This window comes from Pantoea sp. XY16, assembly GCF_025153065.1.
Taxonomy (GTDB): Bacteria; Pseudomonadota; Gammaproteobacteria; order Enterobacterales; family Enterobacteriaceae; genus Pantoea; species Pantoea alfalfae.
In genome coordinates this window covers 1-42133 of record NZ_JANZNP010000020.1, presented here as the reverse complement: position 1 = coordinate 42133, position 42133 = coordinate 1, and the positions used below count along the sequence as shown (strand labels likewise).

Annotated in this window: 37 protein-coding genes and 1 tRNA gene; 16 read left to right on the top strand and 22 right to left on the bottom strand. The window is 54.5% G+C overall.

Annotated elements, in window-relative coordinates; genetic code table 11:
• Positions 1 to 269: 269 nt before the first annotated feature.
• The 14 genes from N1689_RS21645 to msrP all read right to left on the bottom strand — a co-directional run bounded on the left by N1689_RS21645 (position 270) and on the right by msrP (position 13417).
• Positions 270 to 1031 (bottom strand): amino acid ABC transporter ATP-binding protein, encoded by a 762-nt coding sequence (locus tag N1689_RS21645; protein WP_161735976.1) that lies wholly within the window; start codon positions 1029 to 1031, stop codon positions 270 to 272.
• An 8-nt stretch (positions 1032 to 1039) separates the two neighbouring features.
• Positions 1040 to 2140, bottom strand: coding sequence for an amino acid ABC transporter permease (locus N1689_RS21640; RefSeq protein ID WP_222924930.1), 1101 nt, complete (start codon positions 2138 to 2140; stop codon positions 1040 to 1042).
• Positions 2141 to 2155: 15 nt separating this feature from the next.
• Positions 2156 to 3334, bottom strand: a complete 1179-nt coding sequence (locus tag N1689_RS21635; RefSeq protein ID WP_033784127.1) for an amino acid ABC transporter permease — start codon at positions 3332 to 3334, stop codon at positions 2156 to 2158.
• Positions 3335 to 3402: 68 nt separating this feature from the next.
• Positions 3403 to 4428, bottom strand: a complete 1026-nt coding sequence (locus N1689_RS21630) for an amino acid ABC transporter substrate-binding protein (protein WP_013359218.1) — start codon at positions 4426 to 4428, stop codon at positions 3403 to 3405.
• Between the two features lie 544 nt (positions 4429 to 4972).
• Positions 4973 to 5269, bottom strand: a complete 297-nt coding sequence (fis, locus tag N1689_RS21625) for a DNA-binding transcriptional regulator Fis (RefSeq protein ID WP_003855228.1) — start codon at positions 5267 to 5269, stop codon at positions 4973 to 4975.
• A gap of 23 nt (positions 5270 to 5292) precedes the next feature.
• Complete coding sequence (dusB, locus tag N1689_RS21620; protein WP_031592707.1) at positions 5293 to 6258, bottom strand: tRNA dihydrouridine synthase DusB; 966 nt, start codon at positions 6256 to 6258, stop codon at positions 5293 to 5295.
• A 367-nt stretch (positions 6259 to 6625) separates the two neighbouring features.
• A complete protein-coding gene (gene prmA / locus N1689_RS21615) occupies positions 6626 to 7507 on the bottom strand; it encodes a 50S ribosomal protein L11 methyltransferase (RefSeq protein WP_260060210.1) in 882 nt (293 codons plus the stop codon).
• A 16-nt stretch (positions 7508 to 7523) separates the two neighbouring features.
• On the bottom strand, positions 7524 to 8969 hold the full coding sequence (panF, locus tag N1689_RS21610; RefSeq protein ID WP_260060209.1) for a sodium/pantothenate symporter: 1446 nt from the start codon (positions 8967 to 8969) through the stop codon (positions 7524 to 7526).
• Entirely contained in the window at positions 8959 to 9201 is a 243-nt protein-coding gene (locus tag N1689_RS21605; RefSeq protein WP_260060208.1) for a YhdT family protein, read from the bottom strand. The genes panF and N1689_RS21605 overlap by 11 nt, the downstream gene beginning before the upstream one ends.
• Positions 9202 to 9273: 72 nt before the next feature.
• The gene (gene accC / locus N1689_RS21600; RefSeq protein ID WP_013359213.1) at positions 9274 to 10623 is read right to left on the bottom strand and encodes an acetyl-CoA carboxylase biotin carboxylase subunit; all 1350 of its coding nucleotides are present in this window, start codon (positions 10621 to 10623) and stop codon (positions 9274 to 9276) included.
• Positions 10624 to 10634: 11 nt separating this feature from the next.
• Complete coding sequence (gene accB, locus N1689_RS21595; RefSeq protein WP_013359212.1) at positions 10635 to 11096, bottom strand: acetyl-CoA carboxylase biotin carboxyl carrier protein; 462 nt, start codon at positions 11094 to 11096, stop codon at positions 10635 to 10637.
• Between the two features lie 25 nt (positions 11097 to 11121).
• Entirely contained in the window at positions 11122 to 11574 is a 453-nt protein-coding gene (aroQ, locus tag N1689_RS21590) for a type II 3-dehydroquinate dehydratase (protein ID WP_033734740.1), read from the bottom strand.
• Positions 11575 to 11806: 232 nt separating this feature from the next.
• Positions 11807 to 12412 carry a protein-methionine-sulfoxide reductase heme-binding subunit MsrQ gene (gene msrQ, locus N1689_RS21585; protein WP_260060207.1) on the bottom strand — a complete coding sequence of 202 codons (606 nt, stop codon included), beginning with the start codon at positions 12410 to 12412 and terminating at the stop codon, positions 11807 to 11809.
• Positions 12413 to 13417 carry a protein-methionine-sulfoxide reductase catalytic subunit MsrP gene (gene msrP, locus N1689_RS21580; RefSeq protein WP_253420195.1) on the bottom strand — a complete coding sequence of 335 codons (1005 nt, stop codon included), beginning with the start codon at positions 13415 to 13417 and terminating at the stop codon, positions 12413 to 12415. It abuts the gene before it with no gap.
• A 284-nt stretch (positions 13418 to 13701) separates the two neighbouring features.
• Here msrP and csrD point away from each other — a divergent pair, with 284 nt between their 5' ends.
• The 8 genes from csrD to tldD all read left to right on the top strand — a co-directional run bounded on the left by csrD (position 13702) and on the right by tldD (position 26201).
• Positions 13702 to 15651, top strand: a complete 1950-nt coding sequence (csrD, locus tag N1689_RS21575) for an RNase E specificity factor CsrD (RefSeq protein ID WP_161735983.1) — start codon at positions 13702 to 13704, stop codon at positions 15649 to 15651.
• 311 nt (positions 15652 to 15962) lie between these two features.
• On the top strand, positions 15963 to 17006 hold the full coding sequence (gene mreB, locus N1689_RS21570; protein ID WP_003855260.1) for a rod shape-determining protein MreB: 1044 nt from the start codon (positions 15963 to 15965) through the stop codon (positions 17004 to 17006).
• Between the two features lie 148 nt (positions 17007 to 17154).
• Positions 17155 to 18183, top strand: coding sequence for a rod shape-determining protein MreC (gene mreC, locus N1689_RS21565; RefSeq protein WP_161735984.1), 1029 nt, complete (start codon positions 17155 to 17157; stop codon positions 18181 to 18183).
• A complete protein-coding gene (mreD, locus tag N1689_RS21560; RefSeq protein WP_013359205.1) occupies positions 18180 to 18668 on the top strand; it encodes a rod shape-determining protein MreD in 489 nt (162 codons plus the stop codon). The genes mreC and mreD overlap by 4 nt, the downstream gene beginning before the upstream one ends.
• Before the next feature lie 8 nt (positions 18669 to 18676).
• The gene (locus tag N1689_RS21555; RefSeq protein WP_161735985.1) at positions 18677 to 19270 is read left to right on the top strand and encodes a nucleoside triphosphate pyrophosphatase; all 594 of its coding nucleotides are present in this window, start codon (positions 18677 to 18679) and stop codon (positions 19268 to 19270) included.
• Entirely contained in the window at positions 19260 to 20729 is a 1470-nt protein-coding gene (rng, locus tag N1689_RS21550) for a ribonuclease G (protein WP_003855268.1), read from the top strand. The genes N1689_RS21555 and rng overlap by 11 nt, the downstream gene beginning before the upstream one ends.
• A gap of 131 nt (positions 20730 to 20860) precedes the next feature.
• Positions 20861 to 24691 (top strand): AsmA2 domain-containing protein YhdP, encoded by a 3831-nt coding sequence (gene yhdP, locus N1689_RS21545; protein WP_260060206.1) that lies wholly within the window; start codon positions 20861 to 20863, stop codon positions 24689 to 24691.
• A 64-nt stretch (positions 24692 to 24755) separates the two neighbouring features.
• A complete protein-coding gene (tldD, locus tag N1689_RS21540; RefSeq protein WP_222924936.1) occupies positions 24756 to 26201 on the top strand; it encodes a metalloprotease TldD in 1446 nt (481 codons plus the stop codon).
• Positions 26202 to 26234: 33 nt separating this feature from the next.
• Here tldD and aaeR read toward each other — a convergent pair whose 3' ends face one another.
• Positions 26235 to 27152 (bottom strand): HTH-type transcriptional activator AaeR, encoded by a 918-nt coding sequence (gene aaeR / locus N1689_RS21535; RefSeq protein ID WP_135907618.1) that lies wholly within the window; start codon positions 27150 to 27152, stop codon positions 26235 to 26237.
• Positions 27153 to 27384: 232 nt separating this feature from the next.
• Between aaeR and aaeX the strand changes: the two genes are divergently transcribed.
• From aaeX to N1689_RS21510, 5 genes are all read left to right on the top strand, one after another.
• Positions 27385 to 27588 carry a p-hydroxybenzoic acid efflux pump operon protein AaeX gene (gene aaeX / locus N1689_RS21530; protein ID WP_003855277.1) on the top strand — a complete coding sequence of 68 codons (204 nt, stop codon included), beginning with the start codon at positions 27385 to 27387 and terminating at the stop codon, positions 27586 to 27588.
• 7 nt (positions 27589 to 27595) lie between these two features.
• Complete coding sequence (gene aaeA / locus N1689_RS21525; RefSeq protein ID WP_010256061.1) at positions 27596 to 28528, top strand: p-hydroxybenzoic acid efflux pump subunit AaeA; 933 nt, start codon at positions 27596 to 27598, stop codon at positions 28526 to 28528.
• 9 nt (positions 28529 to 28537) lie between these two features.
• Positions 28538 to 30490 carry a p-hydroxybenzoic acid efflux pump subunit AaeB gene (gene aaeB, locus N1689_RS21520; RefSeq protein WP_161735988.1) on the top strand — a complete coding sequence of 651 codons (1953 nt, stop codon included), beginning with the start codon at positions 28538 to 28540 and terminating at the stop codon, positions 30488 to 30490.
• Positions 30491 to 30603: 113 nt separating this feature from the next.
• The gene (locus N1689_RS21515; protein ID WP_260060202.1) at positions 30604 to 32055 is read left to right on the top strand and encodes an NAD-dependent succinate-semialdehyde dehydrogenase; all 1452 of its coding nucleotides are present in this window, start codon (positions 30604 to 30606) and stop codon (positions 32053 to 32055) included.
• A 55-nt stretch (positions 32056 to 32110) separates the two neighbouring features.
• Entirely contained in the window at positions 32111 to 32380 is a 270-nt protein-coding gene (locus N1689_RS21510) for a barstar family protein (RefSeq protein WP_033734738.1), read from the top strand.
• A 65-nt stretch (positions 32381 to 32445) separates the two neighbouring features.
• Here N1689_RS21510 and yhcN (N1689_RS21505) read toward each other — a convergent pair whose 3' ends face one another.
• The 4 genes from yhcN (N1689_RS21505) to argR form a co-directional block, all read right to left on the bottom strand.
• Positions 32446 to 32709 (bottom strand): peroxide/acid stress response protein YhcN, encoded by a 264-nt coding sequence (gene yhcN / locus N1689_RS21505; RefSeq protein WP_161735990.1) that lies wholly within the window; start codon positions 32707 to 32709, stop codon positions 32446 to 32448.
• 93 nt (positions 32710 to 32802) lie between these two features.
• A complete protein-coding gene (locus tag N1689_RS21500; protein WP_161735991.1) occupies positions 32803 to 33069 on the bottom strand; it encodes a YdgH/BhsA/McbA-like domain containing protein in 267 nt (88 codons plus the stop codon).
• Between the two features lie 83 nt (positions 33070 to 33152).
• Positions 33153 to 33416 carry a peroxide/acid stress response protein YhcN gene (yhcN, locus tag N1689_RS21495; RefSeq protein WP_098052264.1) on the bottom strand — a complete coding sequence of 88 codons (264 nt, stop codon included), beginning with the start codon at positions 33414 to 33416 and terminating at the stop codon, positions 33153 to 33155.
• 474 nt (positions 33417 to 33890) lie between these two features.
• Complete coding sequence (gene argR, locus N1689_RS21490) at positions 33891 to 34361, bottom strand: transcriptional regulator ArgR (protein WP_013359192.1); 471 nt, start codon at positions 34359 to 34361, stop codon at positions 33891 to 33893.
• 440 nt (positions 34362 to 34801) lie between these two features.
• Here argR and mdh point away from each other — a divergent pair, with 440 nt between their 5' ends.
• Positions 34802 to 35740, top strand: a complete 939-nt coding sequence (mdh, locus tag N1689_RS21485; RefSeq protein WP_161734944.1) for a malate dehydrogenase — start codon at positions 34802 to 34804, stop codon at positions 35738 to 35740.
• A 48-nt stretch (positions 35741 to 35788) separates the two neighbouring features.
• On the opposite strand, the gene mscM is transcribed toward mdh, so the two are convergent.
• The 3 genes from mscM to rsgA all read right to left on the bottom strand — a co-directional run bounded on the left by mscM (position 35789) and on the right by rsgA (position 41252).
• Positions 35789 to 39118, bottom strand: coding sequence for a miniconductance mechanosensitive channel MscM (gene mscM / locus N1689_RS21480; RefSeq protein WP_161734941.1), 3330 nt, complete (start codon positions 39116 to 39118; stop codon positions 35789 to 35791).
• Positions 39119 to 39132: 14 nt separating this feature from the next.
• A complete protein-coding gene (gene asd, locus N1689_RS21475) occupies positions 39133 to 40032 on the bottom strand; it encodes an archaetidylserine decarboxylase (RefSeq protein WP_161734938.1) in 900 nt (299 codons plus the stop codon).
• A gap of 170 nt (positions 40033 to 40202) precedes the next feature.
• Complete coding sequence (gene rsgA, locus N1689_RS21470) at positions 40203 to 41252, bottom strand: small ribosomal subunit biogenesis GTPase RsgA (RefSeq protein WP_161734935.1); 1050 nt, start codon at positions 41250 to 41252, stop codon at positions 40203 to 40205.
• A 101-nt stretch (positions 41253 to 41353) separates the two neighbouring features.
• Here rsgA and orn point away from each other — a divergent pair, with 101 nt between their 5' ends.
• On the top strand, positions 41354 to 41902 hold the full coding sequence (orn, locus tag N1689_RS21465; protein WP_003855299.1) for an oligoribonuclease: 549 nt from the start codon (positions 41354 to 41356) through the stop codon (positions 41900 to 41902).
• Positions 41903 to 42056: 154 nt separating this feature from the next.
• Positions 42057 to 42132: transfer RNA gene (locus N1689_RS21460), tRNA-Gly, on the top strand.
• The last annotated feature ends 1 nt before the right edge of the window (position 42133 follow it).

Sequence of the window (42133 nt, the reverse complement as noted above, 5' to 3'; positions counted from 1 at the left end):
CAGAAGTGAAACGCCGTAGCGCCGATGGTAGTGTGGGGTCTCCCCATGCGAGAGTAGGGAACTGCCAGGCATCAAATAAGAGAGAGCCCTTCGCGTATGCGAAGGGCTTTTTTCGTTGTGGCAATCCGATAATCCGCACTAAAACTCCCTCATATCAGCCCGGTTTTCTGTGCCTTTATCACCGCATCGGCTCATTCAGCTGATTAAAGTGTATAAATGCCATAAAAAACCCGGCACCAGGCCGGGTGGTAAGATAACGGGGTCGGTAATCAGTGAATAACCTGCGATAAAAACGCCCGGGTACGCTCCGATTTTGGATTAGAAAAGAACTCCTGCGGTGGGGCAACTTCGACGATCTCACCCCGATCCATAAAGATCACCCGGTCAGCAACCGTTCGGGCAAAGCCCATTTCGTGGGTGACGCAAAGCATGGTCATCCCATCCTCCGCCAGACCAATCATCGTGTCCAGCACCTCTTTAACCATCTCCGGATCCAGCGCTGAGGTTGGCTCATCAAACAGCATAATTTTTGGTTTCATACAGAGTGAGCGAGCGATAGCGACGCGTTGCTGCTGTCCGCCGGAAAGCTGACCCGGAAACTTATGTGCATGCTCTGCAATGCGCACGCGTTGCAGATAGTGCATGGCCAGTTCATCCGCTTCCTTCTTTGGAATCTTTCTCACCCAGGAAGGTGCCAGCGTGCAGTTTTGCAAAACAGTCAGATGCGGGAAGAGATTGAAGTGCTGAAATACCATCCCCACTTCTGTGCGTACGCGCTCAATGTTACGTACGTCGTCATTAAGATGGATACCGTCAACAATAATGCGTCCCTGCTGATGCTCTTCCAGATGGTTGATGCAGCGGATCGTGGTCGATTTGCCGGAGCCGGAAGGGCCGCACAGCACGATGCGCTCACGGGGTTTAACCTGCAGGTTGATGTCTTTCAGTACGTGAAACTGCCCGTACCATTTATTCACGTTCTCAAGCGAAATCATCAACGCGTCGGAAGAGTGTGTTATAGAGTCAGTCATGTAAAACCTCAGTGCGATGTACGCCCGGTGTGAAAGCGCTTTTCCAGATACTGGCTGTAGCGCGACATGCTAAAACAGAAAATCCAATAGACCAGTGCAGCAAAGACATAACCTTCAGTCGACATGCCCAGCCAGGTTGGATCGACCGTTGCCTGCTGGACGCTGCTGAACAGATCGAAAAGACCAATGATGATGACCAGGCTGGTATCTTTAAACAGCGCGATGATGGTGTTAACCAGGCCAGGGATGGTGAGCTTCAGTGCCTGGGGAAGAATGACCAACATCTGCGTTTTCCAGTAGCCCAGCGCCAGCGATTCTGCAGCCTCATACTGACCCTTCGGTAATGCCTGCAGGCCACCGCGCACCACTTCCGCCACATAAGCAGACTGGAACAGGATCACACCGACCAGCGCACGTACCAGCTTGTCGATAGTCGTACCTTCAGACATAAACAGCGGCAGCATCACCGATGACATAAACAGCACGGTAATCAGCGGAACGCCGCGCCAGAACTCGATAAAGATAATCGACAGCGTACGCACAACCGGCATCCGTGAGCGACGGCCAAGCGCCAGCAGGATGCCCAGCGGCAGCGCACCAGCAATCCCCACCGACGCGATAATCAGCGTCAGCGTTAACCCGCCCCACTGACGTGTTTCCACACGTTCCAGTCCCAGATAGCCGCCATACAGCAGGAACCAGACAATCACCGGATAGATGACGGCCCAGGCCGCAATGTAGCGTCCACGGTAGGGCAGGCTTTTGAGGAACATCGGCACAATCGACAGCAGGCCAATCACCAGCGCCAGGTTAATACGCCAGCGCAGCTCATGTGGATAAAGCCCATACATGAACTGACCGAAACGAGCATGGATAAAGACCCAACAGGCACCTTCTTTAGTGCAATCGGCGCGTGTCGTACCGATCCAGTTAGCCTGAAAGATCAGCCAGTTCAGCGCAGGCGGAATGACGTGCCAGATGACCCAGATGCAAAACAGCGTCAGTAACGTATTAAACCAGCTGGAAAACAGATTCTTACGAGCCCAAAGCCAGGCGCGACTGACAGGCGTCGTCGGGATGGGGGGCGTTTCATGCGTAGTGACAGACATAGTTATCCCGTTCTCTTAACGCTCAACCAGCGCAATTTTGCGGTTGTAGAAGTTCATAAGCAGCGATATCAGCAGACTGATAATCAGGTAAACGCCCATTGTGATAGCAATTGTCTCAATAGCCTGACCGGTCTGATTCAGCACCGATCCCGCGAACAGCGACACCATATCGGGATAACCGATAGCAGCGGCCAGTGAGGAGTTCTTCACGATGTTCAGATACTGGCTGGTGAGCGGCGGAATAATGACGCGCATGGCCTGTGGAATAATCACCTGACGCAGCGTCACCGGATTCGGCAGACCCAGCGATCGTGCAGCTTCGTGCTGACCATGTGGCACCGACTGAATCCCGGATCGGATCACTTCAGCAATAAACGACGAGGTATAGATCGACAGTGCCAGCGTCAGTGCTGCCAGTTCCGGAATCATCACCGAGCCGCCACGGAAATTGAACCCGCGTAGTTGCGGCACATCCCAGTGCGTCGCTGCTCCAAACCCAAGGTGTGCAAGCAAAGGAAAGAGGATGAGCATTGCAACGGCTGCGGGCCATGTACGACGTAACTCACCGGTTTTCAGCTGATGCTGACGGTTAAAGCGGTACAGGCCATAGCTGACAGCCACGGCCAGCAGCAGTGCGATAACAAACGGCCAGCTGCCTGGTGCATAGGTTGGCCACGGGACGTAGAGTCCGCGATTGCTGACATAGGCCAGGTCGAACGCATTCAGCGCCTGACGTGGGCCTGGCAGATTGCGTAATACCGCGAAGTACCAGAAGAAGATTTGCAGCAGAGGGGGGATATTACGGAAGGTTTCGATATAGATATTCGAGAGTTTCCGCAGCAGCCAGTTGTCAGAAAGACGGGCAAGACCGACCGCAAAGCCGAGAATTGACGCAAAAACAATACAGAGTGCAGAAACCAACAGCGTGTTGGTTAATCCGACCAGAAACACGCGTGCGTAGGTATCTCCCTCCGTGTACTCTATCAGATGCTGAACGATGCCGAAGCCGGCAGTGCGCTCAAGAAATCCAAACCCTGATGTAATGCCGCGATTGGCGAGGTTAATGATGGTGTTATGTACCAGATAACCCACCACACCAAGCACCGCGACGACGGCGATGAACTGATAAATCCAGGCGCGAACCGTGGGATTACCAAATGAAAAATCCCTTTTCACGGTTGGGCGTTGTGACATGTTGAAACCTCAGTAACGAAAGCCGGGGTAGGGCACCGCAGAATACGGTGCCCGATTGGTGAGGTCTGTTAACGTACCGGTGGTGCGTATTGAATCCCGCCCTGGTTCCACAACGCATTCTGACCGCGCGCGATCTTCAGTGCACTGTCTTTACCGACGTTGCGGTCAAAGCTTTCCTGATAGTTGCCGACCTGTTTGATGATGTTGTAGGCCCACTTATTATCCAGCTTCAGATCTTTACCAAAATCACCCTCAGCACCCAGCAGATGCGCCATATCTGGCGTGGTCGGCTTAGCTGTCATCTGATCAACGTTCTTCGAGTTGATGCCCATCTCTTCGGCATTCAGCATGGCGTAAAGCGACCATTTGACGATGGTGAACCAGTCATCATCGCCACGACGCACCAGCGGTCCCAGCGGCTCTTTGGAGATCACTTCTGGCAGGACGATAAACTCGTCAGGTTTGCCGAGCTTAATACGCAAGGCATAAAGCTGAGACTGATCGGACGCCAGCGTATCGCAGCGACCGCTGTCCAGCGCCTTAGCAGATTCGTCAGAGCGATCAAAGGTCACCGGCGTATATTGCATTTTGTTGGCTTTGAAGAAGTCTGCCACGTTCAGCTCGGTGTCGGTTCCAGCCTGAATACAGACGGTGGCACCATCCAGCTCTTTCGCACTTTTAAGTCCGGCTTTCTGGTGAGTCAGGAAGCCGATGCCGTCGTAATAGTTCACGCCCGCAAACAGGAAGCCCATGCCGCCATCACGCGATGAGGTCCAGGTGGTGTTACGTGAAAGTACATCCACTTCGCCTGACTGCAGCGCGGTAAAACGCTCTTTCGCGGTCAGCGGGGTGTATTTCACTTTGGTCGCATCGCCGAATACCGCGGCAGCAGCAGCACGACACACATCCACATCGATACCGGTAAACTTGCCGCCAGCATCTGCATAGGAGAAGCCCGGCAGGCCGTCACTGATACCACATTGAACAAAACCTTTTTTCTTAATCGCATCCAGTGTGGTGCCTGCGTGTGCCTGCTGAGCAATGGCAACCAGCGAGGCGGCAGCGATCAGCGTAGAGAGCATCATCTTTTTCATAAAGCATCCTGTGTGGCGGGATCATGTTGTTATGTTTGCGCACTTTAGTGTGCGTTTTTCCTGTCTGTGGCGGTCAGCCATTCACGACTCTGCAAAGCTGATGCCAGGTTTGCAGGATCCTGAATTCGTATGAAAGAACGGTTAATAATCAGAAGCACCTGGAAAGTTTCGCTAATATGGCGCACCAAAAGGAAGCAATGCGAGTCGACCCGATCACATTTAGTGCAAATAGTTTCACTAGATGAGAGCAGTGTGAGCGCTCGCTCAGGCAGAAATGTATGAAAGGAAGGCGTTACTTTTTTATGCGCAGGAAGTCACATGCCCAGCAGTGGCGGGCACAGGCAGCAAGACGGGCGACAGAACATTACTTAAATCAAATCCAGGCGGACAAAAGCGAGAAGGTGAAATATCACACCAGCGATTGCAACTATAGTTACCATACGGCAGGCAACTGTTTCACGCTTCCTGCCGTTACTTTGTGCGATGACGCACAAATAAAAACGCCAGCCCGAAGGCTGGCGTGATTAACAGACAGAACTAAAAATCAGTTCATGCCGTATTTTTTCAATTTCTTACGCAGCGTACCGCGGTTGATACCCATCATCAGGGCAGCACGGGTCTGGTTGCCACGGGTATACTGCATCACCATGTCCAACAGAGGCTGCTCGACTTCAGCCAAAACCAGCTCATACAGGTCGCTCACATCCTGACCATTCAGTTGAGCAAAATAGTTCTTCAGTGCCTGTTTAACCGAATCACGCAAAGGTTTTTGAGTTACCTGATCCTGTGAGTTAACGGTAGAAACGGTCAGTACGTCAGAATTTACGCGTTGTTCGAACATAGTTCTTTCAGCTCTTTATTTCGTTACGCAAGATTTTCGAAGTATGCCTCCAACGCCTCCAGCTGTTCGCTGGCATCCTCTATGGCGTTGAATGTGCGCCGAAACTGGTCATTCGGGGCGTGCTCCTGCAGGTACCAGGAGACGTGCTTTCGCGCTATACGGTATCCCTTGCCTGAACCGTAAAAGTCGTGCAGCTCACGTATATGCGAAACAAGCAAGCGCTTGACCTCTGCCATCGGCAGCGGGGCAAGCAACTCCCCAGTGTCCAGATAATGCTGGATTTCCCGGAAGATCCACGGTCTTCCCTGAGCAGCGCGTCCTATCATCAGAGCATCGGCCCCTGTATAGTCGAGCACCGCTCTGGCTTTATGCGGGTCAGTTATGTCTCCATTCGCGATAATCGGAATGGAGACACTCTGCTTAACTGTCCGAATGCTGTCATACTCAGCTTCTCCGTTGAACAGGCAGGCACGAGTGCGACCATGTATCGTCAGAGCCTGTATACCGCAGCGTTCAGCCAATTGGGCAATCGCGACACAGTTCCTGTTTTCAGGATCCCAGCCAGTACGAATTTTCAGCGTGACCGGCACGTTCACTGCATTAACCACTGCGGAGAGAATGGACTCCACCACGGTGGGATATTGCAATAAGGCTGAACCCGCCATTTTGCGGTTAACCTTCTTGGCAGGGCATCCCATATTAATGTCGATGACCTGTGCACCAGCCTCGACATTAATGCGTGCAGCTTGCGCCATTTCACTGGGATCGCAACCGGCAATTTGCACGGCGCGAATGCCTGGCTCATCACTGTGAACCATACGTAATCGAGATTTGTCGCTAGCCCAGACTTCCGGGTTAGAAGACAGCATCTCAGAAACTGCCATGCCTGCACCCATTTCGTGACACAGCGTCCTGAACGGCCTGTCGGTAATACCGGCCATCGGTGCTGCAATCAGTCGATTTCTCAGCTGGAGGTTTCCAATACGCATGAAGTCAGAATGGCCATACTGTGTCTGCAAGGCGGCGTATATTACGCATTTTTGCAGGAAGATGAAAGGCCAAACTTTGAACAATCAGCAAGAAAGATCAATGAAATCCGGATGATGATCGATGCTATTCATTATTATTATTAAATAACAATGATTTAGCTATTTATGCTGAAATTGTGAGCAAAAGTTTTTCCAGAAAAGTACGTCAATTCGCCAGATAAAAAACGTCACATGCCGTGATTAACGATACAAGCATCCATTTCAAATCGGGAAAGCCCGCAACTTACGCTACGGGTTGGCTGAATATTCTGTTAAGCCGCTTTGTTACGACGACGGCGATATCAGTGCAAACGGACAAACGCAAAAATCAGGATTTAATCCCGGTAATCCGGCACCATTCCTCTTTAACCGCAACCGGGTCGAGCGTGAACGCGCTGACATACGCTTCGCAGACGCTCTCTGCCTGGCTCTCTAACACGCCCGAGAGGCCCAGATGACCGCCAGACTTCGGCAGTACACCGATCAGCGGGGCCAGTTCACGTAGCGGGCCGGCCAGGATATTGGCCACCACCACATCAGCCTGCAGATTTTCGGGTTGCTGGTGGGGCAGATAGAGCGACAGGCGATCGGAGACGCCGTTGCGCTCAGCATTATCCCGGCTGGCCTGAATAGCCTGCGGATCGATATCAATCCCGATCGCCTGAGCCGCGCCCAGCTTCAGTGCGGCGATCGCCAGGATCCCCGAACCACAGCCGAAATCGATCACCGTTTTGCCTTCCAGATCCAGCCCATCGAGCCAGGTCAGGCAGAGCGAGGTGGTGGGATGGGTGCCGGTGCCAAACGCCAGGCCGGGATCCAGCATGACGTTGACGGCATCAGGATCCGGCACATCACGCCAGCTCGGACAGATCCAGAGACGTTCGCCGAAGCGCATCGGGTGGAAGTTCTCCATCCATTCGCGCTCCCAGTCTTTATCCTCGATCTGCTCGATCCGGTGACGAAAACCGTCTCCCAGCAGCGGATGTTGTGTCAGTTCGGTAGTAATCAGGACCATATCCGTTTCTGCATCGAACAGGCCGATAACGTCGGTATCGCCCCACAGGCGCGTTTCGCCTGGCAGCGGCTCATACACCGGCGTGTCGTTGGTATCCTGAAAGGTGACTGAAACCGCACCGATCTCCATCAGCGCATCGCTCAGCGTTTCCGCATGTTCACCTGAGCTGTTAATTTTGATTTGAATCCACGGCATAACGTCTCTCTTTCCGTCAATGTTGCGGCGCGTCCGCCACGTGCGGCGCGCGTCCAAACAGGTTACCCACCAGAAATGCCAGCAGGCTTAAAAGCAGGGAGGGCACGATAGGGTGAAAACCCAGAATCTGCAGGTTAAGGCTCGCCATAAAAGCGTAGCAGCCTCCACCCACTACCATGCCGGTGATGGCGCCTGCGGCATTGGCACGTTCCCAGTAGAGGCCGAGAACCAGCGGCCAGAGGAAAACCGCCTCCAGGCCGCCAAATGCCAGCAGGTTGAGCCAGATAATCATATCGGGCGGATTCCAGGCCGCAATCAGCAGCAGGATACCCAGTGCGAAGGTAATGGTGCCAGATAACAGCCGCAGTCGCGTCTCATTTTCCAGCTGCTGCGGGGCGATACGCAGGTAGAGATCTTTAATCAGCGTGGCTGAAGCCTGTAACAGCTGGGCATTGATGGTCGACATAATTGCGGCCATCGGGGCCGCCAGGAACAGCCCGGCCGCTAACGGTGGCAGAACAGTAATCATCAGTGTCGGAATAACGCTATCCGGCACGGCCAGATTCGGCAGTACCGCGCGGCCCAGCGCACCGGCCAGATGCATGCCCAGCATCAATACCACTACGACAATGGTGCCCAGAATAATGGCCCGATGGACGGCCTTACTGTCTTTATAAGAGATACAGCGCACCGCCGTATGCGGCAGGCCAATCACCCCAAAGCAGACCAGCACGACGAACGAACTGAGGAAGGTTGGCGTAATAATCTCGCCCGGCCCCTGAGGGGACAGCAGAGCCGGATCGATGTCGTGCAGTTTCTGCACCGCCGTACTCAGGCCACCTGCCTGATGAATCACTGCGAATAGCAGCAGAAAGGTGCCAATCAGCATCACAATGCCCTGCATGGCGTCGTTGAGCACGCTGGCACGGAATCCACCGAACGCGGTATAGAGCGCGATTGTGCCACCAAAAATCAGCAGGCCGGTGTCATAAGGAATGCCAGCGGCGGTTTCGAGCAGCCGCGCACCGCCAATAAACTGCACCGTCATGGCACCGATAAAGGCAATCAGCAGACTCAGACTCGCCAGCCAGATCAGCAGCGGGCTTTGATAGCGGGCATAGAGCATATCATTCAGCGTCACCGCATTGTGCTTACGTGCCAGAATGGCAAACTTTTTCCCCAGCACACCCAGCGATAGCCAGACGGCGGGCACCTGCACCATTGCCAGCAATACCCAGCCCAGTCCATATTTGTAGGCGGCACCGGGACCCCCAATAAATGAGCTGGCGCTGATATAGGTGGTAGTGAGCGTCATCGCCAGCACAAACCCGCCCATGGAGCGGCTGCCAAGGAAGTATTCAGTGAGGAAGCTGCCTTCGCGCTTTTTACGGACGGCAAACACCGACAGCGCGGCAATCAACACCAGATAAATCAGTAACGGCAGGATAATTTCATTGTTCACTTTTATCCTCCAGCGGCATGTCGCGGAAAATCACCCGCACCATCATCCAGCACAGAAAAATGAACAACAGGGGAGCAAACAGGCAGGAGAGTTCAAACCAGCGCGGCAGGCCGGTAACACCGATTGCATTGCCACCCAACCAGGCAGAGAGCCCCCAGGCAGCGAGCCAGAGCAGGGTGAGGTAAAGCGACCAGCGCGCCTCTTTATGTGCCTGTATAAAACGAGCATCCATGATTCAACCTTAACGCCAGCGGCAAAAGAAAAAGGCCGGATTAACCGGCCTCAGACTGACTCAGCGTTGCGATTATTTCTCGTGCAAGCCGAGTTTTTTCTCCAGATAGTGGATATTGGTTCCACCGTGCTGGAAGTTTTCGTCGGACATGATTTTCATCTGCAGTTCAACGTTGGTTTTGATACCGTCGATAATCAGTTCCGCCAGCGCATTTTTCATGCGAGCGATAGCCACGTCACGCGTTTCGCCATAGGTGATCAGCTTGCCGATCATGGAGTCGTAATAAGGCGGTACGGTGTAGCCTGAGTAAATATGCGACTCCCAGCGCACGCCAAAACCGCCTGGCGCGTGGAAGCGGGTGATTTTACCCGGGCTTGGCAGGAAGGTGACTGGATCTTCAGCGTTGATACGGCACTCGACCGCATGTCCGCGAATGATCACATCTTCCTGTTTAATTGACAGTGGCTGACCGGCAGCAATACGCAGTTGCTCTTTGATCAGGTCCACACCGGTGATCATCTCGGTTACCGGATGTTCTACCTGAATACGGGTGTTCATCTCAATGAAGTAGAACTCACCGTTTTCGTACAGGAACTCAAAGGTACCTGCGCCGCGATAGCCAATCTCAATACAGGCCTGGGAACAGCGGTTGCCGATAAAGCGACGCTGTTCTTCTGTGATGCCTGGGCCTGGCGCTTCTTCGACAACTTTCTGATGACGACGCTGCATGGAGCAGTCACGTTCGCCCAGATAGATCGCGTTGCCCTGACCGTCAGCCAGTACCTGAATCTCGATGTGGCGCGGGTTCTCCAGATACTTCTCCATGTAAACCATGTCGTTGTTAAAAGCCGCTTTGGCTTCCGCTTTCGTCATGTTGATGGATTCTTCCAGATCTTTGTCGCCGCGCACTACGCGCATACCACGACCGCCGCCGCCGCCAGACGCTTTGATGATGACCGGATAACCGATGCGCTTGGCAAAGGCACGGTTTTTTTCCATATCATCCGTCAGCGAACCGTCAGAACCGGGTACGGTCGGGACGCCGGCTTTCTTCATCGCATTGATTGCAGAAACTTTGTCACCCATCAGGCGAATGGTGTCTGCTTTCGGGCCGATAAAGATAAAGCCGGAGCGCTCAACCTGCTCAGCAAAATCGGCATTCTCAGAGAGGAAGCCGTAGCCGGGGTGAATCGCCACCGCGCCGGTGATCTCTGCTGCAGAGATCAGCGCCGGGATGTTGAGGTAACTTTTGACTGACTGCGCCGGGCCGATGCAGACGGTTTCGTCTGCCAGCAGCACGTGCTTCAGGTCACGATCCGCGCTTGAGTGTACCGCAACAGTCTTGATGCCCAGTTCTTTACAGGCACGCAGAATGCGCAGTGCGATCTCACCACGGTTAGCAATAACAATTTTATCCAGCATGATCTGCCCCGTTACTCGATGATAACCAGTGGCTCGTCAAATTCGACCGGCTGACCGCTTTCAACCAGGATAGCTTTCACCACGCCTGATTTGTCAGCTTCGATCTGGTTCATCATTTTCATAGCTTCGACGATGCACAGGGTATCGCCGGCATTCACTTTCTGGCCAACTTCCACAAAGGCTTTCGCATCCGGGCTCGGCGTACGGTAGAAGGTACCTACCATTGGTGAACGCACGATGTGACCGCTGATTTCAGCCGGTGCCGCTTCGGCAACGGCTGCAACAGGGGCAACGGCTGTCGCCAGAGCAGGCTGTTGAACCGGCGCAGCGTAAGCCTGCTGCATCATCGGGTAACCCACGTTTGCAGGTGCACGACTGATGCGAACGGACTCTTCACCTTCAGAGATTTCCAGCTCAGAAATGCCAGACTCTTCAACCAGTTCGATCAGTTTTTTAATTTTACGAATATCCATGAGTGGGGTTCCGTACTCAGTTTGATTAATTAGTTTGAGACAGGCGTTTTACTGCCGTTTGTAAAGCCCATGTGTAGCCGTCAGCGCCAAGCCCACAGATCACGCCAGCAGAAACATCAGAAAGATAGGAGTGATGACGGAAGGGCTCGCGGGCATGCACATTTGAGAGATGAACCTCGATAAACGGTATTTCTACCGCCAGCAGGGCATCACGCAGTGCGACACTGGTATGGGTAAACGCGGCAGGATTAATGATGATGTAATCCACATTGCCTTTGGCCTCATGAATGCGATCAATCAGCTGAAATTCAGCATTGGTTTGCAGGTGGCTCAACTCCACATTCAACTGGTCTGCCTGACGCGTCAAATCGTCAACGATCTGACTCAGCGTGGTATGACCATACTTCTCAGGTTCACGTGTTCCCAACAGATTCAGGTTGGGCCCGTTTAAAAGCAGAATATGTAATTTATGCGCCATCGTGCTGCCATCTCCCGCAATCATTGAGGCATCGCGTAAAATACCTTGCGAATCTTCATTTGTCACCTTTCAGGCTGAAAAAGAAGACCCGACGAGCAATAAAGCCGGGCATTATATCCGTTTCGTGTCATTTCGCAGCAAAATACTGGTCTTATCTGCGAAGATGATCGGATGTGGCCTGCGGGCCACATCTTTTATCAGAAAACAGCAGAGGAAAACAACGGGTGAAGTGCTAGCGGGGCCACCATTTGAGAAATTTTTTGTAACGCCAGGCTAACAGCAGTGCAGCAATGAGGGCATAGATAAGTGGCTGTGGGGACACGGTTTTCACCGACCAGATATAGTGAATCGGCACCAGAATCGCCACAAGATAGACCGCATTGTGCAGGGTTTGCCAGCGTTTACCGAGCCTGCGCTGAGCGCGCTGAAATGACGTTACCGCCAGGACCAGTAATATCAGCCAGCTGATAATTCCCAGCGTCAGATAGGGACGGGAGATGAGTTCGCTGCCCAGCAGACGCAGATTATCCACGCCCAATTCCAGCAGGTAGTAGCTCAGCAGGTGGAGAGAAGCCCAGACAAATGTCCAGACGCCAAGCAGGCGCCGGGTGCGGATTAACAGCGGCTGCCTGCCGTAGCGTGCCAGGGGTGAAACCAGCAGCGTACCCAGCAGCAGTTTCAGCGCCATGCGGCCGGTAAAATGCTGAATATCTTTTGCCGGGTCCGCACTCAGTCCACCCTGCATCACAGCAAGCACCAGATAAACCAGCGGCAACAGGGCTGCCAGGTGCAGGATCACCTTGAGCCACATGATCTGTTTTATCGACAGGCGGACCACTTAGTAATTCTCCCGTAAATCCATGCCGCGGTAGAGCGACGCCACCTGTTCGGCATAGCCGTTAAACAGCAGCGTTGGCTGACGTTCGACCTTCAGACTGCCGCCCGGGCCAATAAACCGCTCTGTCGCCTGTGACCAGCGTGGATGATTGACGTGGGGGTTCACATTGGCATAAAAACCATACTCGTCGGCGGCAATCTGGTTCCAGGTGGTCGGCGGCTGTTTGTCGGTCAGCGTAATTTTGACGATCGACTTAATGCCTTTAAAGCCATATTTCCACGGCACCGTCAGACGAATCGGCGCGCCATTCTGCGGCGGCAGCGCTTTGCCATAGACGCCAGTGGTCAGTATTGTCAGCGGATGCATCGCTTCATCCAGACGCAAACCTTCGACATAGGGATAATTGAGGCCACCGCCAATAAAGCGATCTTTCTGGCCCGGCATCTGCTCAGGATCGTAGAGCGTCTGAAAGGCAACAAAGCGCGCTTTGCTGGTGGGTTCCGCCAGCGAGAGAAGTTTATTCAGCTCAAAGCCTACCCAGGGCACCACCATCGACCAGGCCTCTACGCAGCGCATGCGATAGATTCGCTGCTCCATAGCAAAGCGTTTGAAGATGTCATCCATATCAAGGGTTAGGGGTTTCGCCACTTCGCCATCAATGGTCAGTTTCCAGGGCTCTGTTTTCAGTGTTCCGGCATTGGCAGCCGGATCGGCCTTATCCAGCCCGAACTCATAGAAATTGTTGTAGCCGGAAACTTTATCCGCAGGCGTCAGCGTCAGATCGGCCTGATATTGCGCCGGTTTGGTGAAGTCGAGCGGTCGGCCTGCTGGAGCAGGTGGGCGATCGTTGCCTTTGAACCAGCTGAGAATATCGGCATTAGCCACGCCCGGCATACCCATCGCCGCAGCGCTTAGTCCCAGCGTTTTCAGCACCTGGCGGCGCTTCATATTAAATATGCTTTCCGGCGTTACGTCGGCTTCGGTCAGACAGGGTATGCGTTTCATGGGGCTTCTCCAGACAGGATGTCATCAACCAGCATGATGACTATCGCTGATATCAGCCAGTTTCGCCCTGAAAATGTGAAATTTCCTGGCTGGCCTGTGCGATGAGAATGCGCTGAAAAGTGTCGGGATCAACGTCAGCAATCCTATCCCGACGATATACTTCGGCTTCATGCGACTCGGCGCTGTCGGCAGCGGCAAATTATGCTATTTTGCTCGCGTTTTCGTCAGGCTGACGGTACAAGGTGGGGTGATCCGGTTATCACCGCAGCAATACAGGCACAGGGATGCGATTAACCACAAAATTATCTGCGTTTATTACCTTTTTAAGCCTGCTGGCGATGTCATTGATGCTGGCAGGCTGCGCATTCAGTGTTTTCTGGTTCAGTCATCAGCGGGTTGAACATCGGGCGCAGGTGCTGGCGACCGAGGTCGATCAGGCGATGTTCTCCGAGACGCCAGAACAGCTTCATAACTGGCTTACGCGCATGATGCCAATAATGAATGCCGAGCAGATTTCCCTTCATAACGGCAGGCAGACTTTCCTCACACTCTCCCGACACGAAAACCAGATGCTGGAAGACGAACCCAATCGTTTTATCCAGGTCGATGTGCCTTTGATGCACCAGACCGGCTTACAGCTGCGGGTTGTGACCCTTGATCCTGCCAAAACCTGGCTGCGCTCCATCACCGGCACCTCTACGCTGGGCATTCTGTTTACGGTCATGCTGGTGATGAGTCTGCTGCTGCTGATGATGCATCGCTGGCTTAGTCGTCAGTGGCGTGGCATGGAGCATCTTGAAGGACGGGCACAGGCGATTATCAACGGCGAACGTGGGGTTGTGCCGAAACGGGATGTGGATGAGTGGCCACCCAGGGCGAGTCGCGCGATGGATATACTGCTGGCGGATCTGCAGGAAGCGGGCGAACAGCGCCTGCGTATCGACACGCTGATCCGCACCTTTGCCGCGCAGGATGGACGCACTGGCCTTAACAACCGACTGTTCTTTGATAACCAGCTCGCGACCCTTCTGGAAGATCAGGAAGCTGTCGGCACCCATGGTGTGGTGATGATGGTGCGCCTGCCCGATCTGGACGCGCTGAAAGATTCACTGGAGCCAGCGCTGGTTGAGGAGTACCTGTTCAATTTCGTCAACATGCTCTCTACCTTTGTGCTGCGCTATCCCGGCGCTTTGCTGGCACGCTATTTTCGCAGTGATTTTGCCGTATTACTGCCGCATCGCAGTCTTAAAGAGGCAAACAGTATTGCCGATCAACTGATCAATGCTGTTGATTCTTTGCCACCGATGCGCCTGGTCAATCGCGATGATCTGATCCACATCGGAATCACCGCCTGGCACAGCGGGCAGACCGTCCTGCAGGTGATAGAAAATGCCGAAATGGCCACGCGACGTGCAGCACTGCTGGGTGGTAATAACTGGATTAATGGTGAAGGAAACCCTCAGGACGCCGGGCGGGGCAGCGTGCGCTGGCGAACCCTGCTGGAGAATACGTTAAGCCGCGGTGGTCCGCGGCTGTACCATAAACCCACCGTTAATATCGAAGGCAAAGTACAGCATCGGGTCATGCTGACCCGTATCTTTGACGGCGATAAAGAGGTACTGGCCGCTGAATATATGCCGCTGGTACAGCAGCTCGGTATGGCTGATGGCTGGGATCGTCAGCTGGTCACGCGCATCGCGGCACTCTCTGAACTGTGGCCGGAAGAGACGCTGGTGATGCCGGTGACGATGACCTCGCTCCTGCAACGTTCATTTGTCCTCTGGCTACAGAATATGCTGCTGCAGTGCCCCAAATCACAAAGAAAACGATTTTTATTTGAACTTGCCGAGGCAGATGTCTGTCAACACATCGACCATTTAACACCAGTATTCCGTGCACTTAAGGCTTTTGGCTGCCGTGTAGCGGTGAATCAGGCGGGTTTAACCGTCGTCAGCAGTGCCTATATACGACAGCTGCCGCTGGAACTGATCAAGCTTGATGCAGGTCTGGTGCGCAACATTGAACGACGGACCGCCAATCAGCTGTTTGTACAGAGTCTGCTGGAGGTCTGTAAGTCCACGGGTATTCAGGTGTTTGCCACCGGTGTCCGCACCAAAGCGGAGTGGCAGACATTAGTGGCGCTGGGTGTGGCAGGCGGGCAGGGCGACTTTTTTGCCCCTTCGCTTCCGGTTAACAGTAACGTGAAGAAGTATTCCCAACGTTACCGTATTTAATGATTTGCTGTCGTAATGACAGAAATTGACGGTTTTTTTTAATGTTAAACCGCATCTGAACCCATAACCATCGTGCCGGAAATGTTAAATTTTATGTCGGGCATGGCAAGCGGAAATCACGTGAAATGCAGCACTGATGGCGTCTGGTCGCCATTCTGCTGCTACGGATCGCGGGTTCAGATGACTTAAACGCAATCAGGCGTCTTTTTTCACCGAAGCAGAACGTTTTTGCGCCTTGTGGCAGCTTCGTGTGGTTGGTAAAGTAAGCGGATTTTATTTTCCGCCCCCAGCTTGCAGGATTATCCCTTAGTATGTTTAAAAAATTTCGTGGCATGTTTTCCAACGACTTGTCCATTGACCTGGGTACCGCGAATACCCTGATTTACGTAAAAGGACAAGGCATCGTGCTGAACGAGCCTTCTGTGGTTGCTATTCGTCAGGACCGTGCCGGTTCACCGAAAAGTGTCGCGGCCGTGGGTCATGACGCCAAACAGATGCTCGGTCGTACGCCAGGCAATATTGCCGCTATCCGTCCGATGAAAGATGGCGTTATCGCTGACTTCTTCGTGACCGAAAAGATGCTGCAACACTTCATCAAGCAGGTTCACAGCAACAGCTTTATGCGTCCCAGCCCACGTGTGCTGGTCTGCGTACCCGTCGGGGCCACGCAGGTAGAACGTCGTGCGATTCGTGAATCCGCTCAGGGCGCCGGCGCGCGTGAAGTCTTTCTGATTGAAGAGCCGATGGCTGCAGCTATTGGTGCAGGTCTGCCCGTTTCTGAAGCGACCGGTTCAATGGTCGTTGATATCGGTGGTGGTACTACCGAAGTGGCGGTGATCTCCCTGAACGGTGTGGTCTACTCCTCATCCGTACGTATTGGTGGCGATCGTTTCGATGAAGCTATTATTAATTATGTGCGTCGTAACTACGGTTCACTGATTGGTGAAGCGACCGCAGAACGCATTAAGCATGAGATTGGTTCAGCTTATCCGGGTGATGAAGTCCGTGAAATTGAAGTTCGTGGCCGTAACCTGGCAGAGGGTGTACCGCGCGGCTTCACGCTGAACTCCAACGAAATTCTGGAAGCGCTGCAGGAGCCGTTAACCGGCATTGTCAGCGCGGTGATGGTTGCTCTTGAGCAGTGTCCGCCTGAGCTGGCCTCCGATATCTCAGAGCGCGGCATGGTGCTGACCGGTGGTGGTGCGTTACTGCGCAACCTGGATCGCCTGCTGATGGAAGAGACGGGTATTCCGGTTGTTGTTGCTGAAGATCCGCTGACCTGTGTGGCTCGCGGTGGCGGCAAGGCGCTGGAAATGATCGACATGCATGGCGGCGATTTGTTCAGCGAAGAATAATTGCCTCAACCGGCTGAGAACGCAATGATCATGCGAGGGAGTGACATGTGAACCGGCGAAATGTGTGCCGGTACAGTGCGTTCAGCCCAGGGAAGCACGGTGTTTGGCCGTCGCTTCCTCTCCTGTTGTCGAGGATCACGCAGATTATATGAAGCCGATTTTTAGCAGGGGACCTTCCCTGCAGTTGCGTCTTTTCCTGGCGGTCATCGTGGCAATTGCCATTATCGTTGCCGACAGCCGTGTGAGCTCTTTCACCCAAATACGCAACTATCTGGATACGTCGGTCAGTCCGTTTTACTTCCTGGCTAATGGACCACGTCAGCTCCTGGATGGCGTGTCAGAGTCGCTGGCGTCGCGTCAGCAGCTGGAGCAGGAAAACAAAGCGTTACGTCGTGAGCTCTTCCTGAAAAACAGTAACCTGCTAATGCTGGGGCAATATAAGCAGGAAAACGCACGCCTGCGTGAACTGCTGGGTTCACCGCTGCGTCAGGATGAGCAAAAGATGGTGACGCAGGTGATCTCTACCGGCACCGATCCTTACACCGACCAGGTGGTGATCGACAAAGGCAGCGTTAACGGTGTCTATGAAGGTCAACCGGTCATCAGTGATAAAGGCGTGGTCGGTCAGGTTATCGCCGTCGGACAGCTCACCAGCCGTGTTCTGCTGATCTGCGATGCGTCACATGCGCTGCCTATTCAGGTGTTGCGTAATGACATTCGTGTGATTGCCGCTGGTAACGGCTGTACTGAAGATCTCCAGCTTGAGCATCTGCCGGGTAATACGGACATTCGGGTCGGCGATGTGCTGGTGACGTCAGGTATCGGTGGTCGTTTCCCTGAGGGGTATCCGGTGGGCGTGGTCTCCTCAGTGAAAGTGGATACGCAGCGCGCTTATACGGTGATTCAGGCGCATCCGACCGCGGGTCTGCAGCGTCTGCGTTATCTGCTGCTGCTGTGGGGCGCGGATCGTAATGGCGATATGCCGCTGCCGCAGGATGAAGTTCATCGCGTTGCGAATGAGCGTCTGATGCAGATGATGCCGCAGGTCTTACCGCCTGCGGGTGAAATGGGCCCGCCTGCGCCTGCCGCACAGATGGGGCCGCCTGCTCCATCAACAGGCAGCAGTGGCAGTAGCGGACAGAACAACTCCTCGCGTTCACGCGGGGGGCAGCCTTGAGTCGATATCGCAGCCAGGGACGTTGGGTCATCTGGCTCTCTTTCCTGGTCGCGTTAGTTCTGCAGATCATGCCATGGCCGGATGAAATTTATATGTTCCGGCCTTCATGGCTGCTGCTCATCCTTATCTACTGGGTTCTTGCACTGCCGCATCGGGTCAACGTCGGCAGCGGATTTATGCTGGGTGCCATCATGGATCTGATTGCCGGGTCCACGCTTGGCGTACGTGCGCTGGCGCTCAGTATCATCGCCTACCTGATAGCCTTTAAGTTCCAGTTATTCCGCAACTTAGCGTTGTGGCAGCAAGCGTTAATGGTTATGGTGCTGTCTCTGGCGATGGATGTGATTGTCTTCTGGGCAGAATTCCTGGTAATCAACGTTTCATTCCGACCTGAAATTTTCTGGAGCAGTGTCGTCGACGGTATTCTCTGGCCCTGGCTATTCTTACTTATGAGAAAAATTCGTCGTCAGTTCGCTGTTCAATAAGGAAATTTATGGTAACCCTCTATCTTGCTTCCGGTTCACCGCGTCGTCGTGAGCTGTTAACTCAACTTGGCCTGACATTCGAGCGCATTGTGACTGACGTTGAAGAACAGCGTCAGCCGAATGAAGCGGCGGAGAGCTATGTCCGCCGTCTGGCCAATGACAAAGCGCAGGCGGGTGTAAAACTGGCCGCGCAGGATCTGCCGGTGCTGGGCGCGGATACGATTGTCGTGCTGAATGGTGACGTGCTGGAAAAACCGCGCGATGCCGCCGATGCCCACGCGATGCTGCGTAGACTCTCCGGTCATACGCATCAGGTCATGACGGCAGTGGCGCTGGCCGACAGCCAGCAGGCGCTGGATTGCATCGTGACGACTGATGTGACATTCCGCACCTTAACGGAGAGCGACATCGACGACTATATCGCTACCGGTGAGCCGATGGATAAAGCGGGTGCATACGGCATTCAGGGCAGGGGAGGAAACTTTGTCCGCAAAATTAACGGAAGTTACCATGCAGTGGTCGGATTACCGTTGGTTGAGACAGCGGAGTTGCTCAGCCATTTTCACTCACTGCGTGCCGTAAGGGGTCAACATGACGGCTGAATTACTGGTTAACGTCACGCCTTCTGAAACACGCGTTGCCTACATTGATGGCGGCATCCTTCAGGAAATCCATATTGAGCGTGAAGCGCGGCGCGGCATTGTTGGCAATATTTATAAAGGACGGGTAAGCCGTGTTCTGCCCGGCATGCAGGCGGCCTTTGTTGATATAGGCCTGGAAAAAGCCGCCTTTTTGCACGCCTCAGATATCATGCCGCATACGGAATGTGTGGCGGGCGACGAAAAGAAAAATTTCATCGTGCGCGATATTGCCGAGCTGGTGCGTCAGGGACAGGATCTGGTGGTTCAGGTGGTCAAGGATCCGCTTGGCACCAAAGGCGCCCGGCTGACCACGGACATTACCCTGCCTTCGCGTTATCTGGTCTTTATGCCAGGCGCATCGCATGTCGGTGTCTCTCAGCGTATCGAGAGTGAGAAAGAGCGCGATCGGCTTAAAGCGGTAGTCGCTGACTACTGTGACGATCTGGGTGGCTTTATTATCCGCACCGCTGCAGAAGGGATTGGCGAAGAGGAGCTGGCGCAGGACGCGGCTTTTCTCAAACGTCTCTGGACCAAAGTTAGCGAGCGTAAAAAGCGCAATCAGACCCGCTGCCTGCTCTACGGTGAGCTGGCTCTGGCCCAGCGTATTCTGCGTGATTTTGCGGGCGCGGCGCTGGATCGCATCCGGGTCGACTCCCGCCTGACCTGCGATATGCTGGTGGAATTTACCGGTGAATATATCCCGGAAATGGCCGGTAAACTGGAGCTCTACAATGGTAAACAGCCTATTTTCGACCTGTTTGACGTCGAAAATGAGATTCAGCGCTCGCTGGATCGCAAAGTTGAACTAAAGTCAGGCGGATATCTGATCATCGATCAGACCGAAGCGATGACGACCATCGATATTAATACCGGTGCATTTGTTGGTCATCGCAATCTCGATGAGACGATATTCAACACCAATGTTGAAGCCACTCAGGCGATTGCGCGTCAGCTGCGCCTGCGGAATCTGGGCGGCATCATCATTATCGACTTCATCGACATGAGCAATGAAGATCATCGACGCCGGGTACTGCATTCACTGGAAAGCGCGCTCAGTAAAGATCGGGTCAAAACCGGGATTAATGGTTTTTCGGCGCTGGGTCTGGTAGAGATGACGCGTAAGCGTACCCGTGAAAGCATTGAGCATGTCCTGTGCCAGGATTGCCCGGTCTGTAAAGGGCGCGGCACCCTGAAAACAGTTGAAACGGTCTGCTATGAAATCATGCGTGAGATTGTGCGGGTTCACCACGCCTATGATTCTGATCGTTTCCTGGTGTATGTTTCACCGACGGTGGGTGAGGCGTTAAAAACCGACGAGTCTCATGCGCTGGCTGAAGTGGAAATCTTTGTCGGTAAGCAGGTTAAAGTTCATGTTGAAGCGCTCTACACTCAGGAGCAGTTCGACGTGGTAATGATGTAACGTCAGCCCGTTATCAGGCTGAATAAACGCCCTTGTTTGGGATAAAATGCGCGTTTTAACGCTTTTATCTGAAGACGGTCGGGTATGAGAACCAACTATCCGTCGTTTACGGAACACAAGGAGAGGCGTGAGTGAGGCAGTTGCCGAGGATTTTGTTACTGCTGGTCGCGGCAATCATCGTGATTGTCGCGCTGCTGGTCAGCGGATTGCGTCTGGTAATGCCGCATCTCGACAGCTATCGCAACAACCTTCTGCAATTCATCTCCGACAAAACGGATGTGCCGGTCAACGCCAGCCAGTTACAGGGTAAATGGGAGAATTTCGGCCCAACCCTGCAGGTTCGTGACCTCAGCGTCGATCTGCATGAAAACGGCAAACTCACGATTAAACGTATCAATCTGGCGCTCGACGTCTGGCAGTCTCTGCTGCACTGGCGCTGGCAGTTTCGCGATCTGACCTTCTGGCAGCTGCATCTCGACACGAATCGCCTCTTACTCGACAACGACAAAGAGAAAAACAGCTTCCGTCCGGCGCAGATTAACGAACTTTTCCTGCGTCAGTTTGACCACTTTGATCTGCGCGACAGCACCATTCGTTTCCGTACCCCTTCCGGCCAGCATGCTGAGCTGGCGATCCCCCGACTCACCTGGGTCAATGAAGATAACCGCCATCGCGCCGAAGGCGAAGTCAGTCTGTCGAGCTTTACCGGTCAGCACGGCGTGGTTCAGGTGCGGCTCGACCTTAACGACAGTAACGGTTTACTTAATGACGGCCGCATCTGGATGCAGGCCGATGACGTCGACATGCGTCCATGGCTGGGCCGCTGGGTGCGCGACAATACCCGGCTGGACAGTGCCCGCTTCAGCCTGGCGGCCTGGGTTAACCTGCGCGATGGTGACATCTATGCTGGCGATCTACTGCTGCGCAAGGGCGGTGCCAGCTGGCAGGGCGAAACCGGACGACACCGCATAGAGGTCGATGGGCTGACCGCGCATCTGTCACGCTTCCAGAATGGCTGGGTGGTCAATGTGCCGCAGACCCGGCTCAGCACTGACGGTCAGGCCTGGCCCGCCGGTCACTTCTCGCTGTTATGGCGTCCTGAAGATAAGCAGTTGCTGGGGCCGGATGGTCAGCAGGAGGTGCGGGTGCGCGCCACACAGCTGGTGCTGAGTCATATTGCGCCGATCGTTCCGTTATTTGCGCCGCTCTCTCCGGCCCTGTTTGAAAACTGGCAGACGCTGCAGCCACAGGGCACCATCGATGGCCTGGCGCTGGATATTCCATTACAGCAGCCTGAAAACACCCGTTTACAGGTGAAGTGGCGTGATTTCAGCTGGCAGCACTGGAAACTGTTGCCGGGCATCAGTCACCTGAGCGGAGAAGCACGCGGCAGCCTGAGCCATGGTCAGGTCAGTGTGGATATGGGCGCGGCAACCGTTCCCTATGGCGATATGTTCCAGGCTCCGTTAGAGATTAAGCGGGTGACCGGGGCACTGCGCTGGCTTAAAGATGAACATGGCCTGACGCTGGCGGGTGAAAAGCTTAACCTCGAAGCGCGCTCACTCTGGGCGCGCGGCGACTTCAGCTACCAGCAGAATAGCGGCGGCGAGCCCCGTCTGGATATTCTGGCGGGTATCCGACTTACTGATGCGGGCGATGCCTGGCGCTACTTCCCGGTGCCGCTGATGGGTAACAGCCTGACGCACTATCTGAGTGGGGCGGTGAAGGGTGGCAGGGTGGACAACGCCACGCTGCTGTTTGCCGGTAATCCGGCGCTGTTCCCGTTCAAGCACAATGATGGCATGTTCCAGGTCTGGGTGCCGCTTCGCCAGGCGACCTATGCGTTTCAGCCCAAATGGCCGGCGTTGAGCAATCTCGATGTCGACCTCAACTTCCTGAACGATGGTCTGTGGATGAAAGCGCCAATGGCGCACCTGGGCGAAGTAGACGCTCGCAACGTCACGGCGGTGATCCCTGACTACCTGAAAGAAAAACTGATCATCGACGGGGATATCAGTGGTGAAGGCCAGCAGATCGCTGACTATTTCGATCAGACGCCGCTTAAACCGTCACTGGGTGCCGCACTGGAGCAGCTGAAAATTAAAGGCCGTGTCGGTGGCCATCTGAATCTGGACATCCCACTGGATGGAGAGCAGGTGCACGCCCGCGGTAATGTCGATCTGAACAACAACGCGCTGTTTATCAAACCGTTAAAAACCACCATCAACAATCTTTCTGGTCGCTTCCGTTATGACAACGGCAATCTGGCCAGTGAGGATCTGCGGGCGAACTGGTTCGGGCAGCCGATGGGCGTTCGTTTCAGCACCCACGAGAACCCGGATGACTTTGGCGTTAACGTCAAACTTCAGGGCGACTGGCAACCCGCGAAAATCAGCCAGGTTCCGGCAGCCGTCAGCAAGCAGCTCGGCGGGCATCTGCCGTGGCAGGGCGACGTCAATATTACGTTACCGCATCATGGCGGGGCGCGTTATGACGTGAGGCTGAACGGTAATGCTAAAGAAGTAAGTAGTCACTTACCTGCGCCGCTCAATAAGAAAGCCGGTGAGGCGATGCCAGTTGCCATTCAGGCCAGTGGTGACCTGAACCATTTCGATCTCAGCGGCAGCGTCAATGCAAACCATCGTTTTAACAGCCGCTGGTTGCTGGAACCGACGCTGCGCGTCGATCGTGGCATCTGGCTGAATGATGCACAGAAAACGCCTGCGCTACCCGACCATAAGGGCATGGTACTGAATCTGCCCGTGCTGGATGGCGAGGCCTGGGTAGCGATGATGGCTGCCGGCGGTTCTGCAGGTGCGGGGACGACAGGCGGCGGCAGCGACTTCCAGACGGGTGGCGTCACGCTGCCGGGTAACATCACGCTACGCAGTCCGGCGGTCACGCTGGCGGGGCAGCAATGGCATGACGTTGAAGCGACACTGGCACAGCGTTCAGGCGGCAATGGCCAGGTCAGCGTCAGTGCGAAAGAGCTGCGCGGTGAACTGGCGATGGCCCCCAAAGCGCCATTGCAGGTGAACCTGGATTACCTCTACTACAATCCGCAATGGGAAAACGAGACAGGCAAGGGCGGCAAAGCGCCTTCTCAGCAAACCACAAACATTAACTTCAGCCAGTGGCCCGCCTTACAGCTGCGCTGTAAAGAGTGCTGGGTACTGGGCCAGAAATATGGCCAGGTCTCCGCGGTGCTGCAGCCTAAAGGAGATACGTTAGCGCTTACTAACGGAAAAGTGGATACCGGCAGCTCCCAACTTAAAATTAACGGTGAGTGGGTTAATCGCCCGGACGACCAGCGCACCTCGCTGAAGGGCACGCTTAAGGGACCGAATATTAATAACGCGACCAACTGGTTTGGCGTCAACACGCCGCTGCGCGATGCGCCCTTTGATATTGCTTACGACCTGCACTGGCGCTCTGCACCCTGGCAGCCCTCTGCAGAGACACTGAGTGGCACCCTGAAGACCCACTTTGGCAAAGGCCAGATTGCAGATGTGAATACCGGCACGGCGGGAAAAATCCTGCGTCTGGTGAGCTTCGATGCGCTGCTGCGCAAGCTGCGCTTCGACTTCAGCGACACCTTCACCAACGCGTTCTATTTCGATTCGATTAACGGCACGGCCTGGATCGAAAACGGCGTCATGCGCACCGATAACCTGCTGGTAGATGGACTGGAAGCAGACATCGCCATGCAGGGCAATCTCGACCTGGTGAAACGTCAGATCGATATGGAAGCGGTGGTTGCGCCTGAGATTTCTGCCTCTGTCGGAGTAGCGACCGCCTTTGCGATTAATCCGGTGATTGGCGCGGCGGTATTTGCTGCCAGTAAAGTCCTGGGCCCCCTGTGGAACAAGATATCGCTGCTGCGTTATCACATCAGTGGCCCACTGGATAAACCGGAAATCAATGAAGTACTGCGTAAACCGCGTGAAACAGACAACAAGTGAATTTGACGCCGTACCGGAATTACCGCAGGCTATGATTATCTGAGCACATAATGAGTGAGAAACGATGACTCTGAACCTGGTAAGTGAGCAGTTACTGACTGCTAACGGCATTAATCAGCAGGACCTATTTTCCCTGTTAGGGCAGCTTTCAGAACGTCGTCTGGATTATGCCGATCTCTATTTTCAGTCCAGCTTTCACGAATCCTGGGTGCTGGAAGACAAAATCATTAAAGATGGCTCATACCATATCGATCAGGGCGTCGGCGTGCGCGCGGTCAGCGGTGAGAAAACCGGCTTTGCCTATGCCGACCAGATTACGCTGAATGCGCTGCGTCTCTCCTCTGAAGCGGCTCGCAGCATTGTACGCGAACAGGGAAACGGCAAGGCCCATACGCTTTCTGCCGTGATGAACCGTTCACTCTATTCGGCGGTCGATCCGCTGAGCAGCCTGACGCGTGAAGACAAAATTGCCCTTCTGCATCGCGTCGATAAAGTCGCCCGCGCGGCTGACCCACGTGTGCAGGAAGTCAATGCCAGCCTGACCGGTGTTTACGAGCAGGTGCTGGTGGCGGCCACTGATGGCACGCTGGCGGCAGACGTTCGTCCGCTGGTTCGCCTCTCTATCAGCGTTCAGGTTGAAGACCAGGGCAAGCGTGAGCGCGGCGCAAGCGGCGGCGGTGCACGCACCGGTTATGCGTTCTTCCTTGAAGATGAAAATGGCGACGTGCGCGCTGACGCCTGGGCGCGTGAAGCGGTGCGCATGGCGCTGGTTAATCTCTCTGCGGTGGCGGCTCCTGCTGGCGCATTGCCGGTAGTGCTGGGTGCGGGCTGGCCGGGCGTGCTGCTGCATGAGGCGGTCGGTCACGGTCTGGAAGGTGACTTCAACCGCCGTGGCACCTCGGTGTTCAGCGGTAAAATCGGTCAGCAGGTCGCGTCTGAGCTGTGTACCGTGGTGGATGACGGCACCCTTGAAGGGCTGCGCGGCTCACTTGCGGTGGATGATGAAGGCGTTCCCGGTCAGTACAACATGCTGATTGAGAACGGGGTGCTGAAAGGCTACATGCAGGACAAGCTGAATGCGCGACTGATGGGCGTCAGCCCGACCGGGAATGGGCGTCGTGAATCTTATGCACATCTGCCGATGCCGCGCATGACTAACACCTATATGCTGGCAGGCAAATCATCGCCGCAGGATATTATTGAAAGCGTTGAGTACGGCATCTATGCGCCGAACTTTGGTGGCGGTCAGGTGGATATCACCTCCGGCAAATTTGTCTTCTCAACCTCAGAGGCTTATCTGATTGAAAACGGAAAAATCACCAAACCGGTCAAAGGTGCCACGCTGATTGGCTCCGGCATTGAAGCGATGCAGCAAATCTCGATGGTAGGTAATGACCTGGCGCTGGATAAAGGCGTGGGCGTCTGCGGTAAAGAGGGCCAGAGCCTGCCGGTCGGTGTCGGTCAGCCCACCCTGAAGCTGGATAAACTGACCATCGGCGGCACCGCCTGATGTGACCTCAACAACCCGCCGCCCGGCGGGTTGTCAGCTTTTACGGTGTTGCTGATACTGTTCAGCCACCTGTTCAAAATAGCCGGTCAGATAATCGATGCAGACCTGCACCTTCAGCGGCAGTTTATCCTTCTCGGTATAGAGCGCATACACCGGACGCGGATCGGACTGATAGTGCGGAAACAGAATATCGATCTCGCCTGCGGTGATCTCATCAATCACCCACATCATTGGCACATAAGCGATACCATTGCCCGACTTCAGCCAGCGGATCAGCGTCAGCGAATCATTTGTTACGAAACGTCCCTGTGGTGCCAGGCGGGTCACCAGGCCTTCCGGCGCAATCAGCTCAAAATTGTTGTCGGGCCGTACGCTATATTCCAGCCAGGAAAAATTATCGATATCGCCCGGCTTCTCCGGCGTGCCGTGCTGGGCAAGATAGCTTTTTGCGGCACACACCACCATCGGCATCGCGCCAAGGCGACGCGAAAAGAGACTGGAGTCTTTTAATGCGCCCACCCGAATCACCAGATCCAGACCATCCGCAATCAAATCCGGGGCCGGAACGCCAGTAACCAGATTCACACTCAGCCCCGGATACTCCCGCAGCATATCGCTGGTCATACCGGCTAACACATTCTGCGCCATGGTCGAGGAACTGCCGATCCGCAACACGCCAATCGGCGTATTGTTAAACGCGTAAAGCTGTTCATGCACCTGCGTCGCCTCCGCCAGCATACGGCGGCAGCCCTGATAATAGATTTTACCCGCTTCGGTCAGTCCGATACTGCGGGTACTGCGATTCAGCAACTTAACCTGCAATGCATCCTCCAGTTTCGCGACGATCTGGCTGATGGATGAGACGCTCAGATGGAGCTGACGAGCCGCCGCGGTAAACGAACCGAGTTCGACCACTCTGGCGAAGACAGACATACCTTTCAGTCGTTCCATTATTTACTCTGGCTTAAAAGTGATTTAGATCACATTCAGTAGAAAACGTATAGTCAGGCGCGTTATTATAAGCGCGCCGGGGTATTTCCCGGTGATTCTTCATTGCCTGATACCCTTCGATGATACGCTATTATTAAGCCAGCTGCGGTTCGGATAACGCTGCCAGAGGGGTTTCCTGCGACATCTGAAAAGGCAACGAAGTATCCCGGCAAGGTCGAACTAAGGATTTGTGATGAGTGTGCTTCCGGTATTTGTCATGTTTGGGCTTTCTTTTCCGCCCGTTTTCATCGAATTGATTATTTCACTGATGCTGTTCTGGTTAGTGAAACGCGTGCTGACGCCGAGCGGCATCTACGATCTTGTCTGGCATCCGGCACTTTTTAATACAGCGCTTTACTGCTGTGTGTTTTACCTTGTCTCCCGTTTATTAGTCTGAGGTTGAAGTGAAAGCACTCATAAGAAAAATCGCGCGCTACGCGATCACTATTCTGCTGGTCATCATCGCAGTGGTTATCATCTTCCGCGCCTGGGTGTTCTATACCGAATCACCCTGGACCCGTGATGCACGTTTTGCGGCTGACGTGGTGGCGATTTCGCCTGACGTCACTGGCCTGATTACTGAGGTTCCGGTACATGACAACCAGCTGGTGAAGAAGGGCGATACGCTGTTTGTGGTTGACCGCCCTCGCTATCAGAAGGCACTCGATCAGGCACAGGCAGATGTTGAATATTACCAGGCCCTGGTGAGTGAAAAACGTCGCGAAGCCGGCCGCCGCAACCAGCTTGGCACCTCTGCGATGTCGCGCGAGGCGATCGAGCAATCCAATAACGATCTGCAAACCAGTGAGCATCAGCTGGCAAAATCGGTGGCGACGCGCGATCTGGCGAAGATCGATCTTGAGCGCACCACCGTGAAAGCACCCTCCGATGGCTGGGTCACCAACCTCAACGTCTACCAGGGCGAATTTATTACCCGTGGTTCTGTGGCGGTGGCGCTGGTTCAGCAGCACTCTTTCTATGTGCTGGCTTACCTGGAAGAGACCAAACTTCACGGCGTGGAGAAGGGCTTCCGCGCGGAAGTGACTCCACTTGGCAGCAACATCGTGTTGCGTGGCACCGTGGACAGCGTCGCGGCGGGTGTCACCAACAGCAGCAGCTCGGTCGACAGTAAAGGCATGGCAACGGTAGATTCCAATCTGGAGTGGGTCCGTCTGGCGCAGCGTGTGCCGGTGCGCATCCGGCTTGATCAGCAGCCCGGCAATCGCTTCCCGGCGGGCACAACAGCGACAGTGGTGATCACCGGTCAGGCCGATCGTCAGCCTGAACAGGTTTCACCGATGGTCCGACTGTTTAATCGCCTGCGTGAGTTTGGTTAAGAGGGCGATATGATCGAGTTCCTGCGGTTCCCGGTAAAGCTCACCTTTGCGCTGGTGTTAGCGCTGATGGTGGGTTTTCACTTTAACCTTGAAACGCCGCGCTGGGCGGTGATGACCGCCGGGATCGTGGCAGGTGGTACGGCATTTGCGGCAGGCGGCGATCCCTATTCCGGGGCACTACGCTATCGCGGTGTTTTGCGTATTATCGGGACATTTATTGGCTGTATCGCCGCGCTGACCATCATGATTGCCACCGTGCGTGCACCGGTCGTGATGCTGCTGCTGTGCTGCATCTGGGCAGGACTCTGCGTCTGGCTCTCTTCGCTAATTAAAGTCGAGAACTCCTACGCACTGGGTCTGGCCGGCTACACCGCGCTGATTATTGTAGTAACGGCGAACGCCAGCGGCGGTCTGACGCTGGTGCCGCAATATGCGGTTGAGCGCTGCAGTGAAATCGTACTCGGTATTCTTTGCGCTATTCTGGCCGACATGATTTTCTCACCCCGTTCGATTAAAAAAGTGATCGACGCGGAAGTTGATTCGCTGCTGGTGGCCCACTACCAGCTGCTGCAACTCTGCGTCGCACACGGTGATAAGGAAGAGGTCGACAAAGCCTGGAGCGCGCTGGTGCGGCGCACCACGGCGCTGAATAGCATGCGCAGCCAGCTGATGATGGAGTCATCACGCTGGAAGAACAGCAACCGCCGCTTGCAGATGCTCAATACCCTGTCACTGACGCTGATAACGCAGGCTGCCGAAACCTTCCTCATTCAGAATTCCCGCCCGGACTACATTCCGCCCCAGTATCGGTTGATGGTTGAAAAACCGGCCTCGACGGTTGAAGAGGTGCATAAGCGGATGAAAGTGATGCGCCGGGTGATTGGTGCCAGCGGCAAATCAACGCCGGTCACGCTGGCCAGCTGGGTAGGCACTGCTACCGAATATCTGTTGCTGCTGAAAGGAATCAAAAGTAATAGCCGGATCACCTCGCTGGAAGAGGAGATTCTGCAGCGCGAAGTGGTGATTCAGGCGCGTTCGGCTGAAACACATCATGCGATGATTAACGGCATCCGCACCTTCGTTGCAACCGCATTGGGTTCACTGTTCTGGCTCTATACGGGCTGGACCTCTGGCAGTGGCTGTATGGTAATGCTGGCCGTAATTACCGCGCTGGCGATGCGTATGCCTAACCCGCTGATGATGGCCAAGGATTTTCTCTACGGCATGACGGTCGCGGTTCCGCTGGGGGCGCTCTATTTTATGTATGTTCTGCCCGCGACACAGCAGAGCGCACTACTGCTTTGCATCGCTATCGGCATACTGGGTTTTATCGGCGGCATCTTTATTCAGCGGCGTCAGCTCGGCACGCTGGGCGCGTTGATTGGTACGCTCAACGTGCTGGTTCTCGATAATCCGATGGAATTTCACATTAACGTCTTCCTCGATAATGTGCTCGGTCAGGTTATCGGCTGCTTTGTCGCGATGATGGTCATTCTGCTGATTCGGGATAAATCGAAGGCGCGCACCGGCCGCAAACTGCTGAACCGCTTTATGTATGCAGCGGTCTCGGCCATGACCACCAATCAGGCGCGTCGGCGTGAAAATCATCTGCCAGCGCTCTATCAGCAACTGTTTTTGCTGCTGAACCTGTTTCCGGGTGATATCAATAAATATCGCATCGCTCTGACGCTGATCATCGGTCATCAGCGATTACGCGACGCAGAAGTGCCAGTTAATGCCGATCTCTCTGCGTATCACCGACAGCTGCGTTACACCGCCGATCGGGTGATCTCCGCCAGCAGCGACGACAAGCGCCGTTACTACTTTGAACGTCTGCTTAAAGAGCTGGATGTCTATCAGGAAAAACTGGTCCATTACGAGGCACCCGTCAGCGTAACGGAACCGGTCAAACGACTGGCGACGATGCTGGATAAGTACCAGAACACACTCATCCAAATCTGAATCTGGCCGCTGCGACCTGCAGCGGCCTGTGCAATCCCCACCCATCACAAAATCTGTCGCTTTTGCCAACTATACTCTCCAGACGGAAGAGCAAAACTGACAGGAGCGAATCAATGAAATCACTGCAAGAGAGCGAACTGTTCCGGACCGGCTATTTAGCGGACGGTCAGTGGCATCAGGCGGCGTCCACGTTTGACGTGACTAATCCGGCAACCGGCGAGGTGATTGCGCAGGTGGCAAAAGCCGGTAAGGCGGAAACGGAACAGGCTATTGCCGCAGCGGAACGTGCCTTTCCCGCCTGGCGGGCGCAGACCGCAAAAGCGCGCGCTGAAATTCTCAATCGCTGGTACCAGCTGATCATTGAGAACAAGCGCTGGCTGGGGCAACTGATGACCACTGAACAGGGCAAACCCCTGAAAGAGGCCGAAGGGGAAGTGGAGTACGCCGCCAGCTTTATTCAGTGGTTCGCCGAGCAGGCGAAACGGGCGAACGGCGAGATTATTCCGCCCGCAAAACCCGGATCCCGCATTCTGGCGACTCGCGAACCGATTGGCGTAGTGGCTGCCATTACGCCGTGGAATTTCCCGATGGCGATGCTGACCCGCAAACTGGGGCCCGCGCTTGCTGCGGGCTGCACCGGCATCATTAAACCTGCTAATAACACGCCACTCTCTGCTTTTGCCCTGCTGGTACTGGCGAAGCAGGCGGGCGTGCCGGATGGCGTGCTGAATGCGGTGGCGGGTGATACCCATGCTATCAGCGATGCGATCATGGCCAGCAAAGCGGTGCGTAAAATCTCGTTCACCGGCTCAACGCAGGTGGGCAAGCTGCTGATGCGTAATGCCGCCGAAACCATGAAGAAAGTGTCGATGGAACTGGGAGGCAATGCGCCGTACATCGTATTCGACGATGCCGACCTTGATGCCGCCATACAGGGTGCCATTGCCAACAAATTCCGTAATGCGGGTCAGGTGTGCGTCAGTGTTAACCGCTTCTATATTCATAACGCTGTCTATGATGCGTTTACTGAGCAGCTGGCAGCCGAAGTCAGCAAGCTCAAAGTCGGTAATGGCATGGACGAAGGCGTGATTGTCGGACCATTGATTGAAGCGTCGGCGGTGGAAAAAGTTGAGCAGCACGTTAAAGACGCGGTAGCAAAAGGCGGCAAACTACTGGCAGGTGGTGAGCGCCATGCGCTGGGTGGCAACTTCTGGCAGCCTACGGTCATTACCGAGGCGCATGAAGGCATGCAGCTTGCGCAGGAAGAGACCTTTGGTCCGGTGGCTGCCTGTTTCCGCTTTGATGATGAAGATGACGTCATCCGCCGCGCCAATGATACGCCATTCGGCCTTGCTGCTTACTTTTATACCCAGAATCTGCAACGGGTGTTTCGCGTTTCAGCGGCGCTGGAAAGCGGCATGATCGGCATTAACGAATGTGCCGTTTCCACCGAGCTGGCGCCGTTTGGTGGGGTGAAAGAGTCGGGTCTGGGCCGCGAAGGTTCGGTACTGGGTATGGAAGAGTATCTGGAGGTCAAAGCGCTGCACCTGGGCGGTTTGAGCTAACGGTCATGAACGGGCGGCAGAGGTCGCCCGCAGACGGAGCATGGGAGCCGTCAGCATGAAAATCGAGCGTTTTGATTTTAATGAAATAGTCGACCAGGCCCATTTCTTTCGCCAGTTCAGCGAGCGATTTGCGCTGGAGGAGCGCCGCATCTGCGATCTGGATGGATTGTGGGATGTTGTGACAGGGGATCTGTTACCGATGCCGCTGGAGATTGAGTTTGTCAATCTGGGTAGAGGACAGCGACGGCGTTATGGCGCGCTGATTCTGTTATTTGATGAAGCGGAAGAGGAGCTGGAAGGCCGGCTGCACTTTAATGTCAGATAATACATCAGATGAAAAAAGGCCCCGGCGAGCGGGGCCAAAGGGTTCGTCATTAATCTGACGAGGAATTACTTATAAAGCTGCGCGGTGATGTGATAGTTATCACCGGTACGCGCCTCGATCACTTTATAGGCGCTGGCACCCTGCTCATCCGCTTTCTGTGAAAGCTCTGCGCGGTAATCCATCGGTGATCCCGCGGTTCCACTGATGGTCACGGTACCCGCAGGCTGCAGATTCTGCGCCTGATCGCCGGTTACCAGCTGTGCGGCAGAAGCGCCGAACGCAATAACGGAAAGCAGACTGACTGTAGCAATGGTTGTTTTGATATTCATGATTATCTCCTCATTACATTCAACAACCTGCGGTTACTCGTAAGGGCGGGTCGTCGATATTTGTTATGCGCCTTCAGACGTCATCACAGTTAATTATTTATAAAGCTCAGCGGTGACATGCCAGGTGTTGTCCTGGTTGTTTTCAATGATGCGATAGTGGCTTGCGCCCTGTGCATCTGCTTTCTCTGACAGCACCTGACGGATATGCGTCTGGTCGCCGTTACGTCCACCGATGCTGATGGTCTGATTCATGGGCTGCAAACCCTGCGCCTGTTCATTCGATACCAGGCTGGCGGCGCTGGCACCCACTGAGAACAGGGACGCCAGACTAAGAGCAGCAATTGCTAATTTAGTTTTCATGGTCAACTCTCCTGAAGATTTTGCTTCAGCTCTCCGGAGCGCAAAAAGGCGCGTCAGACAGAAAGCTGCTGGCATTATTGGGTTTAGTTATACAACGCGGCGGTAGCGTGATAATTGCCGTTGTTGTAAGCCTCGATCACGCGATAGGCTTTTGCGCCCTGCTGATCCGCTTTGTCACTGAGCTTCTGTTTGATATCCATCGGTGAACCCGCGACGCCGCTGACACTGATGGTGCCGACAGCCTGCAGATCCTGTGCCTGCGCGGCATCAATAGATTCTGCTGCTACTGCACCAAATGAGAGTGCAGAGAGAATGCTCAGGGTAGCGATGGTAGTTTTTACGTTCATAGATATTTCCTCGTCGTCTATTTTTATCTTTCTAGTTAGTGTGATTTGCATCACGAAAAGAAGTATAGAACTAATAACGATAGAAATTAATACCCGGCTAATAATGTTTTTTTGTGATTCTTTATCCTTATGCCTACTTTTAATAACTTAACGTTATAAAAACAGCATAAAAAATAGCCTTTACGACGATTTTAATTACAAAAACAGTGAGATAGATCACTTTAGCGTTTAGTGCGAAACTATGAAGCGTATTGGGCTGGAGTTTGATCTGGATCCGGGCAATGGTGCCGGATCAGTGATGTAAAGCAGTGTAAAATAGCGCAGAAGGTTAAGCAGAGTAAACGAACTGACCAGGAGTCAGGTGTATTGAATCAGGCTTATCAGTATTAAACAGCGGAGCAGTGTGACGCAAAACTATGGGCAGAGAGAACAAACTGACGACCTGGGGCAGGATAGCAGGCCGTCAGTCAGCGGTCAGAGTTCCTGTTCAAACAGGTTGAGGATCGCGCTGTGCAGCTGCTTAACCGTAAAGTCGCGCGCACGGGTAATAAAGATTGTGTCATCGCCAGCGATCGTGCCAAGAATCCCATGCGCTTTGCCCAGCGAATCCAGCATACGTGCAATCAGCTGTGCTGCGCCCGGACTGGTATGAATCACCACCAGCGCATCGTTGTAGTCGATATCCAGTACCAGGTTTTTTAACGGGCTGGTGGTGGTCGGCACGCCCAGTTCAGCGGGCAGGCAATAGACCATTTCCATCCTGGCATTACGGGTGCGTACTGCACCAAACTTGGTCAGCATCCGCGAGACTTTGGACTGATTGATATTTTCAAAGCCCTCATCCTGAAGCGCCTGAACAATTTCGCCCTGGGAACTGAATTTTTCTTCTTTTAATAAGGCCTTGAAAGCCTTGATCAGATCGTCTTGTTTCGATGGGTTTCGCATAGGTTACCAATAAATAGAGAGAATAACCGCGCATCCGCCCGCGGCAGAGTGGTGATTATGCATTTAAATGCATTTTTATGCAATCGGTCGATTGATGAGCAGAGTTCGGGCGGCTAGCGGGCGGCGATAATAGCAAATAAATTCGCTCAGACCAAAACCCCCGTCACAGCCCCGAAAGGCGAAGGTTGCAAAGTTGTTATATTATTGGTGGTGTAGTATCAGAAGTAGTAACAGAAAACGCACACAGCCGTTCTCTGTCTGACGACGGCAAAGTTGTCGGTCATTCAGGCGCAATGATAAGTAACTTTTGAATCCGGCGAGCAAGTGTGAAAACACGTAGAATTAACAGCGGATATTTATCATCGCCTGAGCAGTTGATTAAGGTCTGACACAGATAGAATTTCGGCCCATCTCTGCCCCACCTTAATAAGGAGTTAAGAATGAAAGTTGCCGTTCTCGGTGCCGCTGGCGGCATAGGCCAGGCGCTCGCACTTCTGCTCAAAACCCAGCTTCCCGCAGGTTCAGAACTCTCACTGTATGACATTGCGCCGGTTACGCCTGGCGTTGCCGTTGATCTCAGCCATATTCCTACTGCTGTAGCTATTGAAGGTTTTAGTGGAGAAGACGCCACGCCTGCCTTACAGGGTGCCGATGTGGTACTGATTTCTGCTGGCGTCGCACGTAAACCCGGTATGGATCGCGCGGACCTGTTTAATGTAAACGCAGGCATTGTTCGTAACCTGATTGAGCAGGTTGCCACCACGGCCCCTAAAGCGCTGATTGGCGTGATTACCAATCCGGTCAATACCACTGTTGCTATCGCGGCAGAAGTGCTGAAAAAGCACGGCGTTTACGACAAAAACCGTCTGTTCGGTGTAACCACGCTGGACATTATTCGTGCTAACACCTTTGTGGCCGCGCTGAAAGGTAAGCAGCCGGATCAGGTGGAAGTGCCGGTGATTGGCGGCCACTCTGGCGTAACCATTCTGCCGCTGCTGTCACAGGTCAAAGGCGTCAGCTTCAGCGATCAGGAAGTGGCTGATTTAACCAAACGCATTCAGAACGCCGGCACAGAAGTGGTGGAAGCTAAAGCGGGTGGCGGATCGGCCACGCTGTCGATGGGCCAGGCGGCTGCACGTTTCGGTTTATCACTGGTACGTGCGCTGAAGGGCGAGGCGAATGTTATAGAGTGTGCTTACGTGGAAGGCGAGGGCGAATATGCCCGCTTCTTCTCTCAGCCGCTGCTGCTCGGTAAAAACGGGATTGCTGAACGCAGACCAATTGGCACACTCAGCGCTTTCGAACAACAGGCGCTGTCAGGCATGCTCGATACGCTGAAGAAAGATATTGCTCAGGGTGAAGAGTTCGTTAAGCCGTAACTGACGGATCAGACTTGCAATAACGCCCGGCTTTGCCGGGCGTTTTCATTACAGGCCGCCAGATTTGAAGGCGCGGGCTGCGGGCGTACCGTTGCTGGCAGGGAGCTTCTTGCCCAGGGTTTCCATGCGCATCTGGAATGGTGGGAACGGCATTTCAATACCGTGTTGTTCAAATCCGAGCAGAATCAGCTGGTGCAGTTCATGACGCAGCGGCATACGGTGCCCCATCTCTGCAGCATGTACCCTGATCTCAAACAACTGAATCCCCTGCTGCAAATCGACGAGGAAGGCTTCCGGCTGTGGCGTATCAAGCACATAACTGCAGCGCTCAGCCGCCTGAACCAGAATGGTGGTTACCTGTTCACTGCTGACTTTGGCCGGGGCCGGGATGGTGAGCACCACACGCGTTACGGAATCGGACAGCGACCAGTTAATAAACTGCTCGGTGATAAAGGCCTTGTTTGGCACGATGATCTCTTTGCGGTCCCAGTCGGTAATGGTGGTAGCACGCGTATTAATACGAGTGATGCTGCCGGTCAGGTCGCGGATCGTCACAGTATCGCCGATACGAATGGGCTTTTCGAACAGGATAATCAGACCGGAGATAAAGTTGGCAAAAATCTCCTGCAAACCAAACCCGAGTCCCACACCCAGTGCGGCAACCAGCCACTGTAGCTTCGACCATTCAATACCAATCATGGAGAAACCAATCAGCCCGCCAATCAACAGCAGCAGATATTTGGTCAGTGTGGTAATGGCGTAACCGGTACCCGGCGTCAGATTAAGATGCTGCAACAGTGCCAGCTCAAGCAGCGCGGGCATATTGCGCACCAGCTGAGTGGTGATGATAAACACCAGAATAGCAATCAGTACTGAACCAAGGGTGATGGGCTGAATCGACTCCACGCCCTGTACGGACGTACTGACATCCCACAGCTGAATATTCTCCAGGAAGCCGAAAGCCGAGTGAATTTCTGACCACAGCACGATCACCGAGACCAGGGCAATCAGCGTCAGGATAGAACGCACCAGCCGCAGCGACTGCGCACTGATCGCATCGAGATCAATCACCGGTTCTTCGATTTCAATCGCGTCGGTATTCAGCGCGCTTTGCTCTTTCTCTTCTTCACTACGCGCCCGGTTAGCCAGCATATCGGCACGGCGCTGACGGGCGCGGTCAAAACCAAGACGGCGACGCTGAATCAGCATCCAGCGCCGGATAATGTGATAGATAACCAGCAGCAGGAACCAGATGGCGACTGAGGTTTCCAGTCGCGCCAGCAGCGCCTGCGCGGTCGCCAGATATCCCACTGCGGAGGCGAGGGCAGCCATCAGCGGCATGGCGATCATCAGGTTCCACAGCATCCGGTTCACCATATTCTCGCCATTCCCCTCTTTATCGAGATAGAGCGGAATACCGGATCGCTTCAGGCTTACCGTAACAATGCTGATTGCTCCGCAGATCAGGATGAAACAGAGGCGACCCAGCGACGAGGAGAACTGCCGATCTTCCAGGTTGCCAAAGGCGATCAGCAGCATAATCAGCGGCACAATCAGGCCGATGCTCAGCGAGTAGTAGCGCATGGCGCGCGCTACCCGGTTCTGCGGCCAGCGGAAATGCACAATGAACAGACCATTCGGGCGGGCAAAGGCGGCACTGATCATAAATGCCCACAGCAGCGGCAGCGTGGCGGTAATGCCATCGCCAATCGCCACGGCGATAGGGTAGGGCCAGGCGTTCTGCAAGCCGTAACCCAGTGCGCCCCATAACACCGGCAGCGGCAGCGCCACCAGAATCGACCAGAACACGGTACGAATAGTCAGGCGGAAACGATCCTGGGTGACCTTGCCGACTTTGCTGGCAGAACGTTCAAGAAAGGCATTGAAGTGGCGGCGCGAACTGATGCTGAAACCGACCAGCAGCAGGGCACCAATAATCGGCAGCACCGAGTTGCGGCTGGTAAACATCATCGCCATGGCTTTGCCAAGCTGGCCCAGCGTATCCAGCGACAGCAGGCGGGAAAGATCTTTAGCCAGATCCAGCGGATAACTCAGACCGATCGGACTGACGTCAGCGGTCCAGAACAGATAGCGGTGCGTCGCGTCTTTGACTTCCGTCAGCGCATCCTGCAGCTGGGTGTTGCCGACCTTGAGCTTAGTGATCTCCAGGATCAGGGTGTCACAGCCGGAGATCAGGGAGTTGAGCAGTTCACGCTGGGTGCGTAGCTGCGCATCAAGAATACGCTTCTGTTCTGCAGTGAAGGGCTGACCATCTGCCTGCCGTCCTTTGCGCAGCGTCTCCTGACGCTCCAGCAGATCTTCGTAATAGAGACGCTGTACGCGAAGCTGTGCCATCTCATTATCAATCTGCTGAGACTTAGGCATCTCCGGCAGACGCGCGACCTGCGCCCGAAGCGCTTCGCCCAACAGATTAGAGGCGCCCAGCCACTGCGACTGTTCTCTCAACGTAGAGAGCGCCTGACGGACCTGAATAATCTGGTTGGTGGCCAGCCGCTGCTGCGATGCCACCAGATCCATACGCTGCGCCTGCTGATTCAGCGCAACTGAGAGTTCGCGGTTAACCCGAAACTGATCGCTAATCGCCGGCGGCAGATCGCCGCTATTTTCCGCCAGTTGCTCGGTGCGGGCGAGAGCGACTTCCGCTTCACGTTGCCGCTGATCATTGAGCTGGTTGCGCAGTGCCTGCAGATAGTTATCAAGCTGCGTCGCTTTACGCTGGTGAACTTCAGCCCGCATCCGCGCCAGTTCCTGACGGTTATTGGCGGAGAGCTGGGCCAGCTCAAGTTCATCAACGAGCGCTTTATTTGCGGCGCTTTCCGCCTGGCGAGCGGCCAGTTGCAGCTGGCCCTGTGGTGAACTGGTGCTGACGCCCTGCAGCCGGCGTTCACTCTCCGTCATCGCCCGGCGCGCTTCAGTCTGCTGCTGCGGCAATTGCGACAACGAATCGCTGATTTCCCGCGCCCGATCCTGCTCCTGGCGTGCCTGACGACCCTCTTCCAGCAACTGGCTGCTGACCTGCAGAATCTCCTGATCCAGCTCGGCGCTGCTCATGTTGCTGCGTACGGTTTTTCCGCTGTCGCTTAGTGTGGCGATCTGCTGACGCAGTTCGCGCGCCAGACGCGGAAAGTCATCAATCACCTGCTGATATTGCGCCGCGCGCTCCAGCGAGTCATCGCGTTCGGAGAGGAAGTTTAAGGCAGCTTCAATCGTCTGGATCTGTTCCGCCTGGGATGGAGAACTTTTGGCCGATTTTATCTCTTCCAGCTGCTGTTTGAGCTGGCTGGCATCAGGAAGGCTGGCCGCGAAGGCCGGGCTGCTGAGCCACAGGCTCAGCAGCAGGAGGAGAATCGAACGCACAGAGGACACTCAATTTAGTCGATGATGACGTCGGAAATGTCTGTTGCAACCGGCAGCACAATCGCCAGCGGTTGACCCAGACGGGTTTTGCTTTCTGCTTCCAGACTTTCAGCCAGTTTGACGCGACCAGGCGCGAACAGGTTGATGACCGTCGAACCGAGTTTAAAGCGACCCATTTCCTGTCCTTTCAGCAGTACTACCGCACCTTCATCATCCGCTGCCGGATAGTGCCAGCGTTTGATCACACCTTCACGCGGTGGGGTGATGGTGCCCGCCCAGACGGTTTCAATGCTGCCGACAATCGTCGCCCCCACCAGAATCTGCACCATCGGTCCGATATCCGTTTCGAAATAGCAGATGACGCGCTCGTTACGGGCAAACAGATTGGGAATATTACGCGCGGTCAGCGGGTTGACTGAATAGAGATCGCCAGGCACATAAATCATCTCCCGCAGGATACCGTTGCACGGCATATGCACGCGGTGATAATCGCGCGGAGCCAGATAGGTGGTGACGAACTCACCATCCACAAATTGAGCGGCCATCCGCTCATCTCCCGCCAGCAGAGCATCGATGGTGTAGTGATGACCTTTAGCCTGGAAAATCTGATCGCCATGAATATGGCCGAGCTGGCTGATAGCACCATCTGCGGGCAGGGCGATCAGGCTGGCATCGGCATCCACCGGACGCGCATCGTCTTTCAGCGGACGGACGAAAAAGTCATTAAATGTCCGATAACTGGCGGTATCGGGCTTGCGCGCCTCCGCCATGTCGACTTTGTAAAACCAGACAAAGATGTCAATGACCAGTTTGGTCAACCAACCACCGCGGCGACTGGCGCCCCAACCGGCAAGTTCAGTCAGCCATTTCTTCGGGAGAATATGATTCAAGCCGAGTTTTAAACGATCAAACACCTTAGCCTCCTGGCTATTTCAGGACATGGTAAAAAGGGGGCGGATTGTAGCAGTGCCCCGTTCAGATGGCGACTATACCTGATTTCCGGCACGCTGCACGGTCCGGACGCATGATCGGAATCTGCTTCGCAAAATGCAGCGACTTATCCGCTCAGACGCGGTTATACCGATTAACTTTCACCCTCAGGGAAATTTTTACGCGTTTTTACCTGTGCCATGCTCTCCAGAATACGGTGGTAGTTATCGAAACGGGATCGGTTGATTTTTCCCTGTTCGACCGCTTCACGAATCGCACAGCCGGGATCGCTGCCATGTTTACAGTCACGGAATTTGCAAGAGCCCAGGAAAGGGCGGAATTCAACAAATCCTCGGGTAACCTGTTCCGGTTCCAGATGCCATAAACCAAACTCACGCACACCAGGAGAATCAATCACGTCGCCGCCGTGCGGGAAATGATACAGGCGCGATGCGGTTGTAGTGTGCTGGCCTAAGCCTGAGCCATCCGACACTTCTTTAGTGAGAATCGCGACCTGCTCTTCTTTATCGAAGCCGAGCAGGGCGTTCAGCAGGCTCGATTTGCCGACGCCAGACTGACCGGCAAAGATACTCACGCGGTCGGTTAAGGCCGCTTTCAGATCGTCCAGGCCATTTTTCGCCCGGCTGGAGACCATCACCACGCGATAGCCAATATCACGATAGATATCCATCTGCTGATCGACTAAGACGCGCGCTTCGTCATCCAGCAAATCGGTTTTGTTCAGGACCAGTAAGGGTTCAATGTCCAGCGTTTCGCTGGCCACCAGATAGCGATCGATGATGTTCAGTGACAGTTCCGGCAGGATTGCAGAGACGATGATGATCTGGTCGATATTCGCCGCCATCGGCTTCACGCCGTCATAAAAATCGGGGCGGGTTAATACGCTGGTGCGTTCGTGCACTGCTTCAACTATGCCTTTGCCGCCGCTGGTCGCCGGACGCCACAGCACGCGATCGCCCGTGACCAGCGAACGGATAGTCCGGCGGATATTGCAGCGGTGGGCGACGCCTGCACTATCTTCAACATCAGCATGCATGCCAAAACGACTGACAACGACCCCATCTGCAGCTTCACCAAACAGGTTGTCATCCGCTTCCGGACGCTCTTTGCGCTGGTTGAGACGGCGATCGTGGTTAGCGCTTACGCGGCGTTGTTGGCCCTTCGACAGTTTATTTTTACTCACTCACCCTCACAGCGTTAGCCAGATTTCGCCCGGCTGGGCAAAACGTCTATGATACACCTTATTCATCGTGAATGACGACTACCGCAACCGCAGGAAACAGCATGGCTACTGGAAATGAACAGAATCTGATCTGGATTGATCTTGAGATGACCGGACTGGATCCGACGCACGATCGTATTATTGAGATTGCGACCCTGGTGACGGACGCCAACCTGAACATTCTGGCGGAAGGGCCGGTCATGGCCGTCCATCAGTCCGATGCGCAGCTGGCGCTGATGGATGAGTGGAATGTCCGCACCCACACCAACAGTGGTCTGGTTGCGCGAGTGAAGGAAAGTCAGATTGACGATCGCGCAGCCGAACTGGCGACCATTGAATTCCTGAAACAGTGGGTGCCGGCTAACACGTCGCCAATCTGTGGCAACAGTATCGGGCAGGATCGCCGCTTCCTGTTTAAGTATATGCCTGAGCTGGAAGCGTACTTCCACTATCGTTATCTGGATGTCAGTACCCTGAAAGAGCTGGCTCGCCGCTGGAAACCGGAGATCCTGCCTGGCTTCAAAAAAGGCGGAACGCACCAGGCGCTGGATGATATCCGCGAGTCGGTGGCGGAGCTGGCCTACTACCGCGAACACTTTTTGCAGCTTTAATCGACGACGGGTGCGCATGAAATCACCAGGTTGCTGATTTAATCAGCAAACGCGCTGAAAGCGAAAAATTTTGCTTTCAGACGCTTGCAGCAGCAACGATTTCTCGTATAATGCGCACCCCGTACCGGTGAAGAATTTAGTATCGGTACAAGGCGCGGGAATAGCTCAGTTGGTAGAGCACGACCTTGCCAAGGTCGGGGTCGCGAGTTCGAGTCTCGTTTCCCGCTCCAG

What these genes read in the sequence shown, in the direction of transcription:
- orn (WP_003855299.1), top strand. Translation starts at nt 41,354, where the DNA reads ATGGCTACTGGAAATGAACAGAATCTGATCTGGATTGATCTTGAGATG.
- N1689_RS21515 (WP_260060202.1), top strand. Translation starts at nt 30,604, where the DNA reads ATGAAATCACTGCAAGAGAGCGAACTGTTCCGGACCGGCTATTTAGCG.
- N1689_RS21500 (WP_161735991.1), bottom strand. Translation starts at nt 33,069, where the DNA reads ATGAAAACTAAATTAGCAATTGCTGCTCTTAGTCTGGCGTCCCTGTTC.
- N1689_RS21645 (WP_161735976.1), bottom strand. Translation starts at nt 1,031, where the DNA reads ATGACTGACTCTATAACACACTCTTCCGACGCGTTGATGATTTCGCTT.
- N1689_RS21640 (WP_222924930.1), bottom strand. Translation starts at nt 2,140, where the DNA reads ATGTCTGTCACTACGCATGAAACGCCCCCCATCCCGACGACGCCTGTC.
- msrP (WP_253420195.1), bottom strand. Translation starts at nt 13,417, where the DNA reads ATGAAACGCATACCCTGTCTGACCGAAGCCGACGTAACGCCGGAAAGC.
- aaeB (WP_161735988.1), top strand. Translation starts at nt 28,538, where the DNA reads ATGATCGAGTTCCTGCGGTTCCCGGTAAAGCTCACCTTTGCGCTGGTG.
- rng (WP_003855268.1), top strand. Translation starts at nt 19,260, where the DNA reads ATGACGGCTGAATTACTGGTTAACGTCACGCCTTCTGAAACACGCGTT.
- aaeX (WP_003855277.1), top strand. Translation starts at nt 27,385, where the DNA reads ATGAGTGTGCTTCCGGTATTTGTCATGTTTGGGCTTTCTTTTCCGCCC.
- argR (WP_013359192.1), bottom strand. Translation starts at nt 34,361, where the DNA reads ATGCGAAACCCATCGAAACAAGACGATCTGATCAAGGCTTTCAAGGCC.
- mreC (WP_161735984.1), top strand. Translation starts at nt 17,155, where the DNA reads ATGAAGCCGATTTTTAGCAGGGGACCTTCCCTGCAGTTGCGTCTTTTC.
- N1689_RS21605 (WP_260060208.1), bottom strand. Translation starts at nt 9,201, where the DNA reads ATGGATGCTCGTTTTATACAGGCACATAAAGAGGCGCGCTGGTCGCTT.
- yhcN (WP_098052264.1), bottom strand. Translation starts at nt 33,416, where the DNA reads ATGAACGTAAAAACTACCATCGCTACCCTGAGCATTCTCTCTGCACTC.
- tldD (WP_222924936.1), top strand. Translation starts at nt 24,756, where the DNA reads ATGACTCTGAACCTGGTAAGTGAGCAGTTACTGACTGCTAACGGCATT.
- mdh (WP_161734944.1), top strand. Translation starts at nt 34,802, where the DNA reads ATGAAAGTTGCCGTTCTCGGTGCCGCTGGCGGCATAGGCCAGGCGCTC.
- N1689_RS21630 (WP_013359218.1), bottom strand. Translation starts at nt 4,428, where the DNA reads ATGAAAAAGATGATGCTCTCTACGCTGATCGCTGCCGCCTCGCTGGTT.
- accC (WP_013359213.1), bottom strand. Translation starts at nt 10,623, where the DNA reads ATGCTGGATAAAATTGTTATTGCTAACCGTGGTGAGATCGCACTGCGC.
- dusB (WP_031592707.1), bottom strand. Translation starts at nt 6,258, where the DNA reads ATGCGTATTGGAAACCTCCAGCTGAGAAATCGACTGATTGCAGCACCG.
- yhcN (WP_161735990.1), bottom strand. Translation starts at nt 32,709, where the DNA reads ATGAATATCAAAACAACCATTGCTACAGTCAGTCTGCTTTCCGTTATT.
- N1689_RS21555 (WP_161735985.1), top strand. Translation starts at nt 18,677, where the DNA reads ATGGTAACCCTCTATCTTGCTTCCGGTTCACCGCGTCGTCGTGAGCTG.
- N1689_RS21635 (WP_033784127.1), bottom strand. Translation starts at nt 3,334, where the DNA reads ATGTCACAACGCCCAACCGTGAAAAGGGATTTTTCATTTGGTAATCCC.
- aaeR (WP_135907618.1), bottom strand. Translation starts at nt 27,152, where the DNA reads ATGGAACGACTGAAAGGTATGTCTGTCTTCGCCAGAGTGGTCGAACTC.
- prmA (WP_260060210.1), bottom strand. Translation starts at nt 7,507, where the DNA reads ATGCCGTGGATTCAAATCAAAATTAACAGCTCAGGTGAACATGCGGAA.
- mreB (WP_003855260.1), top strand. Translation starts at nt 15,963, where the DNA reads ATGTTTAAAAAATTTCGTGGCATGTTTTCCAACGACTTGTCCATTGAC.
- fis (WP_003855228.1), bottom strand. Translation starts at nt 5,269, where the DNA reads ATGTTCGAACAACGCGTAAATTCTGACGTACTGACCGTTTCTACCGTT.
- csrD (WP_161735983.1), top strand. Translation starts at nt 13,702, where the DNA reads ATGCGATTAACCACAAAATTATCTGCGTTTATTACCTTTTTAAGCCTG.
- N1689_RS21510 (WP_033734738.1), top strand. Translation starts at nt 32,111, where the DNA reads ATGAAAATCGAGCGTTTTGATTTTAATGAAATAGTCGACCAGGCCCAT.
- aroQ (WP_033734740.1), bottom strand. Translation starts at nt 11,574, where the DNA reads ATGGCGCATAAATTACATATTCTGCTTTTAAACGGGCCCAACCTGAAT.
- accB (WP_013359212.1), bottom strand. Translation starts at nt 11,096, where the DNA reads ATGGATATTCGTAAAATTAAAAAACTGATCGAACTGGTTGAAGAGTCT.